Raw genomic sequence first — 57,671 nt, forward strand, 5'->3', positions numbered from 1 at the left:
TCCTGCTGGCAGACTTGCTCAGCCTGATGAGATTTCATCTCTGGTTTATTTCCTTGCCTTACCTGAGTCTGGATATATTAACGGTCAGATTATTAGTCCTAACGGAGGTTGGCTTACGTAATCTGCTCGGATTAGAGCTCAAGTATTGCTTGGAGGATTTACCCTGTATATAAAATGTTCGGGAAGCACATATTACAACTGTTGATTTTAAATCTCATGCGACAGCTAAGGAGGATTTATCATGTCAACAAAAAACAGTGGTCTCTAACTTTGACACTTGGAAAAAGTTCTTGGGTGATCGCGTACTGCAAGCAGAGAAGATGGGAATGAGTGAAGAAACCATTAACAAACTTGCCTACGAGATCGGTGACTTTCTGGATGAGAAAGTCGACCCCGCGAACCATTCCAACCGGGCATTGAAGGAGTTATGGGATGTCGGCGATGCAGATGAGCGTCGTACGATCGCGTGCCTGATGGTCAAACTGGCCAAACAAAACGCATAAGTTTCACAGATGGAGAGCTCCCGCAAGGGGGCTTTTCTCTAATGATTACAGACTGATTACAGACCTGTTCTTGTAATTCATTTTCATTTTATATATCATTAACGTGACCCATTTTTAGAAGATGACTCAGATTGCTGTCTTAAGGACGCGTTCTGTTGCTGTCGAATAATGTGGAATAATGCATTACGGGGTGTTCAAATGGAATCTAAACAATGGTATATGGAATACAAAATACATAAGAACAGACCCGGCCTGTTGGGGGATATCGCCTCCATGCTGGGGATGCTTGAAGTGAATATATTGACCATCAATGGTGTTGAGGGCAAAACTCGTGGTATGCTTCTTGAATCGGATGATGATGAGAAGATTCGTCTATTAGGCGAGATGCTCGCTAAGGTTAACAGCATTACCGTGTCAGCTTTGCGCCAACCGAAACTAGTTGATATACTGGCTGTTCGTCATGGTCGATACATCGACCGTGATTCGGATGATCGCAAAACATTTCGTTTTACTCGCGATGAACTTGGGTTACTGGTGGACTTTTTGGGTGAAGTATTTAAAAGGGAAGGTAATCAGGTTATCGGGTTACGCGGTATGCCGCGTGTTGGTAAAACGGAATCCATTATTGCGGGTAGTGTGTGTGCGATGAAACGATGGACCTTTGTTTCGTCTACCCTTCTTCGTCAGACTATAAGGAGTCAACTATCCGAGGACGAAATGAATCCAAACAATGTATTTATCATCGATGGCATTGTTAGTACGATTCGTTCGAGCGAACGGCACTATAACTTGTTACAGGATATCATGACGATGCCAAGTACCAAGGTCATTGAGCATCCAGATATTTTTGTACAGGAATCCGAGTATGATTATAATGATTTTGACATTATCATCGAGCTTCGGAACAATCCAGGCGAAGAAATTATTTATGATACGTTTACGGCCAGCTACACCGATGAACTGTAAGGCTGCGTGAAAGATCATGAAATAGATTAGCACCAACTAGAGCATTTTGCACAATCCGAAAGATCAACTATCAAACCAATGGGATCTAGGCGAGACTCCGTTTTTGGTCTAGATCTTGTACCCTTGAGCATGTGGGATCGAATGATGCAAAATGCTGACTACAGAGAAAAAGAAAAACTGAAGGAGGAGATGGCATGTCTGAACTGGGTCAGCAGTTGAGAGAGGCCCGGCTGCAAAAAGGGATGAGTCTTGACGACGTACAGGAAATGACTAAAATTCGCAAAAGATATTTGGAGGCAATAGAAGCAGGGGATTATAAGGTACTTCCCGGTAGCTTTTATGTCCGTGCGTTCATTAAAACCTATGCGGAAACGGTTGGACTGAACCCTGATGAGCTGTTAGAGGGTCACAAAAAGGATGTACCGGCAGAGGAAACTGAGGCGACAATGGAGCCTGTCATTCAGAAGCGTTCCAGTCGTCCGGTTGAACGGAACAATCGTTGGATGTCAGTTGCTCTTATGTGGACATTCCCGTTATTAATCGTTGTATTGCTTTATGCCTTCTGGTCTTCGAACAAGGGTGGGGATGAAACTCCAAGTCTGGATGATACGAAGATTACGGATAGCCAGCAGCAACCAGATGATAAACCGGATCAACCTGCAGATAACGGACAGGCGGCTAATCCGCCATCTACGGAAACAGGTGGGGATGAAGGTAGTGCTGGTGGTAACGGTGGGGGTCAAGAAGATATAGGACAGACAGGTGAACAAACCGATGATTCCGAGGGCCAAACTCCAGGGGATACGGAGGAGGAGCCTACTACTCCACCTACAGGGGTAGCTGTGACTGAAGATGGCAAATCAGGCAATATTACGAACTTCAAAGTAAGTGGAAGTGCAGGACAGCCTGTGACTGTAACGATTAATGCGTCAGGTGAGAGTTGGCTTGAGGTATACAAAGGTGAAAATTCCAGCGGCGAAAAATTGCAATTCGGCATGACTGCTGATGGAAACTCATTTACGTTTAACCTGGATAGCACAGGTCTTTACATTAAATCCGGTCGTGCCTCGGCGACGACGATTGAGGTAGGCGGACAAGTGGTAACAGACGGTAAAGCCACGAATCGGATCCGTTTGCAGCTTGGAGAGGACAGTGCTGCTACGACAACGGATAACGCAGACCCTACATCAACGGACGGAAGCGAAGGCACAGCCACTGGCGAATAACCGAAGTCACTGCGGGGGACACTAACGTGGTCTTAACTTGCAGTTAATCTTCGGTGAAGCGAGGTGGAAGGCTATGACAGTCAGCTGGATCGTTACAGGTTTAGGGATTATTGTCAGCCTCCTGGGGTACTATTTAACCCCGAGCGCTTGGGGTTACGGAATTTTGGGGTTTGGACTTGCGCATGTAATTTTGGGTGTGCTTGATATGTTCAGACAACCAAACCGCAGCAGGTATTAGGCTTTTAGGCAACAGTAGGAAAAAGCATTCTTGATCAGCCAACCATGGAGGGTCAAGAATGCTTTTTCTGTTGTGTATCTTCTCTAAAATTAGACTTTTCAATAGGGTATCCTCTATAATGTTACACAGAACATATGCTAACTGAAAGGGTGACCGGTTTGAGTTCAGAAAATTCATTTGATATCGTGTCCAAGATGGACTTGCAGGAACTGACTAATGCCGTAACACAAACGGAAAAGGAAATAGGCACTCGTTATGATTTTAAGGGCAGCAAGAGCAGCTTGAAATTGGACAAAGATGCTTTAACGATTTTGTCTGATGACGAGACCAAACTTAAGTCTGTCATTGATGTGTTGCAATCGAAGATGGCTAAACGAGGACTTCCGCTGAAGAACATTGATTATGGCAAAGTGGAACCCGCTTCTTCTGGAACTGTTCGCCAACGTCTGAGCTTCAAACAAGGAATTGACCAGGATATTGCTAAGAAAATCAATATTTTGATCCGTGATTCCAAAATGAAGGTGAAGAGTCAGATTCAGGGTGATCAACTACGGGTAACTGGAAAAAGTAAGAATGATTTGCAAGCGGTAATGCAAATGTTGAATGGTGCCAATCTACCATTAGATCTGCAGTATACCAACTTTAAATAAGCCAGGCGTTCAGGACGCTTGAAATTCACAGGCGTTTTTTGACACTATAATGGGCGTATATTATACTAAGTGTGCATTGCTGGCAATCAATCATATTAGCCCAGTCATCATCGTTTGCTGACTTTGTGATAAGCAGTACATTTTCTGGAAGTCACCGGAACGTTTAAAACGCATTTACGTTTGAACGGTGGACTTTATTTTTGCGTTTTTACATAGTGAGGCATTTTGCTGAAGTGACTGTACGAATTACAGGTTTCGATGATGTCCTGGGATAAAGATGAGTGTTTGGAGTTATTGGAGGATAAGAGGGAGGGCGTCTTGTGAATTTACCCAACCGGATTACGCTTGCACGAATTTGCTTAATCCCTTTTTTGATGGTGTTTCTGCTCGTGGATTTTCCATTTTATCCAGAGCCGTTGCAGCTTGGAAGCTTCTCGCTTCCTTATAATCAATTGATTGCGGCTGTCATTTTTGTCATTGCAGCAAGTACAGACGGAATCGATGGTTACTTGGCGCGCAAGAACAATATGGTCACTAATCTAGGCAAGTTGCTTGATCCTTTGGCGGACAAGCTGTTAGTGACTGCTGTACTCATTTCGCTCGTGGAAATGGGCAAGTTAGATTCCTGGATTGCTGTCGTAATCATTAGCCGTGAATTTGCAGTAACAGGTCTTCGCCAGATTGCATTGCTCGATGGATCTGTTGTAGCGGCAAGCAATTGGGGTAAGCTAAAAACCGTTGTGCAAATTGTAGCTATTGTATTACTTCTGCTGAATAATTTCCCGTTCTCTTACACGGGGATTCACGTGGATGTTATCGCAGTGTGGGCTGCAGCGATTATAACGATCTGGTCAGGAATTGATTATTTCATTAAAAACAAAAATTTGCTTAATTTATCAAAAGCGTAATCGTTCCGGAAAACGGGTAATTTAGAAGGAACAATTAGTACTAAGGGCAATAGGAAAACATCCTATTGCCCTTTGAATACTCACAGCGTGTACAGGAGGATACAGAATGAAGGCAGAAATCATTGCGGTTGGCACAGAGCTATTGCTTGGACAGATTGTGAACACCAATGCGAGATATTTGTCTCGCGAATTAGCCGCGATCGGAATTGATGTATATTTCCAAACAGTTGTTGGAGACAATCTAAGTCGCCTTAGTGAAGCGATCCGCATTGCTCAGGGTCGTGCAGATGTAATTTTATTTTCCGGTGGCATTGGGCCAACACAGGATGATCTTACGAAGGATGCTTTGGCTGAAGTATTAGGTCGTAAGCTGCATATAGATCGACTAGCGATGGACAAAATAGAAGGCTTTTTCAGGGATCGCAATGTTACTATGACCGAGAATAATCGTCGTCAGGCTATTGTTATCGAAGGGGGAACGCCTCTAGCTAACGAGACGGGGCTTGCAGCGGGAAATGCCATCTCGGACAATGGAAAACATTATGTTGTTATGCCTGGACCGCCTAAAGAGCTGATTCCGATGTTTGAGCAGGAGGTTAAGCCATGGCTCTTCCAGCATGTTCTGACAGAAGAGATGCCGATCTATTCCAGAATGCTGAAGTTTGCAGGTATAGGGGAGTCGGCGTTGGAGGATCGTCTGCTTGATCTGATCGACGGACAGACGGATCCTACAATTGCACCGTACGCAAGCGAAGGGGAGGTTACCGTGCGTGTCTCTACCAAAGCACCTAATGAGGGAGAGGCGAAGGTGAAGCTGGATGCGATGGAGGTTCAGATTCGTGAGCGTTTGCCAGAGCATCTGTACGCTAGTGACGATGTGCCTATTGAGTATACGATTGTTACGATGATGGCTGATATGGGGCTGACTCTTAGTGCTGCTGAGAGCTGTACAGGTGGGCTTGTCATGCAGAGCCTGACATCAATTCCTGGCAGTGCTGCAATTCTCAAAGGCGGAATTGTATGTTACTCCAATGAGATGAAAGAAAAACTGCTGAACGTTCCTCATGATTATCTGGAGGGGGAAGATGCACCCGGAGCGGTAAGTCCTGAAGTTGCTAAAGTATTGGCAGAGCAGGTGCGCATGATTGGTGATGCTAATTTCGGACTAGCTGTTACAGGTGTCGCAGGGCCTGGGTATTCTGAGCGTAAGCCCCCAGGGCTCGTCTTCATTGCTCTAGCCGAACGCGGCAAAGAGACGGAAATTCATGAACTGCGTATTAACGGTAATCGGGAAACGGTTCGCATCCGTTCAACCAAGTCTATCTTGTATCGATTGTGGCGCAAGCTGGTTGAACTAGATTAGTTCTTCCGCTTGGTTTGCTTTTACAGTGCAAAACAAGTATACTTTTAACAGACGGAAGAACCGTAGAATCAGGCGTAGTAGCCTTGTTTACGGTTCTTTTTTCTGTTTAATTCCAGGTTTGCTTGAGGAAGAGGCGCCTCGGCCTTGATAAAAAAACGAATGTATGTTCGAAAAAAAGCTTGGCAAACGTGTTAAAACAAGGTATCATTATCTTATAAACAGTAAAGGGTGTGAGCATATTGTCAGACCGTCGTGCCGCGCTTGATATGGCGCTCCGTCAAATAGAGAAGCAATTTGGTAAAGGATCCATCATGAAACTGGGTGAGTCGACTCACATGCAAGTGGAAATTATCCCCAGTGGTTCCTTGGCTCTGGATATTGCATTAGGAACAGGCGGCTTGCCTAAAGGCCGGATTGTTGAAATATATGGACCTGAATCTTCTGGTAAAACAACTGTAGCACTCCATGCGATTGCTGAAGTGCAAAAAGTAGGAGGACAAGCTGCATTCATCGATGCCGAGCATGCTCTTGATCCTCAATATGCAAGTAAACTTGGTGTTAACATTGATGAATTGCTTCTGTCTCAGCCAGACACGGGTGAGCAAGGGCTTGAAATTGCAGAAGCACTCGTTCGCAGTGGAGCTGTGGACATTATCGTTATTGACTCCGTTGCTGCATTGGTACCAAAAGCTGAAATTGAAGGCGAAATGGGAGATTCTCACGTTGGTTTGCAGGCACGTCTGATGTCACAGGCGTTGCGTAAATTGTCGGGTGCGATCAGCAAATCCAAAACAATCGCAATCTTCATTAACCAGCTTCGTGAAAAAGTTGGGGTTATGTTTGGTAACCCTGAAACAACACCTGGTGGTCGTGCCTTGAAATTCTACTCCACAGTTCGATTGGATGTTCGTCGGATTGAAAGTATCAAATCAGGCAATGACATTATCGGTAACCGTACACGTGTAAAAGTTGTTAAGAATAAAGTAGCACCACCGTTTAAACAAGCTGAAGTGGATATCATGTACGGTGAGGGTATCTCTAGAGAAGGTAGTATCATTGATATCGGTACAGAACTAGATATCGTTAACAAAAGTGGTGCATGGTATTCCTATGAGGGCGAGCGTCTGGGACAAGGTCGTGAAAATGCGAAGCAATTCATGAAAGAGCACAAAGAAATTGCTCAAGTGATTGAGCAAAAAATTCGTGAAGCAAGCAATTTAACGACAGTGGTTCCTACACCAACGGCTGAGGACCAGCAAAAAGAAGAAGCAGAAGAACAAGAATTGTTTGAAATCAACGAGTAATTTACTGAACTCCTGAGGCTTGTCTGATTGTGACTTGACTGTGCTCAGGAAACAGGTTTGTGGCTCGCATTGTCCAACAGCCTCTGTCCCATGGGACAGAGGCTGTTGGCACGCTAACTCTATAAGATAAGGCCGGGCTGAATTCCCGGCCTTTTATCATAATATCTGATCTCCTGTAGAGAGCAGAGATATATAAGTTCAACTAAACTTCTTTAGTTGAACCTATATATCAACGATGAAAGGAGATTAAGGCATGGACAAATATGCTGAAGATTTAATTGAAGAAGCAGAGTTAACGGGGTTATCTCAATTTCCGGATCATGAGGAGTTGACCATTACCCGGGTTGAGCGGTTGCTGAAGGGGCGAGTCGCGCGATATCGGATCGAGTTCGGGATGTACTCAATAACTGTTCTGGAAGATGTAATGATTAAGTATCGGTTGACCCGAGGCAACACATTTGTAAAAAAGGATCTTGAGGAAATTGTTGTGGCTGACGAGCGTCAGCAGACGTATGTTCAGTCTTTGCGATATCTCGAATTCAAGCCACGTACACGTCATGAACTAAGCCAGCGCTTGCGGCAGAAGCAGTTTGCACCTCCGCTAATTGAAGAGGTGCTAGATCGGCTGGAGCAGGAAAAATTAATTGATGATGAAGCATTTGCGAAGGAATGGACACGTCAGCGTATGGAGGGTCAGCGGAAGGGAAAACTGTGGATAAGGCAAGAACTTCGTCAGAAGGGTATTGCCAATGATCTAATTGCTGAAGCTTTGGAAACTGTGAGTGGGGATACAGAATTTGAGACTGCTTTGACCGCAGGGCGGAAGAAGTGGAACCAAGTCAAAGGCGACATTTCTGAGAAAAAACGCAAAACGCTTCCTTTTCTGATGCGGCGTGGTTTTCCGATGGATATGGTGCGTCGTGTCGTTAATTGTATAATTGAAGAAACTGAGGCTAAAGACCCTGATGATGACGACGCTTTACTGTGGGATTAGGAGACAGGACACTCTATGTCGCATTCTCTTGACAATTTCTTTCGTCAAATACTAAAATGGACATGAGTCTTATTGAAATGGAAACCCTTTTTCCTTCCAAAAAAGCGGTTTCGGTTCTTAAGATTTCAATCATTCATGATTATGGGTTCGCTTGAGAGCGGATAGTACGTGGTGAACATGTACACTTGAAATGAAAATCGGCGGGGGATCGCCGTAGGTAATCTTTATTCCCAAACATATGTAAGGCTTGAAAACTGAAAATTGACCCAAGGAATGCCTTGGAGGAATCAACGAGGAGGTGAACAGTATGTACACTGCAATCATGATCGCTCTCGTTGTAGCCGCGCTATTCATTGGGTTCGGAGTAGGATATTTTATTCGCAAATCTCTTGCAGAGGCTAAAATCTCTAGTGCGGAACAAGCTGCCGTACAAATCGTGGAGAACGCGAAAAAAGAGGCAGAGGCACTGAAGAAAGAAACGGTGCTTGAAGCGAAGGATGAAATTCATCGCATTCGCGCCGAGGCTGAAAAAGACACTCGTGAACGTCGGAATGAAATTCAACGACAAGAAAGACGATTGTTGCAAAAAGAAGAGTCGCTGGATAAAAAGATGGAATCACTCGAACGTAAAGAAGAGCAAGTGGCTAACAAAGAGAAACGTATTGATGAGACACAGCAGCAAATTGAAATGATCTACAAAAACCAGGTGACTGAATTGGAGCGTATATCCAATCTCACCATGGAAGATGCACGCAGTATCATACTGTCCAACGTAGAACAGGAAGTTCGTCACGAGACGGCTCAAATGATCAAGGACATCGAACAGCAGGCGAAAGAAGAGGCGGACAAGAAATCTCGCGAGATTATTACGCTTGCTATCCAACGTTGTGCGGCTGATCACGTTGCGGAAACAACAGTATCTGTTGTGACATTGCCGAATGAAGAAATGAAAGGTCGGATTATCGGTCGTGAAGGACGTAACATCCGTGCGCTTGAAACCCTTACGGGAATTGACCTCATTATCGATGATACGCCAGAAGCAGTTATTCTGTCGGGCTTTGACCCGATCCGTCGTGAGATTGCTCGTACTGCCCTTGAGAAATTGGTGGCAGATGGACGAATCCACCCGGCACGTATTGAAGAGATGGTTGAGAAATCTCGTAAAGAAGTGGACGAGCGTATCCGTGAATACGGTGAGCAGGCAACCTTTGAAGTTGGCGTACATGGATTGCACCCAGACTTGATCAAAATTTTGGGACGACTGAAGTTCCGTACAAGTTATGGTCAGAATGTCTTGAAACATTCCATGGAAGTGGCTTACTTGACTGGGCTGATGGCTGGCGAACTCGGAGAAGACGTAACGCTGGCAAGACGTGCAGGTCTATTGCATGACATCGGTAAAGCGCTGGATCACGAAGTGGAAGGATCACACGTCGAAATTGGCGTGGAACTGGCGAAGAAATACAAAGAACATCCTGTAGTAATCAACAGTATCGCGTCCCATCACGGGGATTGCGAAGCGACTTCGGTTATTGCGATGTTGGTTGGCGCAGCAGATGCGCTCTCCGCAGCAAGACCGGGTGCACGCCGCGAAACACTGGAAACGTATATCAAACGACTGGAGAAACTGGAAGAGATTTCAGAATCGTTCGAAGGTGTCGAGAAATCGTACGCTATCCAAGCTGGACGCGAAGTTCGTGTTATGGTACAGCCTGAGAAGATCGACGATGCTGAGGCATTCCGTCTCGCACGTGACATTACGAAGATGATCGAGAATGAACTCGATTATCCAGGTCACATCAAAGTCACCGTTATTCGGGAAACCCGTGCGGTTGAATACGCAAAATAGAGTATTTTGGGAAAAGTGGCCGCAGTGATGGGCCACTTTTCCTGTTGATAACCAAGTATTGCAAGTGTCAGAATCTGAAGTTTTGTAGGGAATGAAGGAGGCAGTACCATGAAAGTTCTGTTTATTGGTGATATTGTAGGTAACGTTGGGCGGAAAGCATTGAAGGAAAATCTTCCGTACCTAAAAAATAAATATAAACCACATGTCATTATTGTGAATGGTGAAAATGCAGCCGCAGGTCGAGGAATTACTGGTGCAATTGCTAACGAATTTTTCAATTGGGGCGTGCATGGAATCACCCTCGGTAACCATACATGGGATAACAAGGACATTTTTGATTTTATAGATGATGAACCACGTATGATTCGCCCAGCGAACTTCCCTCCGGGCACACCAGGAAGAGGGTATACGGTGGTCAAAGGCGAGGGTAAGGAACTTGCTATCGTTAACTTGCAAGGTCGGACTTTCCTACCTGCACTGGACTGCCCATTCCGTGTAGCTGATGAAATTGTAGATGAGCTACGTCAGGATTATAAATGTATTCTCGTGGATATGCATGCTGAAGCCACTTCGGAGAAAATCGCGATGGGATGGCACCTTGATGGACGTGCGTCTCTTGTCGTAGGTACACATACTCATGTACAGAGTAATGATGATCGTATTTTGCCAGGTGGAACTGCTTATCTGACAGATGCCGGTATGGTTGGACCACGTGACGGAATTCTTGGTATGGAGCGTGAAGCGGTTCTCCGTAAGTTCTATACACAGCTGCCTGTGCGCTTTGTCGTAGACGACGGCAAATGGCATTTTCACGGCGTGGTGGTTGAGATTGATGAATCTACAGGTGCAGCAACACGAATTGAAAAAATCCGCCTGACAGAAGACGAGTGGCGCATGGAATAGGGGCAATGTCCCATTTTGCAAGGAAACCCGTCTAAAAAGAAGGAATTTTTTTGCCTCCCGCGAATAACATCTAGTAAGTGGAAACAAACATTCAACATTCCCAGGGAGGTACTTACCATGGAAGTATTAAAAGTTTCAGCAAAGTCCAATCCCAATTCCGTAGCCGGCGCACTTGCAGGAGTTCTTCGTGAACGTGGAAATGCTGAACTGCAGGCCATTGGAGCGGGAGCACTGAACCAAGCCATTAAAGCGGTAGCGATAGCCCGGGATTTGTAGCACCAAGCGGAGTTGACTTGATTTGTATTCCAGCTTTTACAGACATTGTGATTGACGGTGAGGATCGAACGGCCATTAAGCTGATTGTGGAGCCCAGATAATACATGCATTCTTAGCATGAACCTGTTTACGAAGTAGACAGGTTTTTTGCGTTCTATTCGCTACATTAGCGTGGAAGAGGAGGAATTGGTATGAAGGAATGGCTCATCGCTGACTATCATTGTGATGTACTTAGTAAAATGTTGACACAGCCGGGAATTTCTTTTCAAGATGCTCCAGAGCTTGATGTGAACTGGCAGCGAATGAAGGATGGCAACATTGGACTGCAAGCATTTGCTGTGTATTTACCCGAAGTGTTGGGCAGAGGTAAGTTTGAACATGTCATGAGCCAGTTAGAAATATACCGTACCCAGGTGGAACGTAGTAACGCACGACCCGAAGGCACACAGACGTTGTTATGGCGTGAACAGCTTACTCAGAAGGCAGGGCAGCCACATCCATGGGGCTTGCTTACGTTGGAGGGTGTAGATGGGCTAGAGGGAAATCTTTTTTATCTGGAGATCTGTTATCGGATGGGTGTTCGCATTGTGGGTTTAACGTGGAATTATGCCAATTGGGCGGCAGACGGAATTATGGAACAGCGAGGAGCGGGTCTGACGGAGAAAGGCAGGCAGTTGGTTCAACGTTGTAATCAGATAGGGATGTTGCTAGACGTGTCACACTTGAGTGAAAAGGGCTTTTGGGAGCTCGCCGATCTTAGTGAACGTCCTTTCATAGCATCACATTCCAACAGCTATACGGTATGTCCGAATGTACGTAATCTGAAGGATGATCAGATTCGTGCGATTATTACACGGGATGGCCGAATAGGACTCACGTTTGTCCCTTGGTTTGTGAAGCAGGAAGGTGATGTTAAGATCGAGCATTTATTGCCACATATTGAACAGATCTGCTCTCTAGGTGGTCAGCATCATTTGATGCTTGGGTCTGATTTTGACGGAATTTCTACATATATCGAACAGCTTGAACACGCAGGACACTATCCGAAATTAATCAATACGCTATGCAAGCACTACGATGAATCCTTAGTTCGCGGCTGGATCTGGGGTAACGGTGTGAGCTATTTGAGCAAAAACTTACCTGAGATCGAACCCGTAGGAAAACGGTAAAGTTTAAATAAAGTCCTAAGGGACATGATGATCTAAGTGAAATGTGCATCTGAAAGGAAAGTACATGTTATCTCATGTTATAAGCTCATAACTATTTAATGGAAAAGTGTAAGGTTCATTAAACCGCAGATTTTCCAAAAACAGGTTTGAATTCAGGTAAAATAAGTGTATTTCATGAATTTTCATCAGTTCGTTTTCATTTCACTGCAAAAAGGAGTATAATACCATTGGATTGTTAAGAGCCTAATGAGGCCATAGATAAACAAGGAGTGAAATTCACAATGAGTAAAACAGTACCTGTGGGCGTATCAGCCCGCCACATTCACGTATCCCAAGAGCACGTTGAAATTTTGTTCGGTAAAGGTTATGAATTGACTGAGTTTAAACCTCTGTCCCAACCTGGACAATACGCTGCTAACGAAACAGTAGCTGTAATTGGTTCCAAAGGACAGTTCGATAAAGTGCGTATCCTCGGTCCAGTTCGTCCTGAAACACAGCTGGAAATTTCGATGACAGATTCCTTCGCTATTGGTGTTAAAGCACCTGTACGCGAGTCTGGAAGCATTGAAGGTACACCAGGCATTACAATTAAAGGACCAGCTGGCGAAGTAACGATCGATAAAGGTGTTATTGTTGCCGCTCGTCACATTCACTTCCATACGTCTGATGCTGCTAAATGGGGCATTGAGGACAAACAAATGCTGAAAGTTCGTCTGGGCGGAGATCGTGGTCTGGTACTGGAAAATGTACTGGCTCGTGTATCTGATTCCTTTGCATTGGACATGCATATTGACACTGATGAAGCAAATGCAGCTGGCGCACGTAATGGTGATACTGCTGAAATCATCGACTAGTCATTTGTAATGTGTCAATTGTGGAGTGGCCTTGGCACTCTATTAATACAACAACCCGAGCATACCTTATAGCTGGATATTCCAGCGGGGCTCGGGTTTTTTGTTGCATTTGAAGTACAGACAGGAGACTCATTCGTCATCTGTTAGAGGAGAGGGCGTGTGCGCTTTGCAGGTGGAACTAGAGCCCAATACATGTTATAATTTACTGTAATGCTCTTTTGAATCATGGAATATAAAGCTTATATGCGAACTAGAGATGGACTAACGAATTTTTATGAATAGAGGCTGTAAGGAGTGACCGAAGGAAATGGCTAAAGACTCAAAAAAGGACTACTCCCAATATTTTGATTTCTCCGATGCCAAAGTAATTTCGCAAGATGAATTCAGCAAAAAGATTCGAATTCGGGGTCGGGATATTAATATCAAATCGGAGCCGAATCATCGTCAGGAGAAACAGCGGGGCAAGGAAGACGTACAGGTACTATACGACAACGCCATTCCAGATGAACTGAAAAACATAGGAAAAGGCAAACACTATATCGTATATACGTACGGCTGTCAGATGAACGAGCATGATTCCGAAACGATCAAAGGATTATTGGAATCCATGGGATACCAGTCCACAGAAGATCGCAAAGAGGCAGACATTATTCTGCTGAATACATGTGCGATTCGAGAAAATGCGGAAGATAAAGTATTCGGCGAGCTGGGACATCTGAAAACGCTCAAACTCGAACGTCCAGGACTACTGCTTGGTGTGTGCGGCTGTATGTCTCAGGAAGAAGGCGTCGTTAACCGGATTATGCAGAAACATGGATTTGTCGATATGATCTTTGGTACGCATAATGTACACCGATTGCCACATCTGATTCAGGAAGCTCTGTTCAGCAAAGAGATGGTCGTTGAAGTATGGTCCAAAGAGGGCGATATCATTGAAAACCTGCCGAAAAAACGCGAAGGTATACGCGGGTGGGTGAACATTATGTACGGCTGCGACAAGTTCTGTACATATTGTATCGTTCCATTTACGCGAGGCAAAGAGCGCAGTAGACGACCAGAAGATGTGATTGCTGAGGTTCGAGAGCTGGCAAGACAGGGATTCAAAGAGATTACATTACTAGGTCAGAACGTAAATGCTTACGGTAAAGACTTCACTGATCTGAAATACAGCTTCGGTGACTTGATGGATGACATTCGCAAGATTGATATTCCACGGGTACGTTTCACGACCAGTCATCCACGTGACTTTGATGATCGCCTGATCGAGGTATTAGCCAAAGGTGGTAACTTGGTTGAGCATATTCATCTTCCAGTGCAATCAGGAAGTACAGAAGTGCTCAAACGTATGAGTCGTAAGTATAATCGGGAACACTATCTGCAGCTTGCAAACAAAATTAAAACAGCCATTCCGGATGTCGTGTTGACTACCGACATTATCGTTGGTTTCCCGGGAGAAACGGATGAGCAGTTTGAAGATACATTGTCACTCGTTCAAGAAGTCGGTTATGACTTCGCATATACCTTTATCTACTCTCCGCGTGAGGGTACGCCAGCAGCGGTGATGGAGGATAATGTACCGATGGAAGTGAAAAAGGAACGTCTGAAACGGTTGAATGAAACGATCAACGAGTATAGCCAGAGCAGTAATGAGAAACAGCGTGGCAAAGTGGTAGAAGTTCTCGTTGAAGGGAAAGCAAACGGAATTCAAATGTTCTGGCAGGACGGACACGCAGCAATAAATTGGTGCATTTTGAAGGATCCAAGGATTTGATCGGTACTTTCGTACAGGTAGAGATCACAGATCCGATGACGTTCTATATTCGCGGTAATCTGCTCAACGAGCCAGTAGCCGCGAACCAGTAATATAACAATATCAGCAGTACCCACAACCCAATAAGATGGAAAGATGCGATGTGCACTTTGCTAATGCGGCAAATGTAGCGGAAGGTTCGGAATCGATTCTGTAGAAGCGAAGCGCTCGCCTTTGTCCCTGTATTTTACCCATTGAATATCTAATCAAAAAATACAGGGACAACAGCGATCGAAAGAACGATCCGAGCATGCAGCGGTCACATAAGCAGTCATAGTGGCTCGGTGCAGAACGTGTATTCCATCTTATATTATCTCATAGAATGGAGCGATTTCAGTGGCGCAGGAGCAAGTGCAGTACAACCATTATGGTATGCCGACCTACGATACGCGCAATCTGGTCATACGCGACGATATTATGGGAAAAGCCAAAGAATTGGCGGATATGCTCGGAACCAGCGAGGAAGTGAAGCAGTTCCAACAAGCAGAATCCAAAATTCGCGACCATGAGCGCATTCAGCAGTTGATTGCAACAATTAAGAAAAAGCAAAAAGAGATTGTTGCCTTCGAAAGTTTCAAAAATGCTGATATGGTAAACAAGATTGAACAGGAAATTACTGATTTGCAGGATGAACTGGACAGCATCCCATTGGTAACTGAATTTCAGCAAAGCCAGAGTGATATTAACTATCTGCTTCAGCTTGTAATTTCTGTTATTCGGGATACAGTCTCAGAGAAAGTAAATGTAGAAGCTGGCACGGATTCACCTCCGACGAGCTGCGGTTAAGTTGTAGAAGGGTGCGGACGCAGTCCGCGCCTTTTTGATGTATAATACGTGTGTTTATTTTCGGAACAGTCTCTTATAGGACGAAGCAGGGAACAGACTCGAATGTAATTAGATATTATATTGAGAGGCTCCACTTCGTGGGGTTATTTTGTGTGAGATCATGCTGTAGAAGCTTCATCCAAACACAGGACATCAAGAGTGAAATACACCAAAGAGAATAAAGGGGAAATCAATAATGAGTATTTTGGACAAAATGGTTGAAGAGGGCGAAGGGCGATTCTGGGGCTTCCTAGGCTGTCGTTATATTAAAGGTGATGAAAAAGAAGTACAGATTGGACTCACCGCAGGTGAGCACCATACCAATTCCATGGGCATTATCCATGGGGGTGTACTGACATCTCTGATGGATCAGGCGATGGGAATGGTAGCAACCGTTGCAATGGACGTGGACAGTTGTGTAACGACGAATCTGAATGTACATTTCCTAGCTCCGATGAAACAAGGGGAATTAATTGTAGCCTCAACGGTACTGCATCAAGCAGGACGCAGCGTTACAACGCAATCTGAGGTTCGAGATGCTACCGGTACACTCGGTTGCATGGCAACAGCGACATTCCGTATTGCAGGGGTTAGGAAACAAACGACAGAATCCAAAGGTTGACAAAAGAATTTATTATGTCATAATGAAATTATCAAATTGAAAATAGTCGGTGGTGCCCATGAGCGAAAACTACGAACACTTAAATGCTGATAGCGATGAACAAGCGGCTCGTGCTTATAGTTCCAAGAAATATCGTACTCCCGATGGTGTGCCAGCGGATATCGTCATGTTCACCTTGACCAAACGAGAGCGGAAGACGGTCACGAAGACTCTCCCTATTCGGGAACTCAAGGTTATGTTAATTAAACGCAAAGGATGGCCATTTGCGGGAAGATGGGCTCTGCCAGGTGGATTTTGTCAAGAGAACGAATCGATCTACGATGCTGCGAAGCGAGAATTGATGGAGGAAACCGGTGTCGATGGTGGTCATTTAGAATATCTGAATGTATATAGTCAGCCGGGGCGTGATCCACGGGGTTGGATTATCTCGCACGCGTTCTTTGCACTGGTGGAGGAATGGATGCTGGAACACCGTCAGGCAGCAGATGATGCAGAAGATGTTGGACTATTTACGATCCAAGAAGCGCTTGGGGAGCTTGAGCTCGCGTTTGATCATCGAACCATTATAGAGGATGCGTATCGCCGGATTCAGCAACAGATGCTGGAAACGACGATTGCACGTCAGTTTCTTCCACGTGATTTCACGTTAAGTGAATTATACCAGGTCATTCAGAGTGTTGTCCCTGATTTTGAAGAACCAAATTTCATCCGTAAGATTACCTCAACGCGTAGTCGTAAAGGGATCGTAGAAGAAGTAAGAGATGAAGAGGGCAACCTCCTTAGTTCCAATCAATATTCACAGCGTCCGGCGCAGCTCTACCGTTTCACAGAACTTGTGCCTCGCTTATCCATTTATACGTAACTGGTCAAGTTAACCTTAGGATTGAATCAGGCTCAGACTATTCTCAAAATAAAGGGAGTGCAGACGATGAAAGCATTGATTGTCATCGATTTTACCCGAGATTTTGTGACAGGCGCTTTGCCTGTTGGTGGGCCGGCAGTTGAGATCGAAGAGACTGTGGCTGCAATTACTGAGAATTACTGTGATCATAAGCATGAAGTCATTATGGCTATAGATTTGCACGAACAGAATGATCCATATCATCCGGAGACGACACTTTTCCCGCCTCATAACATTAGGGATACAGAGGGAAGGCTACTATATGGACGCTTAGCCCAAGTGATGGAGGATCGGAAAGAGCATATTCGTTGGATGGATAAGACGAGATATAGCGCCTTCTGTGGAACAGATCTGGAGCTTAGGCTCAGGGAACGCGGAATTACAGATATTGCACTCATAGGAGTGTGCACGGATATATGTGTGTTACATACAGCGGTGGATGCCTACAACAAAGGCTTTCACATCACGGTGTATGAAGATGCTGTAGCCAGCTTTAACGCTGCTGGACATGAGTGGGCACTAGAACATTTCCGTTCTAGTCTGGGGGCTCAAGTTGTGAAAGCAAGCGAGACTATTCTTACATGATAGCTTAATGAATCCTGTTAGCTGTATTTGTGTTAGATTAGCGTTAAATATGGTGAATGAAAATAAACTGGAGACTTTTTGAGATTAACAACGAACTTGGTTAATGTCACTGTAAGTCGTGAAGAGAGTCTCCACATGTTAACCTGTGTTCAGAGGTAATGCCTATGAACATGAGCGGAAGTCAGAGAGGATGAGACAAATGCAGACGACTAGCCTGGCTTTACATACAGATAAATATCAGATCAATATGATGTATGCCCACTGGGTGAATGGAACTCACAAGCGAAAAGCGGTATTTGAAGCGTATTTCCGCAAGCTTCCGTTTGGAAACGGATATGCTGTTTTTGCCGGATTGGAACGCATTGTGAATTACATCAGCCAGCTTCGTTTTAACATGGACGACATCAAGTATTTATCGAAACAAGAGGAAAATTACGATCCTGTCTTTCTGGAAGAATTGCTCCAGTTTTCATTTCAGGGCACAATTCATTCGATGAAGGAAGGAGCAATCGTATTCCCTGATGAACCGCTTATTCGGGTAGAAGGCTCTATTATGGAGACGCAACTTGTGGAGACGGCGATACTTAACTTCATGAATTATCAAACATTGATTGCTACGAAGGCTTCGCGGATCAAGCAAGTAGCAAGCCAAGATACCTTACTCGAATTCGGAACAAGACGTGCACAGGAAGCGGATGCGGCGATCTGGGGAGCACGTGCGTCTTACGTTGCTGGCTTCCACGCTACATCCAATATGCTGGCAGGAGAGCGGTTCGGCATCCCAACGGCGGGAACACATGCTCATTCTTGGGTACAGAGCTTCATGAGCGAGCAGGAGGCCTTTGACGTGTATGCCAAAGTGTTACCAGATCAGGTGACCTTGCTGGTAGATACGTTTGATACCCTGAACAGCGGTGTGCCTCATGCAATCAAAACAGCTAAAATGCTGGAGAGTCAAGGCAAGAGAATGAATGCAATTCGTCTCGATAGTGGTGACTTGGCGTATCTGTCCATTCAAGCACGTCAAATGCTGGATGAAGCAGGGCTCGATTATGTGAAAATTGTAGCTTCTAACGATCTCGATGAGAATACCATCTTCAACCTGAAGGCTCAAGGCGCACGTATTGATACTTGGGGCGTCGGTACACAGCTGATTACGGCTTCTGACCAGCCTTCTCTGGGCGGCGTCTATAAGTTGGTAGAACGTGAAGTTGATGGTGGTGAGATGCTACCTACGCTTAAAATATCAGCCAATCCCGAAAAAGTGTCCACGCCAGGTAAAAAGGAAGTATTCCGGATCATTGATCCGAAACATGGCAAAGCAATCGCAGATTATATCTGTTATCCGGGTGAAGAGCAGCCATTGCAGGGTGGGCCGCTCAAGTTGTTCAACCCGCTACACCCTTATCTGAAGAAGACGGTGACCCGCTACGAAGCGATTAACATGTTGGAGCCTATCTTCGTAAATGGACGTAAAGTATACGAGTTACCAACTTTGGATGAGATCCGTAGCTACCACCGGGAACAGATGAACCTTTTCTGGCCAGAATATCAACGGAAGCTTAATCCAGAGATTTATCGCGTAAACATCAGCCCGGCAGCTTGGAATATGAAACAGAAGCTGATTGCAGAGCATGTTCAATCCACAGAGGAATAGCGCCAAAACATAGAGTAAGGCATAACCGGAGAGTTACTCGGCTTATGCCTTTTTTTCATCGGTATGTTCATTCTGGGTCCATTGGTGAACTAGGGATGGTGAACCTAAGAGGTTTCGTTCCTATCGAAGTTGTGTGATTCATCATGGACAAGAAGGCGGATCATTGCGATATACTACGTGTAACGGAAGCTCATGGTAAGTGTAATAGTAGGCGGAAATGAATGGATTATTTCTCGGGAAAGCGCAGGAGACGCCAAATCTTGCAATGGGCATAGTTCTTGTTTCGACATATCGTACCTCTCTTTACCAAATAACCTCATCGCTCAGCCGCTGGATTGCTGTTTCAAGCAAACATTCGTGGGGGATGAAAGATAGAGGAGGTGCACATATGAGATGGGTTATGGGATTGGTATGGGTAGCTTTTATCATCTATGCGTGGTTATGGGCACCAGGACAGCCGCCTGGAGATGACCCTATATTTGGAGAATTAATTACGATGCAGAGCAGGGAGCCGTGGCTACTTGTCGTATTTTCGTGGCTGGGGATATTCCCCGCGATCTATGCCTGCTTATTATTACGGACATCCCCTCAAGCGCGAGGCAGTCGCTTTCCAGCATGGCCGTTTGTAATACTATCGTTTGGGTTGGGAGCATTTGCGCTGTTGCCTTATTTTGCGCGGGTCTCAGCACACAAGTTAACTCCAGCATACACAAGCTTATCCTTTAGCAGTGATCGTAGGTCAGGTATTCGTCGATTGGTAGGAAATAAGTTAACGCATGGAATTCTGCTGTTATTGACCCTAGGGACGTTCTTTTATGGACTGAAACAGGGCAATCTCACAGCATATTGGGAAGCGTTCAGCCAATCTTCGTTTGTACACATTATGACCATTGATTTTGTTGTATTGTCCTTGCTATCTGTGTTTGCCATCTATAGAGATGCTGTTATTAGCAGACGTTCACAGGCTTGGGCGTGGATTGGCGTTGTTCCGCTGGTCGGGCCGTTAGTGTACCTTTTAACAAGTAGCAGATCGAGTGAAGCAGTAAAGTGATATGGATTATCGGTAACCGGGAAAACGAAACTTATGAATTCTTGTGATGAATATTTAACTACATGAATTGAATTTCATTCTACTTAGCTGCTTTTGAAATGAGTTGCTTCAAAAAAAATAAGAAAACCATTAGGAGAGGATAACGATGGAGAACACTTTTCCAGCATACGTAGTAAGGAAAGAACAAGATGGCGCGGTCAAGGCTGCAATAGAACAGCTCAGAAAAGAGGACCTGCCCAACGGAGACGTTACACTACAGGTTCAATACTCCAGTGTCAATTACAAGGATGGACTTGCGACGATTGAAAAAGGAGGCGTTGTGCGTGAATATCCAATAGTGCCTGGTATAGACCTTGCGGGAACTGTGGAGGAATCGGTGAGTGGACGATTTGCCCCAGGTGACCGTGTAATCAGTACCGGTTTTGAGCCAGGGGTATCTCACTTTGGTGGATATAGTCGGTATGCACGTCTCCGTAGTGAATGGCTGGTTCCACTGCCACCAGGTCTAAGCGAAAAGGAAGCGATGGCGATTGGAACAGCAGGTTTTACTGCAGCGCTTTCAGTCGATGCTATGGTTCAAGCGGGCGTAACCCCTGAGATGGGCAAAATTTTGGTGACAGGTGCAACGGGTGGTGTTGGGAGTATGGCAGTAGCCATCCTTGCTAAGCTAGGATACGAGGTGACTGCCAGCACGGGCAAAAAAGAGCAGCAAGAGCAGCTGCTTCGGGATTTAGGAGCTTCACACGTCATTTCACGAGAAGAAGCAGACATGCCAGCCAAAGGAGCACTAGGCAAGCAATTGTGGGCAGGCGTAGTTGATCCTGTTGGAGGCGCAGCGCTGGCTGAACGGTTAAAACAGATCCAGTATGGGGGAGTGGTTGCCGTATCGGGACTAACTGGGGGAACAGCATTTGAGTCGACGGTGCTTCCATTTATTTTGCGAGGCATTCAGCTCATAGGTATTGATTCAGTCTATTGCCCTATGGAACGTCGGGAACGGTTATGGAAGCTGCTTGGTGATGAGTGGAAACCGGATCGTGCACTTGAATTAGGCATTCAAGAGATTACATGGGAACAGTTGCCTCAGACATTGGGAGCAATTCTGCAAGGAGAAGCGGTTGGGCGCACGGTTGTAAATACAATGGAGACATCAATTTAAATATCGAAATCGAATAAGATTCGATTCTCTTAGAGATGCTAACTCTACCATAGGATGTCACAGCATTGTGACGGAAGGGAAGAGGTAGCGTGGATACTACAACTCAAGGTCGATCACCTAAAGTGAAGCAATGCGCAATAACACGAACAAGCCTCATGTTAGCATTAAGTGTTTTGCTGCTCGCAGGTTGTTCATCTTCCTCCACTTCACAGGAAGTTAAAATTTATTCCGGGCAAGCTACAAACGAAGGGAATATTCGTGCACAATCGCAGGGGCATGGTCTGAACGGGGCTTTTACACAAGAGTTGGATCGAGCATTCAACGAAAAAGGTATAAAGCTGATGAACAACATGTCTGCTGATGATGGTGAGGGTGGAATTACGTACATGTATCTGCTGAACGGAAGTGGAAGGCATGTTGTAAAAGTTCATATTTTTGCCGACGATCATACGCGGACACTTCGCATGCAAGAGATGTATGGTAACGCGGAGGATCAGGCTGTAGTGCAGAATGTGTTGGGCAAAACAACGATTCGTAGTAAAGGTTATGTAGCTATGGTCTACACTGCTTCAGGTGGGCAAAAGGATGTCTATGAGGATGAAGTATTGCAGGTGTTCGATCATATGTTAAATAAATTGGACTAAAGCATTACTGTCTTCTTCGTTCCTGTGTAATAAAAAACAATTACAACAAGACGATTACAGCAAAAAATACAAACCCGTCTGAGCTCTCAGACGGGTTTGTATATTTCTCGCATCACATGTCGTAACTCAGGCAAAATGAGCTTTTCCATAGCTAGCTTGACCGCTCCTCTGGAACCAGGCATAGAGAACACGGCTGTACGTCCGATCGTTCCTGCTACAGCCCGGCTGAGAATAGCTGCAGAGCCAATATCCTCTGTATAGCTAAGGAAGCGGAAGATTTCACCGAATCCCGGCAACTCTTTATCTAACAGTGAGGATACAGCCTCGTATGTTGTATCTCTAGGTGCAATGCCTGTTCCTCCGCTAAGCAGCACTGCTTCAATATCATCGCGAACAGCCGCATCCTGCAGGATCGCTTGAATCCGATTGGCTTCATCAGGTGTGATAATGTAGTCGATAACTTGGTAGCCTGCTTCAGATAAGAGCTGATGCATCAGCTGACCGCTTGTGTCCGTATCCTTCGTCCGAGTATCCGAAACGGTGACAATCATACATGAAACCGTGTTAGGGGCTTCCTGACGATGTTGTTCCACTGAATTAATCATCTTAAACGATCCTCCTCATTTCATGTCTCCATAGCATAGACCATCCAGCGAAATCAGGCAATGCAAAGAGCACAGGGCTGCGTGCATATTGCAAAGCGAATCCTACTTGGTGTACACTCGCAAGGACGTGTCTAAAACTCCGAAGGACTCACTTCAACGACTTTTCAGACATGCCCTAGGATAGAAATCGATCAGATTTGATGGTCAGGCTAAAGAGGTGTATAACGATGAATGAAACTGTTGTAAAAGATCAATCCATCCCTGTATATATATTGTCAGGCTTTTTGGGAAGCGGTAAGACAACCCTGCTCGTTCAATTGATTGAACATTGGAAGCAACAAGGATTACGCCCTGCTGTTGTCATGAATGAGTTAGGTGAAGTGAATTTAGATGGACAAGTTGTGGATTCCTCGGTTCCAATGACCGAAATGCTAGGTGGATGTATATGTTGTACGGTGCGCGGAGACTTAGGACTACAGCTTGCTGAACTTGTGCAGACGGAATCTCCTGATGTTATCATGATCGAGGCAACGGGAGCAGCCAATCCGATGGAAATTCTCGATGCGGTGACAGAAACGTCACTGTACATGCGTATAGAGCTGAAGAGTTTGATTACTGTAGTAGATGCTGCACATTTGTCTGGATTGTATCTGGAACAGAAGGGTCAGACATACAAGCTGATGCAGGAGCAGATTCGCTGCGCTTCCGTATTGTTATTGAACAAAATAGATCGTGTGAACGAACAAGAACTAGACAGCTTGAAGAAATTACTCGCAAAATGGAATGCCTATGCCCCGGTCATGCCTACAGTTAAATGTGAGGTTGACCTAGATATGCTTCTTCGCAGCGGATCTGCTGTCCACGGCAAGGCATCGCCTAATAAATCAGAGCAGCACCACAGTGAAGAACACCATATTCATACGGAAGCTTGTGCAGCTCATGGATGTACCCATGGACAGCATGAGTCATCGCTGGATAATCCGGTAGGACACCGTCACTCCCATGAGCATTTCGAAGGCTCTCACGGTGACCATTCCCATGATCATAAAAACCAGCACAACCATGACGGTAATCATCAGCCTCATCCGCATGCATCACATGAACATGTGATGGTATACACGCATTATTTCAGTGCGCCGGTAAATAGTGAAGCATTTGAATCCTTTGTGTCACAATTGCCACGGGATGTGTATCGTGCTAAGGGAATTTTGACTTTTAGCGATACAGCTAGCCGGTTCTGGTTCCAATATGCTTATCGTGAGTCAGACTATATGAAAATCACCCCTCAGGGAGATGTACCCAATGTTGCGGTGTTCATCGGTGAGCATTTTGATCAAACCATTATCCGAAACCAGTTATTGGCACTCGAAGCGGTAAAAACAGTGTAATGATTCAAGGAACCTCCCGGCTGGGTATTAAGAAGCATAGGAAACTTTGCCTGGGAGGTAACTTTAAATGACACAACAACAAATTCAACAATGTATTGATGCTTGCCTGGAGTCCATGAATGCTTGCAACGTATGTTACATATCAAGCTTGAAAGAATATGATTTAGCCATGCTGCGTGATTGCATTCGTTTGAGTCGGGAATGTGCAGAGATTTGTGGTTTTGCTGCACAAGCGATGACACGTGGAAGTGATTTTATCGCCGAAATTTGTGACTTATGTATAAAAGCATGTGAAGCCTGCGCGGCGGAATGTGAGAAGCATAGACATGATCATTGCCAAGCCTGTGCGGAAGCTTGCCGTAAATGTGCAGAGGCGTGCCGCATGATGGCGTTAGTCGTGGCATAATCGTTCATTAGTATGCATTAAATAGCAGCTTAACCTTAATCCCCTTAAATTGAATGACGTTTGCATAGCATCTATGAAGATGTGTAAACGTTATCTCTTAAGGGGATTTTTTGTTGAGAAACGTTGTGAGGTTAACCGCATTAATTAGCGTCTAGAGCATCATTCATGCGAAATCACACAGCTTAGGTCAAGTACAGAAGTAAGGTTTACCAGTTGCCAAAGCAGAACTCAGTCTGTATAATGATGGCAATGAATTGAAACTTACCAATATCTGTGATCAGGAGAGTAACCAGATCCATACATGACAGCGAGCCGGAGCGGGTGGAAGCCGGTATGAAATGATCTGTGTGAAACGCACCTGTGAGATGGTTGTCCGAAGTGATGTTTACATGTCTGCAGTATTGTAACTCATCAGTGTGAGGGTAATCCGGCATGCGGCCGTTAATCGCACCGAGCGGAACAGTAATAGGACGAATTATTCGTGTACCTAGAAACTGTTCACTTAGAGTGGTACCGCGGGGACTGTAAATAACAGCTCTCGTCTCTTTTTACAGGAGACGAGGGCTTTTTTTATTTTCTAATTACGTATTTATTAATAAATCAAGGAGTGTTTTAGATGTTGAAAAAGCAGGCTGCTGCACATATTGCCCCCTTAACCGGGCTTGAAGAATCAGAAGTATTGAACCTACTGGAGGTACCGCCACAACAGGAGATGGGCGATATTGCGTTTCCGTGTTTTGTGTTAGCTAAGTCGTTGAAAAAGGCTCCCGTAGCGATCGCAACGGAGATTGCGAGTGCATTGCAATCGGATATTCTAGAGGCTGCTCCAGCAGGGCCATATGTTAACATCCGATTTAAACGTGAGCAGCTGGCAACACAGCTGCTGCAGGAGCTGGGACAGTCTGGATTTGGCAAGCTTGAAGAAGGTATTGATGCTCGTGTTGTGATAGATATGTCCTCCCCAAATATTGCCAAACCGTTCGGCGTCGGACATTTGCGTTCAACCGTCATTGGAGCCGCGTTATATCGTTTGTATAATGAAGTGGGTTATACCGCGGTGAGTGTGAATCATTTGGGAGATTGGGGCACCCAATTTGGCAAACAGATTGCAGCATACAAGCGGTGGGGGAACGATGCAGCATTACAGGCAGAACCGATCCGCACTTCGCTTGAACTGTATGTCCGCTTTCACGATGAAGCTGAGCATGATCCGTCTTTGGAGACGGAGGCAAGAGATTGGTTTCGCAAGCTAGAGCAGGGGGATGAAGAAGCTAAGCGGTTATGGGCTTTTTTCGTTGAAGTAAGCATGAAGGAATTCGATCGGATGTATGAGCGTTTAAACGTGAAGTTTGATTATACGCTAGGTGAGAGCTTTTACAATGATAAGATGGGTGCAGTCGTAGATGAACTCCGGGCGAAAGGATTGCTGGAAGAGAGTGATGGGGCACTTGTGGTGCGCCTGGAAGAAGAGAATATGCCCCCTTGCTTAATCATCAAAAAGGACGGAACAACGATCTATCCAACCAGGGATCTAGCTACAGCGATATATCGGCATGATGTCATGAAGGCAGACAAGATGTTATATGTGGTTGGAGGTGAGCAGAAGCTGCACTTCAATCAGGTTTTTGCAGTGTTATCCCGGATGGGTTATGACTGGTCTGCGAATTGTGAGCATATTCCGTTTGGTCTGATGCGTTTCGAAGGAAGGAAAATGTCTACTCGCCGTGGTAAGGTCGTCTTTTTACAAGAAGTATTGGACGAAGCGGTCTCCCGTGCAATGCAGATTATTCAGGAGAAGAACCCTAATCTGCCTAATCCGCAGGAGGTTGCGGAGGCAGTAGGTGTAGGGGCAATTGTATTTGGAGATCTGAGCAACAATCGTCTGAATGATATCGATTTTTCGTTGGAAGATGCGGTGAGCTTTGAAGGGGAGACGGGTCCCTATGTGCAGTATGCGTATGCTCGGATTAACAGTGTGCTGGCTAAGGCTAGAGAAGTTGCCGAAACGGAGAAAGGCCTTGAAAAGGAGCTAACAGCACTTGATCACGCGAACAACAGCATGAAGCAGAAAGTGACCACGAGTGAACCAACATGGACGTTGTTAAAATTGCTGGCTAATTACCCGGAATATTTGAGAAAAGCTGTACACCGCAATGAGCCTTCCGTCATAGCCAAATATGCAATTGATGTTGCACAGGCATTTAACCGGTTCTATCATGCAGAACGGATTGCGGACGCACCACTGGAAGAAAGAGCTTTCCGGTTAGCACTAACGGAACGTACAGCAGAACGTCTGGCACACAGTTTGAATTTGCTAGGTGTAAAAGCACCGGAACGGATGTGATCAATTGGTGGGTTGGAGGACAAATACACGTTCTAAGAAAACAACCAACGTAGAGGAAGAGCAGACATATCATTCAGGAGCCGAAGGGGTGTTGCTGCAACAGGTAAGTAAACGTCTGGGCTCAGTGCAGGTGTTGAAAGAGATTAGTTTTCATATCGCTGTAGGGGAGTGTGCTGTGTTAGTTGGTAGAAATGGCTCAGGTAAAAGCACGCTCCTGCGAATGTTAGCAGGAATGATCCTGCCGAATTCGGGAAGCATGCAATCTTCGTTTAAGGGTCGAACAATGCTCGCGATTGATGGGCTACCTAAGCTACCTTTTACGGCTAAAGAGTACCTCATGACGATGGGAAGGATACATGGTCTTCGCTCCGCTGTGCTGGAGCAACATATTAAGCAATGGAGCGAACGATTATTCCTTGGTGCAGCGATTGATCAGCAGCTCCCCCTGTTGTCCAAAGGTACACTTCAGAAGGTGAACCTGATTCAATCCTTGCTTCCAGGTCCAGGTGGACTTATCCTGTTAGATGAACCATTGTCCGGTCTGGATCATGCGGCACAGGAAGCCATCGTGTCGCTGTTACAACAATGGAAAGAGCAAGGGACCACGATTATAACGGCCTGTCATGAGCCCTTAATTATTGAACGTATGGCGGATCATGTCATCGTTCTGCAACAAGGAGAAATCCTGCGCCATTGGAGACAGTCTGATCTGGAGTGTATCGGTGAACCTGATATGCGAATCCAGAGTTTAATGCAACAGGCGGTAGAACTAGGACAAGAGGATCAGATAACGAACGTTACTGGACAACCAGGTGTTCGATCTGTTCACAGCTCTCATATAGAACAACATGGGGTTATAGCACATTACGAGTGGTTGTGGGATTGGAGAGTGAGTCGCAGCTCTGCAGACCGGATCATTGGACAGATTATTGCTTCCGGCGGTTCAATTGTATCTGTTCAGCAGGATAAAAGTTTAATTCAGATGGAACGTTTGTTAGAGGGAAAATCGCCGATCCAAGCGATAGTGGACGAAAAGAATACTTCTTCTCTTGATGCTCTATCCGCTGCATGTGTTGCTAAGGAGGACGCTCAATGAAGTATTTAATCAAGTACTTGTTACAACAGAACATTCGTTCACAGAAATACCTCGCGCCTGTCGTATTTTATACAATCGTTATGTTACTAATGTATTCATATAAACCTAACCCAGTAGCGGATAGTTATGGGGTAACGGCCATGCTGCTCTTTTTTGGATCGGCCTGGTTAGGATTAACCGTAATGAATGCCGAACCCCCGGGGCAGATTCAATTATTGGTGCTTCATGCAGGAAGTAGACGAAAAGTAGCCATTGGGCAATTGATCAGTGCAGTAGTTATGCAGTTGGCCATGGCCTTGATTACGATTGTTTATCCTATCGTTACTGGAATGTTTGAGAGGCAACCGAGCGCCAATGAATGGATCGTTGCTTGGTGCGGACATCTTGTATTAGCATTACTCGGCCTTAGCGTCAGTGTATTCTTTCAGAACGCATACATATCCCGGCTCAGCCGAAGCTTACCCATCTTCATCGTTGTGTTACTGTCATCATTCGTACAAGTGTCTTTATCGGAGAGATTGCCCGAATCCCTTCAATGGATGTCGTACATACTACCACCCGCTTTCTACCTTGTTCAGAAGATGATGTTATATGATGGTGGCGGTTTAGGTCAGATTATTCTGGTCTGCACATGGTCTGCTGTGTATGCAATATTGTTATTGAGCATTCATATTTGGCTATCTGGTAGAAGGGATTTACGGGGTTAGAAGCCGTCCTCATCGTTAACTTGAATGTTAGTCCCGGTTTGGTTACGATAGAGGGACATGAAGATGGAGTAACATTTACGGAGATGAGGGGGCGCTCGCTTATGCACAACACAGGCATGAAGAATGGTGACATGCTGGACAGCGAACACTCCAGAGAATTGTTTGCTTATTACGGATTAGCGGTTTATTACGGACAGTCCCTTGAACAGCAGCTGGTCAATCTGATTTTATTAATGAAATTGTCCCAGGGCAAAGTGATGACAGATGAGGATCTGGAGGATCTATACGAGCGGAAAATGAGCAGTTCATTGGGTCAGCTTATCCATGAAGTTCGCCATCATTTTACGTTCTCGGACGACGAGACCCGGCAATTAAATGAACTATGGCAACAACGCAACAGCATCGTACATCACTACTTCAAGGAACGAATCCATGAGACGTTTAGTCCTGAAGGGCGATCAAGGATGATAAGCGAATTAGAGGATTTTAAGAACCGTGCACAAGAGTTGGAAATGACCCTGCAGATCTATACGGCTGCATGGATTGACCAGCTTGGTCTGGATGCCGAGTCTGCCGCAGCATTGCAACGACTTGAACGTATGCATGAGGAGAGCATGTGCTGTCGTTCAACCGAAGAGGATGAGGCATTGTGAGGACAGGCATGTCAGACAAGAGGAAGCCGAAGTTGAAGCGAATGATACTAATCTTCTTGGCATCCATCGTTGGTGGTGGATTCGTGTGGGCTTGTATCACAGCTTGGCTTATAATGACGTATAGCGAGCAAGCATCAACACGTATATCGGATGCGGCTATCATACTCGGCGCAGCAGTGGTAGGAAACGAACCTTCACCTGTATTTCGCGAACGTATTGAGCACGCCATATTGTTGTATCATCAGGGCGCAGTAAGTCATTTGCTGTTCACTGGTGGTGCTGGCAGTGTGGAGCAGCGTACGGAAGCTGAGGTTGGACGTGATTATGCCATAGCACACGGCGTGGATCCAGCAGATATTCAGCTTGAGACAGAGTCGCACATTACAGAGGAGAACTTTACATATTCGATTGGTGTCGGAGAGCAAGCAGGATTCCAAACATATACGATTGTAAGTGATCCATTACATATGAAGCGATCGATGATGCTGGCCAGCGGTTTAGGCATGGATGTTGTACCTTCTCCAACACGTACGACAGCTTATCAGACATGGCGCAGCAAGCTTCCTTTTCTAGTGCGAGAGACGGTTCTTTACATGGGATATGTATGCAAAGGTTGGATAGACAATCCGCAGCAGCCATAAGGCTTTAGCGGATTGTTTTTTTTATTTTCGAATATAAGCATCACTATTGGATAAATCCACTTGGTATTCAGGTTCCGGGATAATTAATCGCCGCACTGATCAGGGCTGCTACGCTAAACCCAATGAGCCACCATGGCCAACGAGCCTTATGTTGTCTACGTACAGCTTGGTTTAAACCTACGAGTCCAGATAACAATACGATGATAGCTAAGGAAGTACCTACAATCCAACCGATGCTCATAACGCGTTCCTCCTCTATAACGAATGGGGTGAATACGTGCCTAGAGTGAATCGTCCACCTCGAACTTGGGCGTGAAAAGAGGCAGATGCATTCCCATAAATGTGCTCGTCACGATTCGATTGCAGGGGGAACTCACTCTGAAGTGTGCCTCCGACGTGTTTATAACGCAATCGGAACCCTTCATTCGGGTTAGGAATTCTTAAATTCACATTGCACCCGGTAGCAGTGCTATTTACCGATTGTGGCATGGTGGCTGAATGAATGGAGAGTGTTCTGCCCGTCGTATTAGCCTGAATATGAGTGAACTGACCTGTAAGCTGAAAGCGTGAGGATGTACCTTTTATGTTCATGTGCTCTGCAGTTAAATGCTGTGATTGTACACGACTGCCGACCATGTGTAGGCGGAGCTGCTGCGTATCACCGGAGATATGTAATTGCCCTGAAGTACAACTGCACTCACAGTGGCTTATTTGAGCATCTTCTACGATAAACCGAGTACCTACGCCCCGAAGGTACAATTGTTCCAATGTAGAAGGAGGGAGTCCGATAGCCAACGATGTGCGCTGAAAGTGAATACCGATCGGAAAGGACTTCGAACGTCCGTCTCCAATATGAAGCGAACCTTGGTGATAACGGGTTGTGAAGCATCGTTTATTTGGAAAATGCACAGATGCTCGCTGAATTATTCGTACATGCTGATCCCTACTGCGATATATGTGCACTTCACCTTGCATCCATTCGAGTGAGAGGGAGAGGACAGGTTCTTGAATAAGCCACTCTTTGCGAATCATATGTGTGTTAATTTTCATGGGGAACATCTCTTGTATGTTGATGAGTGTCCTGAACGGGATAGGTATAAGCCCCCATCTCGTTATGCTGGTGGATAATCTGATCAATTAACGTGTCAGTAACGATCGGAACACCGATGGTACTCATCATGTGTTGCAAGAAGTGCAGACGGGTCTTCGTTTCCTCAGGTGTACGGCTGAATAAGGCTGGATTAATCCAAATATTGATCAGCATTAAGAAAATTTCCGCACAGGCTTCAGGATTTCCCGTAGTGATCGAGCCGTCTGTAACGCCTTCACGCATGATTGCAGCTATGATCGGGGCATCAATTTGAACCGTTTGTTGAATGCCTTTGACGATAAATAAAGGATTTTTGATCTGGGTTAATAGCACTCGATCTAAGGAGTGTACCTGTTGATTAGAGACGATGTGTTCAAGAATATACACCAATTTGTCCTTTGCTGAGATTGCGGTAGCCTTTTCCACAAGTTGATCCAGCATTTGAGCTGCAAAAGCAAATTGTCGCTCCATTACAGCATCAAGAATCTCTTCTTTGGATTTGAAATGATGATACACCGCGCCTTTCGACATGCCTAAATGATCAATAATGTCCTGAATACTCGTCTTCTCGTAGCCTTTCGCGGTGAATAATTGTGCTGATACGGTAAGGATGTGTTCTAACGTCTGTTCAGGGAATTTGTTTCTTGCCATAGCTACCTCCTTATTGATACCGACCGTTGGTATGTATAATACGAGAAGATGGTCAGATTGTCAATAAGAGGAAGTTTCTCGGAGCGAAAAGTCAAAAAAACCGATGAATATCAACAGATTGAATGTCTGCGATACACATCGGTTTAATTTCGTACACACGGAAAATTCATTTTAACTTAGATGTAGAGCAACATAATGCTTTACTCTAGGCGTTGCCTCCAGCGAAGGAAGAACTGCGTATTGCTTCATGGGCTGTGCCTTGAGCTTGAACAGCCTGAGCACCTTGTTGCAGTTGATACATCTGATAGTATCGACCTTGGAGTGCCATTAACTCATCATGTGCTCCTTGTTCAACAATTCGTCCACGATGCAGTACCAGAATCTGATCTGCTGAGCGAATTGTGGAGAGACGATGGGCGATGATGAAAGTTGTTCGTCCTTTTTTGAGCACTTCGAGCGCATTTTGAATCAAGGCTTCGGTTTCGGTATCAATGTTGGCTGTAGCTTCATCCAAAATTAGAATCGCTGGATCAAATGCCAGCGCACGGGCGAAGGAGATCAGTTGACGTTGTCCAGCAGACAGCGTACTTCCCTTTTCAATAACCGGTTCATCGAAACCTTGTGGTAAATGAGCCAGAATACGTTCTGCGCCTACGTCACGAAGTGCCTGTTCAACCTGTTGACGGGTAATCTTCTGATCCCCGAGGCTGACGTTAGAGGCAATCGTTCCAGTGAATAGATAAGGGTCTTGCAATACAATCCCCATATGTTCACGAATCCACTGTTTGGGCAGATCCTTCACGTTCTGACCATCGATAGTAATCTTACCTTTTTGCGGGTCGTAGAATCGGAATAACAAATTAATAATGGAGCTTTTGCCTGAACCGGTATGACCGACCAACGCGACCGTTTGACCCTGTGAAGCCTGGAACGAGATATTGTTTAACACATAATCTTTGTTATAGGCAAAGGATACGTCATCAAAGACCACATTTCCTTTATATCGTGGCATTGAACCATCGGTAACCGCTTCTCCCTTTTCATCCATCAGTTCGAATACACGTCCAGCAGATACAAGAGAGGAGTCAAGGTTCGCCAGCTGGTTTACCATGCCGGTAATTGGCTGGAACAGACGACCGAGTACATCCACGAATGCATACAATACACCTAGCGAGATGATACTGGTGCCATCCAGCACACTTGATCCGAAATACCACAGAACGACCGCAAATGCGATATTCCGCAATACGTTAACGAGATTGTGTGAGGTAAAGGCGTTCAGGTTAAGCATCTTGTTCTGATGTTTCATATAGTCATCATTCAGATCTTCAAATTCCTGCTTGGTTTGTTTCTGGTGGCGGAATACGCGGATGATGGACATCCCTTGAATGGACTCATTAATGATCGCGTTAATCTCACTAAGCCGTGAACGAATGATCGTATTGTAGCGAGTAGCGAACTTACGATATAGCACAATCCATGCAATAAGCATAGGAACGACGAATAAGGAGATAAGTCCAAGTCGAACATCGAGCAGGAAGAGAGCAACATAGACCCCAGTGATCGTAATGATTCCCGAGAAGAAGTTCGACAGTACTGCAACGAACAGATCCTTAACCGCCTCCGTATCGTTGGTCACCCGCGAAACGACCTTACCTGCAGGCAGATTGTCGAAGAAATTGACGGGCAGGCGCTGAATGTGAGCATACACATCATTACGAAGTCGTTGAATGACTTTGTTGGCGGACGATTGCAGCCAGTAGGTTTTACCAAACTCCATAATGACCGAGATCACAAGGAAAATCATGTAGTACACGATTAATTGATAAATGCTTGGCATTTCCGGTTTGTAAAAAGCAAACAGTTCTCCGGCTGACAGAGGTACTGCCGCATATTGACCCGTTACTTCACCTGCACGGGTTACCGTCAGGATGCCATCGGCATAAGAACGGTCTCCGTCCGGTGTGCTCACGGGTTCATTTACAAAATAAAAGCTACGTCCTGCTTGCAGTATCCGTACCTCGGCGCCTTTACTTTCCGCTGATTCAAATAACCCTTCGCGTTTGTAATTCTTACCCTTATACACCGCCGCATCTTCTGAAGCAGATGTCTCGTAGAAGGGCTGTTCAATAGCTAACAAATGATTGTCGATCATATTTTTGGCGATAAATGGGCCGGCGAGCTCTGCCGCAACACCGATCGTAAGCATAATTAATGCGGCTATAAATGTACCTTTGGCTTTTAAGGCGTACTGTAGTAGCCGTTTGCCTGTATTCGATTTCAAAACGTTGACCTCCTACGTGGACAGATTGGACTCCACCTGTTGCCGTTCATATTGTTCACGATACCAACCGTTCATGGCAAGTAGTTCCTGATGGGTTCCTTCTTCCGTAATTTTCCCGTGCTCAAGTACAATGATTCGGTCAGCATGTTCAATAGCGGACAGGCGATGAGTCGAGATCAGCGTTGTTTTACCCGAGCGTTTGTTACGTATATTTTCGATGATTTTAGCTTCGGTTCTTGCATCAACTGCGGAAAGGGCATCGTCCAGAATGAGAATATCCGGATCTGAGATGAACGCGCGCGCGAGGGATACCCGTTGCTTTTGTCCACCAGACAAGGCAATTCCTTTTTCACCAACGAGTGTGTCCAGTCCGTCAGACAATGTTCCGAGATCTCCGTCAAAAGCAGCTGTACGGATCGCTTCCATAATTACGTCATCACTCGCACCAGGTTTACCAAACTGAATGTTCTGACGAACCGACTTGGAGAATAACACTTGCTCCTGCGGCACATATCCAATCCAGCTATGCAAGTCGTTTTTGGCAATTTCCTGAATCGGGTGACCCGAAATGTTTAGCTTACCTGATCCAGCAGGGTATTCGTGTAGCAATTGCTTCAGCAGCGTGGACTTACCACTACCTGTGCGACCGACAATACCCAGCGTCTGACCGCGGCGCAGTGAAAAGTTAATATGACTAAGATTGTCTACAGTAGAACTAGGATAGCGGAATGTAACATCCTGCATTACGATCTCATCGGGATTGGAAATGTGAGCGGGTTGTTCAACATCCTTAACAGCAGGTTCTACCGATAACGTCTCATTTACCCGATCAAGAGAAGCGCTACCGCGCTGCATCAGATTAATTAACTCACCAATGGCGAACATCGGCCAGATCATCATTCCCAGGTACATATTGAATGATACGAGATCCCCTAGAGTGATTTCATTGTGGAACACAAGATAAATACCGTAAGCAAGCGCAATGACATAACTTAGTCCAACGCAAAGTCGGATCGTAGGTTCAAATAACGCATCCATCCGAGCAACGGCTAGATTTTTGCGGTACACGTCTTCGGTAACATCGGCAAATCGTTTCTCATCCAGACGTTCTTGAACATACGCACGCACGACCCGAATTCCCGCAATCGATTCAAGAACTTGGTCGTTCATATCACCGAAGGCATCTTGAGCGAGTGTATAGCGCTGATGTACAGCTTTGCCATAGATCATCATAGCGATGGCGATAAAAGGCAAAGGCAAGATGGCTGCCAGAGTCAGCTTCCAGCTAACTAGAAAACCCATGGCTAACAACACAGTTGCCAGGAAAGCAGTGGAATCCGTTAACGTAAGCATGCCGAAGCCTGCCGTGGTTGCTATGGAACGCAGATCGTTGGTAGCACGAGCCATGAGGTCGCCAGTTCTGTTCTTTTCAAAAAAAGGCGGTGTCATCCGTAACAGATGATCCATGAAACGTGAACGCAATAGGCGTTCTACCAAGTTAGCTCCGCCAAATAATTTGTGCATCCATATGTACGTGATCAGATAGATAATAACGACGGTTCCTAAAATAAGTAAAATGTAGCTGGTAAGTGAAGCTCCTGTAATCGACCCACGTACAATCTCGTCAATCGCATTACCGAGAAGACGAGGGGGCAGGAGTTCTGCGACACCTACAAGAATGAGCAAAATGACACCAATCAGGTATCTTTTGCGTTCTAGCCGGAAAAACCAGGCTAGGTTTTTAAGTACTGAGAACAAGTGCTATCCCTTCCTTTCCATATCTGTGAAATACATTATCGTTCATGTGCCTACTTGTGACCACAAAAAAAGACACACCGCACGCAGGCGGTATGTCTTAGGTATCATTCATACGGCAGCATGGCTCCGAGAGCAGAGCCACCACCGTACATAATTATATTGTGAGTTCACAACATAGTATATCTGATCAAACAGATTGCTATGATGCAGAAATTATGAACGAAATAATGATTTCGGGGCTGCTCCGGTATTCAGTTGTAAGTTAGTTAGAACAAACATATCTCTATTAAACACCGTAATCACCCTTTCTTTTTTTGGGAATAAATTCAATGTGAATCTCGTATGTTTGCATCTTAACACCGCATTTTACAATCTGTCAAACTTTTTTCACAAATGAGCAATGCTTGGTTTAGCGAACCCAATAATAGAGCAACGAGTAGTGGAGTATTATGGATTTATATGACTGTTGTCCTATACTGCAAAAAGCGGATACGGTTTCACCTTTTCATTTTATGTTCCATGAAGTAAAATTATTTCCTAAATCATGTACGTTATTGGGTGATTTGGTCTGGTGTATAGTTTGTATTCCGACCATTCTAGCGATATGATGTAACATATAGTGCGTGTTCAAAAAGGTCGGTTTTCAGTACCGAGAAGATGGGATGAAGATAGAAATGGAGTAGCGGAGCGTAGATTAAGCTACGTGAGCAACGGACATTTCGGCTGAATCCCATATTCGAAGCTGAGATGCCGCTCGCGCATCCTTCGTAATCAAAAGCGGACTTTTTGAACTACCTCATATATACAGAGAAGGAGCTGACACCACATGAGTACCATACATGTAACCGACCGCGCTGCGCGCTGGTATAAGGAAGAGCTGAATTTGAACGATGGTGATAGCATTCGATTTTTTGCCCGTTATAGCTCAGGCGGAGGTCTTCATCCCGGATTTTCATTAGGTATCGCTGTTGAGGAACCAAGACATCCTGCCGAGCAAACAGAAGCATCCGGTATTCGCTTTTTTATGGAGGATCACGATTATTGGTATCTAAAAGGCCATGAGCTTCATGTGGATGTTGTTGATGAAGGTCAAGATATTGAATACCGATATACGGAAGTATAATCCCTTACTTATAGATACAAGCTTTTAGAACGTTCCGTGGGTTGGAGAGAACTATGTTGCACTGATCTGACTATAGATCTAAGCCGTCTCTTCGGCTTGGAACAGGAGGGGATAAATATTGAATCCGCCAGCCCGAGATTTGGCTCAGTATATTGCTAACCGAGCGTTTATCATCGTAAAAGCTGCCATATGGGCAGAGAACGAACGTGGTGAAGTATTGTTGATTCAGCATGCAGACCACAGCCACTGGCGAATTCCAGCAGGTCAGATGCGTCCGGGAGAATCGATTGAAGAGACCGCTCATCGGGAGCTATGGGAGGAGACCGGCTGGACCACAGATCATATGGTGTTAGAAGGACTGCATTCAGGGCCAGAGCTGAGACTGCTTCACACAAGCGGGGATGAAGACTATTATGTGATCGCCCTGTTTCGAACTCGAATAATCCAAGATGACCTCGTGGAGTCCCGTGTGAATAGTGAAGCCGGTCTGAAGTTTTTTGACACCGAATCTCTCCCTGTCCTCAATGAGTTTACCCGAATGTTGTTAGCACGCTCCAACTGGAATGAATGACCTAAGCGTAAACTAACCACAAACCGAGCGCAATGAAGTACAAACCAAGTGTGAACTGAGTACAAATGAAGTGCAAACGCGAATATGATAAAAGCCTCCCGACTGGGAGGCTTTTGTGTTGTATATTCAATCCATTGCAAAGTCAAAGTCGTCAATATCATAAACTTGAACCGGAGCTGAGGATTCAATAATACGAGCAATCAATTCGACTTGATCCGTAAGAATAGGAATGCTCAAACGTTGTGAAGTGAGTATTAATTCCGTTTCGATTGGGTCGAAATACTCGCCATACTGAGCCGTATCAACAGCGTTGATAATGGCAATGGAGACTTGATCACCAAACAGAATCGATGGGCTTTTGGCCCATGGAGTAAGTAGCGCACGCTCTATTTTTTTCTTATTTAACGGTTCCTCAAAGTAAGAAATCATCTCATTAATTTTGGTCTTCACATGCTGATCATCCGCAGGGTTGCCCATCAGAGGATCGCTGCTGGCTTGAAACTCGTATAATTCAAGGATGGTGGTGTATGGCACGATATATTCAACAGACGCGGGTGGCGCCAGCAATTGACCATAAATAGCCACCATCACGGCTTCTGTAACAAACTGACGTGACATGGTTCCTGAATCCTCCTGCGGCCATTAATAGTTGCGAGGTGAATCAATGTTGAATGTTAGACGAACAAAAATCAAATTGATGTCTCCGCTATGGACTCGTGATATGAATAGAAGTATATCATACAACGGTGGGAATTACAGCCAGTTGACAGAAGGGAGTCAAGTCCCAATTCACTCAGGATTTGCCCAAAAGCAAGGATAAAATGCCCGCTGCAATAAGTGGTCCTACGGGCACACCTTTGAACAGAGCAACGCCTAATACGGTACCGATGAGAAGTCCAGCGACGACAGTGGGCTGCGTGCTCATTAATGTAGCACCTCGGCCACCAAGGTAAGCAACCAGCAACCCGACACCAATGGCAAGCAGTGACTTCCAGTGCAGGAAGGATTCTCCGATGGTCTGCAAGCTTATTTTCCCGCTGGCGAGTGGAGCCATTACCCCAATGGTCAGGATGATAATGCCAATGGTCAACCCATACTTCTCAAGCCAAGGAAAAGCCTGATTCAGATTCAATACGCGCAGCAATAATAGAAACACCATGGCTACGGCCACCGGAGTATTACTGCTGATGATGCCAAGCGCGGCGAATCCGAGTAACAGCAGCGAAGTTATATCCATTGATTTCATTTCCCTTCGGAAAGTTTACGATTCTTGCTCACAATATGTTCTGCAATATATTTACCATGCCAGCGCCCGGATTCGATAAATACTTCATTGGCATTACGACCTGATGCAATGACACCACCGACATAAATGCCAGGTACACTACTCTCCATCGTTTGCGGATCATACTTCGGTTTATCCATATCTTCGGACATTTCCACCCCTACAGAAGTGAGCAGTTTACGGTCAGGACGGAACCCAGTCATAGCTAATACAAAATCATTTTCCAATTCGCTGGTTGTTCCATCATGATGCAAGAGGCGAACAGAATCATCCAAAATTTCATTCACTCTTGCATTGAGATGTAAGGTAATTCGTCCTTTTTGAACCATGCTCTCAAATAGTGGACGAACCCAAGATTTAATATGTTCGGACAATCCGCTTCCGCGGTACACCATATCAATATGTGCACCTACACGAACGAGTTCCATCGCGGCATCCACGGCAGAATTACTTCCACCGATAATGGCAACACGGGTCTGAGCGTAAGGGTGGGCTTCACGGAAATAGTGCGTAACTTTATCTTTGTCTTCTCCCGGAATACCGAGGTAGTTAGGATGATCGAAATAACCTGTGGCTACAACGATGTTACGTCCTTCATGAATAACAGTCTGCCCACGTCGGTTCATCGTATGTACTTCGAACGTTCCATCGTCCTTACACTTGATTGTGTGAGCTTCCTCATAGTTATGAACACGAAGGTTAAAATGTTCAGCGACCTTGCGATAATAGGCAAGAGCCTCATAACGAAACGGCTTGTCGTTAGGCGTGCTAAACGGAACATTTCCGATCTCAAGCAACTCAGCCGTGCTAAAAAATTGCATATGGGTTGGATACAAATAGATAGATTGTACAATGTTGTACTTTTCTATGATTACAGCAGATAATCCCAACCGTTCACATTCAATGGCAGCAGATAGACCACAGGGTCCTCCACCGATAATAATGACATCTTCCATGTTCTTACTCCTCCTTAAATTCAGCAATATAATCCTACCGTAAATAACACTCTAATGCCAGCGTACGGTGAGATATAGGCTGAACTACCACACCAAAATAAAGGATTTGACTTTAATTGGACAAAAGATTAACATCTAATTAGATATTCATCTAATATATTGAGGTTGAAATGGGGCTGAATCATTCATGCAGTTGGAGAAAATAGTGGCTTATCACAAAGCATTGGCTGATCCAACCCGACTTCGCATGTTATTGCTGTTATCCCAGGGAGAATTGAACGGTCAGGCGCTCGCGGAGCGGTTGAACTTGTCCCAGCCAACGGTGACACATCATGCATCAAAATTACGAGAAGCTGCGCTCATTAAAGAAAGAAGAGAGAAGAACATTGTATTTTTCTCATTAAATCCTTCTTTCATTCGCGAGCATGCACAAGCTTCCGTAGATTTTATTTTTAAAAGTGAGGAGGTTACTGATATGAGTGAGGTGAACGAAACCTTGAAGGCGTCCGTGATGCGGAATTTTTTCTCCAAGGATGGACGAATTCGACAAATACCAGCGCAGTATAAGAAAAAACTGATTGTTCTTGGTCACTTGGCCCGGCAACTTGAATTCGGTCGCAAGTACACGGAAAAGGAAATCAATGTTTTCATTCAAAATTATCATGAGGATTTCGCAACGATCCGTCGTGAGTTTATCATGCACCAGTTCATGTATCGTGAAGACGGAGTATACGAACTGAATCCAAAAGAAATGTGGACGCGTTGGGATCAAGTTAAATAATTGGCCTTGACAACCATTCAGTAAGGTGTGTAATATGTTGGATAAATCTACAAGGGAGGCGATGTAATATGACAAACTTAATGGCACTATACGTTAATTTGAATATGAACAGCGTCTCCGGAACGGATCAGAGCATATAATTATACAACCACAGGGCAGCTATGTCTGTTATGTGGGTATGTATTATTGCATGCATCAAGGAAGCCACGGGTGACGTACCTGTGGCTTTTTTTGTTGCTATTAGGAATGTTCTTTTATTTGCGGGCAGGGGAGCACTAACATATTATCCTCTGACCTATTTGCAATAAAGGTCATTCACTAATTCATTTAACAATGATTTGCCACGGGTTCATGCGACTCGTGGTTTTTTATTTTGGATACCGAACCGGAGTACACAAGTCAATCTGTCGTTATGTCCGAATCACATTATAACTATTGGGAGGAAATACGAATTTGAATAAACACTTGGAACAGTACGGATGGTCTACACAATGGCAAGAGCAATGTACAACGCTAGACATGAATCATTCCGAGAGGAAACCAGCTAGAATCATCGCAGATCATGGACATTTACAACGAATAATTACTGCGGATGGTGAAGGTTGGGGAAGAGCAACAGGGCGATTACGCCGCGAGCATGAAGAGACGGGTTCAGGTTTTACGGTAGGGGATTGGATTGAGGTTTCGGGCCCGACGGGCGATGAAGCCGTGATTCACAGTGTGTTGCCGAGAAGAAGCAAAGTGTCCAGACAAGCTGCGGGGAACGAAACGAAAGAACAACTGATTGCGGCTAATGTGGATACATTGCTAATTGTAGCCGCACTTAATAATGATTTTAATCTCAGAAGACTGGAACGTTATATGATCATGGCTTGGAATGGAGGCGTTCAACCTGTTATCGTACTGAGCAAAAGTGATCTATGCTCCAATGTGGAAGAACAGATGGCTTTAGTGGAAGGCATTGCCCCAGGTGTTGAAGTCGTCGCATTGTCTGCAGTGCAGGATCAGGGAAAAGAACAGTTAGAACGTTATCTGCAGTCTGGGATGACGGTTGCATTAACAGGTTCTTCAGGGAGTGGTAAGTCGACCTTGGTCAATTGGCTACTCGGCGAGAATGTACAGCTTACCCAATCCGTCAGGGAGGCAGACAGTCGAGGCAGACATACAACGACACATCGTGAGATGTTTGTATTACCTCAAGGGGCAGTATTGATTGATACACCGGGAATGCGGGAGCTTAACTTGTGGGAGGAAGGCGATCAGGGCTTAGCACTAGCGTTTGGTGAAATTGAGGGGTTGGCTATCTCGTGCAAGTTTCATAACTGTAGTCATACTCGCGAGTTGGGCTGTGCTGTAAAAGAGGCTATACAGAACGGCACACTAGAGGGAAAAAGACTTGATAATTACCTGAAAATGCAGAAAGAGTTGCAATTTCAGCAGCGTAAGGAGCTTCAGGCTTCGAAACGTCGAACAGCGACGAGCAAGCCAGTGAACAACCGCAAACCTAAGCATGTCCGAAGTATCAGAGAGTGGGATGAAGTTTGAGATCAGGAAGGCATCTCTCATGAAATTGGCATAAGATAGGTCAGGAGGGATGTTAGTATGCCGGATTACAACATCATTGTTGACCTATCAGACCATATGTTATATCTACTGGATGGCAACCAAGTGGTTAAAGGGTATCCTGTAGCAACAGGAAAGATGCTCACCCAGACTCCGAACGGAGAGTTCACGATCATCAACAAACAAGTGAATCCTGGGGGGCCATTTGGTGCACTGTGGATGGGGTTATCAGCACCTCATTATGGGATACATGGAACCAATGACCCTTCATCTATAGGAAAGTCTGTTTCGCATGGTTGTATCCGTATGTATAACTCAGATGTGTTGGATCTGTCTTCCAAAGTATCTGTGGGCACGAAGGTAAAGATCCGGCCCTAGGGTCGGATTTTTTTATAACATTAATCTCCACGTTAACTGCCTGCTCATATGTTTAGTTGAAATAGAATTTTGGATTAGAAAGGGAATACATGTACAATCTGTATAAATGTTGAGCTTTTACAACGAATCCTATGAGAAGGAGGACTAATCATGCAGATCAGACAAGCCCGTGAAGGGGATGCAAGGGCTATTGCTTATGTACATACCGAGAGTTGGAAGACCACATACCGGGGGATTATATCCGATGAATTTTTGGATCATTTGACTACTGAAGCCAGAATACCTCAGTGGGAGCAGATGATTCGTTCTGGCGAAAAGGAGCAGATTCTGTTGGTTGCGGAACAAGCGGATGGGGAAAATGTCGGATTTGCCTGTGGGGGGAGAGAGCGGGAAGGCAAGTTGCCTTATGATGGGGAGATTTATGCGATCTATTTACTGCAAGCCTCACAGGGACAGCGGATTGGAACTATGCTTGCCAGTCAAGTTGTCCAGCATCTTCATAAGCTAAAGCTGCGAAGTCTTTTGATCTGGGCGCTCGAGAAGAATTCGGCTTGTCGTTTCTATGAGCAGATGGGTGGAACCGTGGTTCATAGCCAGGCGCTATCCATCGGTGGGAAGGATCAGCTTGAAGTTGCCTATGGATGGGAAGACTTGCAGCTTTTTGGAGAGAGGTCTACAAGCCAGGAATGAACGGATAATAACGAGGTTTTATGGAGTGGGTCAACATTTGTACGAACTGTCAGGTACAGGTTCGAAAGGTCTAAACTAACGTTTGCGTAATCCTTAACAAGGTTAATGATGTACTACACTGCATGATATGTAGACATGAATTCTTGATTAGGAGGCGTATTCAGATGACTTTAATGGACACAAAGCAAACCTGGACTAAACAGTATATTAATGGCGAATGGATCGAAGGCTCCGGTGAGAAAACCATGGAGAATATCAATCCGTATACAGGAGAAGTTATCGCCACATGGCGGTCATCGAATAAAGAAGATATTGATCGTGCTTATGAAGCTGCCGAGAAGGGATCAGTGCAATGGAGTCAGACATTACCTAGTCAAAAAGAAGAAATTTTGCGCAAGGTATCCATGATAATGGGTGAGCGCAAAGATGAAATTATTCAGTTACTCATTACTGAATCCGGAAGTACTCGGATCAAAGCTGAAGCGGAGTTCGCTGCTGCCAAGCGCATTGTAGACGAATCAGCATCATTCCCTTATCGGATGAAAGGCGAGATTCTACCCTCGAATACAGCTGGCAAGGAGAACCGCGTTGTGCGTGAACCCAAAGGGGTCATAGGAGTGATCGGGCCGTGGAATTTTCCACTGCACTTATGCTTGCGTTCGGTGGCACCAGCCATTGCCCTGGGTAATGGGGTTGTGATTAAGCCTGCTTCTGATACACCCATTACCGCAGGCTGGCTAATCGCAGATCTATTTGATCAAGCTGGATTGCCAAAAGGTGTACTGCATGTTGTTGCAGGAAGCGGGAGCGAGATTGGAGACTACTTCGTCGCTCATTCTATCCCAAAAGTCATTTCATTTACAGGATCAACAGAAGTCGGCCAAGGCATCGGTAAACTGGCTGGTGAACATCTGAAAGAAACGGCGCTGGAATTAGGTGGTAACAATGCGATGGTTGTGCTGGAAGATGCGGATCTTGAACGAGCGGCAGAGGCAGCGGTATTTGGAAAGTTTCTGCATCAAGGCCAGATTTGTATGGCGCTGAACCGTATTATCATTCATACCGATATCTATGATTCATTTGTAGATGCATTTGTTGCCAAAACGAAGCAAATCCAAGCGGGAGATCCAGCAGATTCCAATACCCTTGTAGGGCCACTTATCCGCGAAAAAGAAGTAGAGCGCCTGCTTGAGCTTGTGAAAAGCGCAGAAGATGCGGGAGCTCGGTTGTTGCTTGGTGGATCAAGCAAAGGCAGTGTGTTGCAGCCAACAGTGCTGGCTGACGTGAAACCTGAGCAGGAGATAGTGCAACAAGAGTTGTTTGGACCGGTTGCTGTCTTATTGCGTGCAAAGGATGAGGCTGAAGCTGTTCGTTTAGCCAACGATACGCCATACGGCTTGAGTGGTTCGGTATTTACGACGAATCTCGAGCGAGGTTATCAAGTTGCTAAGCGCATCGAATCAGGCATGATCCATGTTAATGACCAGTCTGTAAACGACGAGGCACATGTTATGTTTGGTGGAGAGAAATCTTCAGGCATTGGCCGATTCGGCGGTGACTGGGCGATAGACAAATTCACGCGCACCCGCTGGATTAGCTTACAGCATCAATATCGGACATATCCTGGTGTGAGCGATGTCGACTGACCGCCTGTAGGGGATGAATCAGGTGCATGATGAGAGCTTGTTCGTGTGTAATCGACAATAATAAGCAAAAGCCCGTTTCTGCCTTTAAGGACGGGCTTTTGCACGTTTTTACATACCCTAGAATGCATGTGAAAAAAACCGGTGAAAAAGGGTTTGGTGAAGTCAGGATATGGTTATTTATGGATACACGGAAGAACAGATCCGTAAAATCCAAGGTAAAGGGGCTTGAATTTCATGTCCATTGACCGTTTTATTCTAAGGAAGTTGAATTCTTGTCAGGAAGAACATACACGAGCTAATCTGGTTCGGTTGTTTGTCATTCGAATTCATAAAGCGGAGATTGCAGAAGGTAGTGAGAGCGGCTATAGCGTGAGCCGAGTGAATTAACAAATAGATAAGATGTTGCTTCAACATAAAAAAGGAAGCTTGTCCTTAGTGGCAGCTTCCTTTTTCTTATCGTCCGTATAGAACGAGTACGCAGCAAGTTCATTATAGATGAATTAATGTGGTCTCGACTTAATACAAAGACAAGGCCAGAGAGTCATTTTCACTGCGACTGTGGAGAATGGCTTCTCCATTAATAATTTCAATACTAATCAAAGAGTGCAAACATTTTTGTAAAGCTCGTTTACCGTTGCTAATTTTGTGCTCAAGAGCACTGCTAAGCAATCTTAATGTTTTTTGCACAGGTTGTTTGTTTTCTTGATTGAAATATACAGGGATTGATTTGTTTTGAAAAGTTATTAGTGTTCTCACTTGAAATCACCTCACGGGAGTTATTTCATACAGGTAATATTAAATACCAATGCTTAAAATTACCTTAAAATCAGCTTATGAAAACATAAAGGTGGAGAATGTTTGAAAAGTGTTCACAATTCAATTGTGGGCGAAGGAATAAACGGATAGGTAATGAAGTGTTATTTCCATTTAAATGGTATAAATCGAACCTTTTTCGCATCCTCGCAAATTGAAAACGTAAGTCTGCCTCCAAAGTTCTGAGACCATGGGACGATATTTTAATATAAACGTGGGTCATATGTAACAAAATTACAGAAAGTACATTGCAAACAAAGGGGTTATGTAAGAAAATAAGGGTTGAAACCGTGTTTCATCCGCTTTTTTTTGATTTAATCTGACATTAGGACAATTTACATATGAGACTATGGGAGGGATTTGATGATTCTTACCGTGTATTCCGGCCGGGAGGAAGGCGAATGGTTTGACATTGAAGTCCCGGATGAATGTACAATTGAACATTTGAAAACATTGCTGGGAGTCCGTATATTTGGACAGGCACCTGGGGATGGCATTCAATATATCCTTGAAGCTAAGTTTCCAGAGGGACTGTGGTTCTCACCGCACAATAGTCAGCAACTCATGGAAACGGGGCTGAGACAGGGGAGCTGTGTGCGAGTTCAACGTGCGTTCTCAACGACGTTAGAAGAAGCGCCGGTATACGGAAGACGCTCACTGTTCCAACAGGACAGCAACGAATGACGATTCAGAACGTATATATCATATTATCAACAATTAACAAGGTTGTTCAAAAGGTTCGCTTTTGATTTTGAACACGTACTATTAAGGAGGTCTTCTCTTCGTGAATGTGTTATATCAGCGTTCTCCAAGAATGACGCCGGTTCTTAAGGAAGATAAGCTCGAAATTTTGAGGCCTCCCGCTGAACCTAGCAAACCTACATTCTCAATCATATCCATCGTTATTCCCATTATGATGACGATGGTTAGCATCGGCTTCTATGTATATATTAATCTAACAGGTAAATTTAGTAATCCTACCTTTATGATGTTTCAAATGATGACCGTTATGATGATGTTAACATCGTATACGATTCCATTCTTTGTATATTTAAGTAACAAGAAGAATTATCGCAAAAAGATTGAAGAACGTAAGGCGATGTACCGTGCTCAGTTGAACAAGCATCGTGAAGAGCTGAAGGAAGCTCAAGCGGAACAAGTGAAGAGTTTGTATGAAATTCACGGCGATCCGGGTGTTTGTCTACAAGTTGTAAAAAACAGAAATAGTTCCTTGTGGGAACGTTCGCCAGAAGATGATGACTTTATGCAGGTGCGGATTGGTACAGGGGAAATTCCTTTTCGGATTAAGCTTCAGGTGCCACGTCCAGACGGATATGAAAAGGATGAATTAATTGAGGCTGCTCACGAGCTTGCTTCTGAGTTTGAGACTGTACCCGATGCATCAATCACTCTACCGTTATTCCAATCGAAGGTCATGGGGTTGGTGGGGAATCGTGAGGAAGTGCTGGCTTCACTGCGTGTGATCGTTTCACAGCTTACCGTGCGCCATTCTCCAGATGAGCTCAAAATTGCTGCTTTTTATGAAGAAAAAGAAAGCAAGGAATGGGAATGGTTGCGCTGGCTTCCCCATATTTGGGATGAAGATCAGGGACAGCGGTATATGGCCGACAGGCACAGCGGTGCGCATCAATTGGCGGACAGCTTGTTTTCCGTGTTAAACCGGCGTCGGAATAACAAGGAGGATCGTTACAAAAAATCGGTACAAACGCCTTGTTATGTGGTCATTTTGTCGGAAACACAATTAATTGAAGAAGAGCCATTATTGCCGCTTCTATTGGAATCGGCTCAAGAGATCGATGTGTGCACGATTATATTAGCTAATCGGAAGGAATCTCTTCCGATGCACTGCCAGCTTATTATGGAAGCTTCCAAAGGCAAAGGCGTATATATTAAGAAAACTGAGGATGCCGATGTTGTACAGCAAACGTACACACCAGACGTAATCTCTAGAGAATCAGCAGAGGCGTTGTCACGTTACATGTCTCCGATCCGTTTGAAGCGTTCATCCGCTTCGGATATTCCACAGGTGCTTCCATTGTTCGATATGTTAAGCACATCACGCGTGGAGGAACTGGATGTTGTATCGCGCTGGAGCCAGACTCGATATCCTGATACTTTGCCTGTACCGATGGGTGTGCGTGCTGGTGGCAAGAAAATAGCCATTAATCTACATGACAAAATTGAACGTCAGGGTCATGGGCCGCATGGTCTAATTGCAGGAACCACCGGATCAGGGAAAAGTGAAGTCATTCAGTCCATTGTTGCATCGCTTGCGGCTGAATTTCACCCGCACGACCTTGCTTTTATGTTAATTGACTACAAGGGCGGTGGGATGTCCAATACGTTTGTTGGATTACCACACGTCGTAGGCACAATTACCAATCTAGATGGAAATCTGATTGAACGTGCGAATATTTCACTTCGAGCCGAGCTGGTTAGAAGACAGAAGATATTAAATGATGCAGGCAATCTGCAGCATATCGATGAATATTACAAAATTCTACGTTCAAGGCATGAACAGCCATTGCCCCATCTCGTTATTATCATCGATGAATTTGCTCAGTTGAAACGGGATCAGCCAGAATTCATGGATGAATTGATTAGTATTGCAGCTATTGGCCGGACGCTCGGAGTGCATCTGATCTTGGCAACTCAGAAGCCGGCTGGTGTTGTCGATGATAAAATCTGGAGTAACTCCCGTTTCCGCATCTGTCTTCGGGTTCAAAGCGAAGGAGACAGCCGAGATATGATTAAGATTCCAAATGCGGCATGGATTACGAAGCCGGGGCGAGGGTATTTCCAAGTCGGCAGTGATGAAGTATTCGAAGAGATGCAGTTTGCTTGGAGCGGCGCACCCTATAATCAGCAGGAAGATAAAACCTCCGTATTGCCCGTCATGGAAGTACGTTTGAACGGGAAGCGGGAGCCTCTGCTGACTGGTGAACGCAGAGCTGTGCTCAAAGGAGACGATGTCCCTAAACAGCTTCAGGTCTTTATCGATTATGTTGCTCAAGCCGCAGAAGAAGCCGGAATTGATCGTCTGCCAGGGCCTTGGTTGCCACCTTTGCCTGAAACATTGGAATGGGATAGCCTTACCGACTGGCAGGAAGAAAAGAACAGGGAAGTGTTGCTTGACGGTGGTGCTAGCGGTCTGAAACCACTAGTCGGCTTACTCGATGATCTACCGAATCAACGCCAGGAGCCTCTTGCGCTTCCAGTTGATCAAGGCCATCTCGTCGTGTACGGTATGCCTGGACTGGGCAAAACGACTTTTGTGCAAACCATGCTCATGTCACTTGCTAGATCTGAACGTACAGAATCATGGCATGGATACATTATTGATATGGGGCGAATGATGAAGGACTTTGCTGGTCTTCCACAGATCGGTGCTGTGATGATGGCCGAAGAGGAGGATCGGATCAAACGATTGTTCCGATATATATTAAAATTGTCTGCACAGCGTAAAGACATGATCTCAGAAGCTGGTGTCAAAACGATCTCGGCTTACCGTCGGACAGCTCACGAAGCTGTGCCTCAGGTCATCGTTGTGATTGACGGATATCTTTCTTTCCGAAATGCTTATCCTGAGGAAAATGAATTGTTAGAGACGATTCTTCGTGAAGGTGGAAGTCTAGGCATCACGTTTGTACTCACGGCTAATCGAGTCACTGATATTTTTGAGAAATTTAGAAGTAACATTCCGAATGCAGTATCTTTTGAATTATCGGATCCGAGTGACTATTATTATGCAGTCGGAAGACCTTCTAAAGCGCCAAGTCAGCTTCCGCCAGGAAGAGGGCTTGTGAAGGGACAAGTTCCACCACTGATGTTCCAGGCAGCCTTACCGTCGTCAGGTGCAGATGAAGGGAAACGTTCATCTGAGCTACGCCGCACGATTGCTGAGATTAGAGAAGCGTGGACAGGAGAGCAAGCGCCTCAGATTGCTCCACTTCCGGAAGAAGTGAAACTGAAAGATGTTCTGATTCAAACAGGTAGTTACGGGCAACTGAATGAGTCCTCTGTAACGGTACCTGTAGGAGTACTCACAGATGATTTGGAACCTTTCCTTCTGAATCTGCGTGAGGGACCACACTTTATGGTAACGAGTCCGATGGAAGGTGGAAAAACAACATTTTTGTTGACTTGGATGTTATCATTGGCGTATCATGCTTCTCCAGAAGTAGTACAAATATACACCGTGGATATGCGCTATGGTTCTGGCGGACTGGGTGAGATCAGCAGTTTGCCCCATGTCCGAGGACATGTCTCACGGGAAGATCAGCTTGCGCCAGTGATCCAACAGTTGTACGATGAAGTACTGAAGCGAGGCGAGATTGCCGGTGGTCCGGAAATCGTGCTCACCATTGATGATGCAGAGACATTATCCAAACAATTAAATGATTTCAACGTAAAGGATCAATTAGGTGTAATTGTTCGTCAAGGTAGGGATCGGGGGATTCATGTTATCTTATCAGGTGTTCCTGCTGACTTCCCGACCTTTGGATCTGATTGGGTAAGCGATGTAAAAGCTTCCCAAAGCGGATTGTTGTTCGGGACTTTAGACCCTAACGATCTCTCGTTCTTTCGTATTCCTTATTCCGAGTCTGGAGGCAGTTCTGCTGGGCTGAAGGTACTGCCACCAGGTCAAGGTTATTATGTAAAACGTAAATATTCCAGGGTTAAAGGTGCAGTTCCATGTGACGACAACTGGAAAATGAATGATTGGATTTTTGAAATTCGTGACCGATGGCATGTTGTAGTTTGAGGGGAGGTGGCTCATAATGTTGACGGTTCATGATTCCAAGCAAAAGGTAGTCACTTTGCAAATAAAAGAACTTTTTTTTCTGGCTGGTATTCTAGGCTCAGACCGATTGCTTGGCGTTGAAGATCCTTTCCGCGGGTATATGGCGGAAGACATTGCTTTGGAGTGGGAGCGCGTCAAAACCTCCTTGCTCGACAAAGGATATCTAATTCAGGATCAGAACAGCAATGAACTGATCATGACACCGACCGTATTCTCCAGAGTGGCCATTGCCGGATTGTCTGACAGAGCTTGTTGGATTCGCTACACGTCGAGTGGCAAGTCCTGTGAAAGTTATATTCATTGCACGGACGAGCGCGTCGTCGAAGTGTCGCGCGTTGTGGACGAACCGGATTCATTCCGGTTATCGGATCTGGGGAATGTTCGTGAAGCCATTGATTGTCTGATCGAAAGAATGAAGTGGAGTGGCCATTCTCCTGATGAGAAGCCAGCTCTTATGTGCTCTAAGAAAAAATTCTATGAAGTCTTGAATGAGTTAAATGGCAAGGAAGTTCAAGCAGTGGCAGATGAGCTAGCGCAGGAGACGAATGATTCGGATGGATCACTTGCCCTGGCACGCTGTTTGGTAAACAAGGAATCAGATGGAGAGCTGCGTTTGCTTGTGTGGAACGGAGAAGAATGGAATTCACAGTCAGCGGCGTTTACCGTTAGCTCGATTTCGAATTGGTTATTCCGTATGAGCACAGCCGCTTCAGATGATTGGCTTGTTGCAGCACTGACGACTAGAGAACAGTTTCACGAGATGCTGCTGGACTGGCTTAAACAGCCTGCAGGGGAAGAGGAAAGGTGATGGTAAATGCGCATTCGTGTGGAACCGGATGTGCTTCGGGCACTGAGCAGGCAGATTCAGTATGCGGCGGAGCAAATACAGCAAAAGATGACAGTATTGGATCAGGCAATTCATTCGTTAGACTGGGAAGTTGAATCTCGTGCTGCTGTGATGAGTGAATGGAACTACAGTAAGCGGGTCGGCGAAGATGCAGTGCGTCGTTTCATGGACATGAGCGTGCAATTGGGACGCAAGGCCGTCGTATTCCAACAGGTTGATATGGAGTATCGCACGGTGCTCGGTCATATGAACACAACTTACAGCAATGCGGTTAATATGCTCCATGTGCTTGAGAACAATCATGCAGGAGAGATCTTACCCGATCATTCCGCAACTACTGCTATTGTATCCGATCCCCTTTCCGCGGTGGCGGCGGTGTATCGTGTACAGGATGCCGCTCCACCAGCTGGTTCCCCAGCGACATTAATTCAGGCTATGCAGCCTGAACCTGTAGCATGGAGATTCACAGATCCTTCCTTTCGAGGAAGGAGAGGAACCGAACCTGTTGTTTCTTAAGCTCGCAGGATAGAGAGTCCCGAGAACAGCACAGTAGAAAGTGAATTGTTTATGTAAATAGTCTGTTAGGGGAAGTTTCATTGCCTAAAAATGGGGTAAATAGGAGTAGGTCCTTCGGCTTTTGTCCGATCGATCCTGGTATAGTACAATTTGAACAAGCAAAAATTTAATTGCACAAACCAAGGAGGAATTTACACATGGCAGGACGTATTTTAGTTACCCCAGAACAGCTTGATCAGGTTTCCAACCAATTTAAACAAAGCGGTGAGCAAAGTCAGCAAATCGTATCTACATTGACTCAATCCATCACTAGTATGGAAGGACAATGGGAAGGTATGACGAAGCAACGCTTCTTCCAAGAATTCCAAGAAGCAAGCAAACAAATGCAATCTTTCGTTCAAACGCTGAATAGCATTAGTGCGGAACTGACAGCTATTGCTAACAAATTCCGTACGGCTGACCAAACTCGCTAATCTGCTTTACATAATCAGGCCGAAACGTTGTCTGAGTTCGCCCTGAATATATGCAGGCAGCAAGTTGAAGATGTGAAACTGCAACAAAAACCGGGCGTTTTACGACACCCGGTTTTTGTTGCACTATGACAGAACTGACAGAGAGAGGGATGAGTATGTCTTTTCAACCGAATCCCGGGGATGAAGTTGTAATCAATGATATAGCCTATACGATTGGGCAGCATCCTGCTGCGCCAGGTCTGGCTTATGCGCAAGCCGGAAGGCAAGGGATTGTCTACCAGTTGATTCCCCGAAATGGTGCCATTCATGGTGCCAAAGCACTAAAAGTGTTTTTTCCTAAATTCCGTATTCCAGCTATGGTCTATCAGTCTGAGCATATGGAGCCTTATAGTGAACTGCCAGGTTTGCAAGTATGCAAGCGTGATGTGCTCACTCCGGAAAGAAACGGAGCGCTCATTGGAGAGCACCCTGATTTGTTGTATGCGGTATTAATGCCGTGGGTGCAAGGTCTGACCTGGTTTGATGTGATCAGTGATCAGAAACAGCTAACGGCAGAGGAAAGTCTGAAGTTAGCGAGAGCACTAGCAGGAACAGGTTCAGCCATGGAGCAGCGTGGGCTTGCTCATTGCGATTTATCCGCACCCAATGTGATGATTCCGTTTTTTTCCGAAGTGGAGAACCTGGGAGGATCAGCCGTTGAACTTGTAGACGTAGAGCAGATGTACAGCTCCAAGATGGATCGTCCGGATGCGCTCTTAGCAGGTTCACCTGGTTATGCAGCACATCGGACAGTGCATAGCGGATTGTGGAGCTCTTATGCGGATCGTTTTGCTGGGGCTGTTATTATTGCGGAGATGCTCAGCTGGTCTGACCCGATAATCGTGCAGAAGGCCTGGGGCGAAAGTTATTTTGATCAACATGAGATGCAGACAGTCAGTGAGCGTTATTATGCTATGCGAGACTCACTGAATAAGCGCTGGGGTTCCAAAATGGCGGATCTGTTCGTCAGAGCATGGGAAAGTCATGATCTTAGCAGTTGTCCCACGTTCGGAGAATGGTATGTTGCACTAGCTGCACTAGACGCAAACCAAGTACCTGCTATATCTACCGTTGCGGAGGAAGATGCTGCTGATCAGTCTCATGTGCCAAATGATCAAGAGACAACCGTGGCAGGTGGCATAAGTGACACATTGGCATCTGACGGAGGCTCTGACCAAAATTCAGAAGCATCGACTCCGCCACCTGGTCAAGAAGCAGTGGTTCAACGTTTATTTCTTCAGGCACGAGCATTGGAAGAAGAGGGTAAACCTGCGGCTGCACTTGAGGTGTATCGTTCATTGCACCACTTTATACCGAACAACAGTGCAATGCAGATCGAGGTTGCAGCAGCAATCAAAGAGTTGGATGAACGTTTGAATCCTAAGGATGACGAAGGACAGCCTGTTCGGCTACCTTTCTATAGATCCAAAAAATTCATGATCGCTTCAGCAGTTCTCATTGTATTGCTGGCAGGCTCTGTGCCAACCGTTAAAATATTGGCTGATCAGGCTGAGGTGAAACAGAAGGAGCAGCAGGAGGCAGCTAGACTGGCAGAGATTAAGGCGGCAGAAGATGCCGAGGCAGCAAAGGCTGCAGCGCTCAAACAGCAGGAAGAAGAGAAAAAACAACAAGAAGCTGCTGCAGCAAAACTAGCGGCTGATGAGAAGAAAAAGCAGGAGGAAGCAGAGAAACAACTTGCTGAGGCCAAGAAGAAGGAAGAAGAACGTAAGGCGCTCCAAGCCAAGTATGATAAACAGGCCAAGTACGAAGCGTATCTTGCGAAGCAGGAGCAACAGAAAAAAGAAGCTGAGCGTAAGGCACAGCAGGAGAAATATGATAAACAAGCAAAGTATGAAGCTTATCTAGTTTGGAAAAAAGAGCAGGATGCTCTAGCTGCAAAGCAAGAAGCTGCACGTAAAGCCGCAGCTGAAGCTCAGCGCAAACAGGAGGCTGCCCAAAAAGCTGCGCTTAAGAAAAAACGTGCTCAGAACGTAGTCACACTAATTGCACACTACAACAAAGCGTATAACGCACAAATTGGTAAAAAGACGGATAATGCTCTATCGTATGCTCGGGATTTCAAAAATCTGTATAATACCGATGCTGCCTACTTCAAAGGGGTAGGTAAAGTGGCAGCGCGAATGAGCGCTATTAACAAGTTCCTCAGCAACAGCGATTATAAGCTACCGAACCTGTAATTATAAATGTGAACAACGACGGAGGTGACCTCATCCCAGATGAACTATACAATTCAAGCATCCCAGCGCACACCTGCATTGATTATCTATTTAATTGATATTAGCGCCTCCATGAACATGGTTCTGGAAAATCGTAGACGGATTGATGTGGTCTATGATGCATTGGCTCTAGCCATCCGCCAAATGGTCTTTCGTTCCACCAAAGGCAATCGATTGACACCTCGTTACCGTATTGCCATTCTTGCGTACAGTGATGATGTGTATGACTTGCTTAACGGCATTAAAGGGATCGACGAGATCGCTGCCGTTGGTTCGTTGCCTGATCTTACACCTAAGCGCTTCTCGGATTCGGCCAAAGCTTTTCTACAAGCGGAGAAGATTCTTCAGGCTGAGATTCCTAATATGCAGGACTGTCCAGCGCCACTCGTTTGCCATATGACAGATGGCGTGGCAACAGGTGAAGATCCTGAGCCGATCGCTAAACGAATCATGGGCATGAGTGTTCCAGATGGCAATGTCCTGGTGGAGAATATCTTCATTTCCGATCATTTGCTGGAAACGCCGATCTCGGAGCCAAGACGTTGGAAAGGGATCTCTTCAGAAACGGTGCTGCAGGATGAACATGGGGAGAAGCTACGGAATATGTCTTCCGTGTTGCCAGAGAGTTACCGTGAGATGCTAGTTGAAGCCGATTACCTGCTTGCCCCTGGTGCGTTGATGATGCTTCCAGGTACGTGTGCAGAGCTGGTATCCATCGGCTTTCAGATGTCCGCTGCTACGCCTGTTAGATAGGAGGGGGTTTCATTTGAGGACGATGCGTTTGGCAACACTGCCCGAAGGAGATCAGAGAGTGCAAGCGAAGCAGAGGCGCGGCGACTTTCGTTATGTGAGTGTACAGACGGGAGAACAGCCGTTAACTCGATATCAAGGTGTTCTTCAATGCCGTTATGGATATGGGCGAGCGGCTGAAACCGTGAATCAAGGAGATACAGGTCAAGATTTTGCTGCTGTTCGTATGGACGGCAATGTATGTAACTTTGTTTTATGCGATGGAGTGGGGATGAGTTACCTAGGTGATTTCGCTGCAAGGTTTCTAGGTAATTCACTGCTCGATTGGTTGGAAACCACATCTGTGCCGAGTGCAGAGGGGATCGAGAAGCTTCTTCAAGATCTTACGATTCCTGCATCGGAGCAGTTAGAGAAATTGCAGCCCCTAGATAATTCGCCACTGCTTCTACGTGAAGTGTTAATGGAGAAACGAAGTAGGGGTAGTCAGGCCATGTATGTGTGCGGTCGAATCATATTGTCTGGTGCTTCCAGAAGGAGTCGTGTCTGGATTGCCTGGCAAGGGGATTCGCGTATTCGTCTGTGGAGAAACGGACAAGAGCAATCGACTACTTTTCAGAAATACTGCCGTACCAATGAACGGTGGTCTACACGTGAAGGGACAGTTGGTGGCAAACCGCATATTTTCGAGGCCAAGATGTCTGGGAATGAAAATGTTCGCCTACAGCTCTATACGGACGGTTTAAACGATCTTGATGCAATACAAGCCTACATTCCGGACGAGCATATTCAAGTGTTGCTTGATTCTAGTCATACCGGAGGGCTTGAAGATGATGCCGCTTTCATTGAACTGGAATGGTAACGAGAGTATAGGGTTCAGCGAGAACGATCTGTACCGTGATTTTCCACTGCATGCTGATATGTAAAAAAATAGGTCATGCTTGATTTAAAAGACACTCTTTTTGGGTAATCTTGTGAAGAATATGCTTCATGAACGTTGTGAAGCAACACGTACATTCTTACATAATTGCTGAGAAAAAGGAGTGGAATAGATCATGACTCAACATAACGGTAAATCACGCTTTGCTGGCAAGGTGGCTATTATTACGGGAGCAGGCTCAGGCATTGGAAAAGCTACGGCGCTTAAGCTGGCTAGCGAAGGGGCTCACGTTGCTTTGTTTGATCTGGTCAATGATCGCATCTCGAAGACAGAAGATGAGATTAATTCAGTCTATAAAGGAGCGGCGAGAGCTTTCGATGTCGACATTTCTGACGCATCCCGTGTGGAAAAGGCTGTACTGGAGACTGTTGAATTATTTGGAGGTCTGGATATCGTATTTGCTAACGCTGGCATTAACGGTGTGTCTGCACCCATTGAAGAAATTCAGGTTGAGGATTGGCAACAGATCATTACAACGAATCTGGACGGTACTTTCTTCACGATCAAATATGCATTGCCACATTTGAAAAACGCAGTGGAGGCAGCATTATTATTACGAGTTCCATCAATGGAAATCAGCGTTTCTCAAGCTTTGGCATGTCGGCTTATAGTACGTCCAAGGCGGGACAAGTGGCTTTTGCCAAGATGGCTGCGTTGGAGCTCGCTAAATTCAAAATTCGAGTAAATGTGATTTGCCCGGGTGCAATTGCGACCAATATTGATCAAAGTACGGTCAAAACAGATGATTTGCAGCAAATTGTCATTCCCATTGAGTTCCCAGAAGGGCAACAGCCACTTGCAGATGGGCCGGGTCAACCGGAACATGTTGCCGATCTGGTCGCTTTCCTAGCTTCGTCGGAATCGAAGCATATTACAGGTGCAGAGATTGTGATCGATGGCGCGGAATCACTGCTCAGCTAAATGCATTTCACGGTAGATTTAGCTAATTCAGTCTCAAGCGAATTGAAGCAATCCAAAAATGATTAGATCCAGTTGCTTCTGTCTAGCTGAAGCATGACTAGTTTAAAATCATTTTTGGGTACGTTAGTTATGTGATCAATTGTCAAAGTTAAAGACGGTTTGTATTAGGGTCGTTCCTTGGGAACGGCTTTTTTTGTTATAATGCGACTATGTATGTCTAGGTGAGACATAGTTTGAAGG

The 57,671-nt window shown here is 45.3% G+C and carries 55 protein-coding genes, 3 pseudogenes and 1 other annotated feature (1 of these 59 only partly in view); of the genes and pseudogenes, 48 read left to right on the forward strand and 10 right to left on the reverse strand.

Annotated features, from left to right (window positions below; genetic code table 11):
- From fabG to DMB88_RS11560, 24 genes and pseudogenes are all read left to right on the forward strand, one after another.
- On the forward strand, nt 1-121 hold the 3' portion of the coding sequence (gene fabG / locus DMB88_RS11450) for an elongation factor P 5-aminopentanone reductase (RefSeq protein ID WP_128101445.1). 653 nt of this gene lie to the left of the window's left edge; the window shows 121 of its 774 coding nt (coding positions 654-774); its start codon lies beyond the left edge, outside the window; it ends in the stop codon at nt 119-121.
- A gap of 136 nt (nt 122-257) precedes the next feature.
- Nucleotides 258-503, forward strand: coding sequence for a DUF3243 domain-containing protein (locus DMB88_RS11455; protein ID WP_128101446.1), 246 nt, complete (start codon nt 258-260; stop codon nt 501-503).
- Between the two features lie 198 nt (nt 504-701).
- Nucleotides 702-1,469, forward strand: coding sequence for a DUF3388 domain-containing protein (locus tag DMB88_RS11460; protein ID WP_056700702.1), 768 nt, complete (start codon nt 702-704; stop codon nt 1,467-1,469).
- Nucleotides 1,470-1,663: 194 nt separating this feature from the next.
- Nucleotides 1,664-2,695, forward strand: coding sequence for a helix-turn-helix domain-containing protein (locus DMB88_RS11465; protein ID WP_128101447.1), 1,032 nt, complete (start codon nt 1,664-1,666; stop codon nt 2,693-2,695).
- Nucleotides 2,696-2,768: 73 nt separating this feature from the next.
- The gene (locus DMB88_RS30230; RefSeq protein ID WP_164848671.1) at nt 2,769-2,933 is read left to right on the forward strand and encodes a hypothetical protein; all 165 of its coding nucleotides are present in this window, start codon (nt 2,769-2,771) and stop codon (nt 2,931-2,933) included.
- A gap of 158 nt (nt 2,934-3,091) precedes the next feature.
- The gene (locus tag DMB88_RS11470; RefSeq protein ID WP_128101448.1) at nt 3,092-3,583 is read left to right on the forward strand and encodes a YajQ family cyclic di-GMP-binding protein; all 492 of its coding nucleotides are present in this window, start codon (nt 3,092-3,094) and stop codon (nt 3,581-3,583) included.
- 320 nt (nt 3,584-3,903) lie between these two features.
- The gene (gene pgsA / locus DMB88_RS11475) at nt 3,904-4,491 is read left to right on the forward strand and encodes a CDP-diacylglycerol--glycerol-3-phosphate 3-phosphatidyltransferase (RefSeq protein WP_128101449.1); all 588 of its coding nucleotides are present in this window, start codon (nt 3,904-3,906) and stop codon (nt 4,489-4,491) included.
- 106 nt (nt 4,492-4,597) lie between these two features.
- Nucleotides 4,598-5,854: a competence/damage-inducible protein A gene (locus DMB88_RS11480; RefSeq protein WP_128101450.1), complete on the forward strand. Its 1,257-nt coding sequence runs from the start codon at nt 4,598-4,600 to the stop codon at nt 5,852-5,854.
- Nucleotides 5,855-6,093: 239 nt separating this feature from the next.
- On the forward strand, nt 6,094-7,158 hold the full coding sequence (recA, locus tag DMB88_RS11485; RefSeq protein WP_128101451.1) for a recombinase RecA: 1,065 nt from the start codon (nt 6,094-6,096) through the stop codon (nt 7,156-7,158).
- A gap of 253 nt (nt 7,159-7,411) precedes the next feature.
- Nucleotides 7,412-8,152: a regulatory protein RecX gene (locus tag DMB88_RS11490; RefSeq protein ID WP_128101452.1), complete on the forward strand. Its 741-nt coding sequence runs from the start codon at nt 7,412-7,414 to the stop codon at nt 8,150-8,152.
- A 307-nt stretch (nt 8,153-8,459) separates the two neighbouring features.
- A complete protein-coding gene (gene rny / locus DMB88_RS11495; RefSeq protein ID WP_056700714.1) occupies nt 8,460-10,001 on the forward strand; it encodes a ribonuclease Y in 1,542 nt (513 codons plus the stop codon).
- 108 nt (nt 10,002-10,109) lie between these two features.
- On the forward strand, nt 10,110-10,904 hold the full coding sequence (locus DMB88_RS11500; protein ID WP_128101453.1) for a TIGR00282 family metallophosphoesterase: 795 nt from the start codon (nt 10,110-10,112) through the stop codon (nt 10,902-10,904).
- Between the two features lie 117 nt (nt 10,905-11,021).
- Nucleotides 11,022-11,281 (forward strand): annotated as a pseudogene (locus DMB88_RS11505) (stage V sporulation protein S).
- A gap of 90 nt (nt 11,282-11,371) precedes the next feature.
- A complete protein-coding gene (locus tag DMB88_RS11510) occupies nt 11,372-12,349 on the forward strand; it encodes a dipeptidase (protein WP_128101454.1) in 978 nt (325 codons plus the stop codon).
- Nucleotides 12,350-12,630: 281 nt separating this feature from the next.
- Nucleotides 12,631-13,203, forward strand: a complete 573-nt coding sequence (pduL, locus tag DMB88_RS11515) for a phosphate propanoyltransferase (RefSeq protein WP_017689107.1) — start codon at nt 12,631-12,633, stop codon at nt 13,201-13,203.
- A 307-nt stretch (nt 13,204-13,510) separates the two neighbouring features.
- Nucleotides 13,511-15,066 (forward strand): annotated as a pseudogene (gene miaB, locus DMB88_RS11520) (tRNA (N6-isopentenyl adenosine(37)-C2)-methylthiotransferase MiaB).
- Nucleotides 15,067-15,349: 283 nt separating this feature from the next.
- Nucleotides 15,350-15,799, forward strand: a complete 450-nt coding sequence (locus tag DMB88_RS11525) for a YlbF/YmcA family competence regulator (protein ID WP_128101455.1) — start codon at nt 15,350-15,352, stop codon at nt 15,797-15,799.
- Nucleotides 15,800-16,034: 235 nt separating this feature from the next.
- Nucleotides 16,035-16,460 (forward strand): PaaI family thioesterase, encoded by a 426-nt coding sequence (locus DMB88_RS11530; protein ID WP_128101456.1) that lies wholly within the window; start codon nt 16,035-16,037, stop codon nt 16,458-16,460.
- A gap of 58 nt (nt 16,461-16,518) precedes the next feature.
- Entirely contained in the window at nt 16,519-17,322 is an 804-nt protein-coding gene (locus tag DMB88_RS11535) for an NUDIX hydrolase (protein WP_128101457.1), read from the forward strand.
- A gap of 66 nt (nt 17,323-17,388) precedes the next feature.
- Nucleotides 17,389-17,946, forward strand: a complete 558-nt coding sequence (locus tag DMB88_RS11540) for a cysteine hydrolase family protein (RefSeq protein ID WP_128101458.1) — start codon at nt 17,389-17,391, stop codon at nt 17,944-17,946.
- Nucleotides 17,947-18,145: 199 nt separating this feature from the next.
- Nucleotides 18,146-19,603 (forward strand): nicotinate phosphoribosyltransferase, encoded by a 1,458-nt coding sequence (locus tag DMB88_RS11545; protein ID WP_128101459.1) that lies wholly within the window; start codon nt 18,146-18,148, stop codon nt 19,601-19,603.
- Between the two features lie 388 nt (nt 19,604-19,991).
- Complete coding sequence (locus DMB88_RS11550; RefSeq protein WP_128101460.1) at nt 19,992-20,654, forward strand: hypothetical protein; 663 nt, start codon at nt 19,992-19,994, stop codon at nt 20,652-20,654.
- Between the two features lie 145 nt (nt 20,655-20,799).
- Complete coding sequence (locus tag DMB88_RS11555) at nt 20,800-21,813, forward strand: acrylyl-CoA reductase family protein (protein WP_128101461.1); 1,014 nt, start codon at nt 20,800-20,802, stop codon at nt 21,811-21,813.
- Between the two features lie 89 nt (nt 21,814-21,902).
- Complete coding sequence (locus DMB88_RS11560; protein ID WP_128101462.1) at nt 21,903-22,457, forward strand: hypothetical protein; 555 nt, start codon at nt 21,903-21,905, stop codon at nt 22,455-22,457.
- 86 nt (nt 22,458-22,543) lie between these two features.
- Here DMB88_RS11560 and DMB88_RS11565 read toward each other — a convergent pair whose 3' ends face one another.
- On the reverse strand, nt 22,544-23,062 hold the full coding sequence (locus DMB88_RS11565; protein ID WP_128101463.1) for a MogA/MoaB family molybdenum cofactor biosynthesis protein: 519 nt from the start codon (nt 23,060-23,062) through the stop codon (nt 22,544-22,546).
- Between the two features lie 227 nt (nt 23,063-23,289).
- On the opposite strand from DMB88_RS11565, the gene DMB88_RS11570 reads away from it, so the two are divergent.
- The 7 genes from DMB88_RS11570 to DMB88_RS11600 all read left to right on the forward strand — a co-directional run bounded on the left by DMB88_RS11570 (nt 23,290) and on the right by DMB88_RS11600 (nt 30,297).
- Nucleotides 23,290-24,450, forward strand: coding sequence for a CobW family GTP-binding protein (locus DMB88_RS11570; protein WP_128101464.1), 1,161 nt, complete (start codon nt 23,290-23,292; stop codon nt 24,448-24,450).
- Nucleotides 24,451-24,517: 67 nt separating this feature from the next.
- Nucleotides 24,518-24,856: a four-helix bundle copper-binding protein gene (locus DMB88_RS11575; protein WP_128101465.1), complete on the forward strand. Its 339-nt coding sequence runs from the start codon at nt 24,518-24,520 to the stop codon at nt 24,854-24,856.
- Nucleotides 24,857-25,120: 264 nt separating this feature from the next.
- Nucleotides 25,121-25,405: a binding site (T-box leader), on the forward strand.
- Between the two features lie 67 nt (nt 25,406-25,472).
- Nucleotides 25,473-27,200: an arginine--tRNA ligase gene (gene argS / locus DMB88_RS11580; protein ID WP_128101466.1), complete on the forward strand. Its 1,728-nt coding sequence runs from the start codon at nt 25,473-25,475 to the stop codon at nt 27,198-27,200.
- 7 nt (nt 27,201-27,207) lie between these two features.
- On the forward strand, nt 27,208-28,296 hold the full coding sequence (locus DMB88_RS11585) for an ATP-binding cassette domain-containing protein (RefSeq protein WP_164848672.1): 1,089 nt from the start codon (nt 27,208-27,210) through the stop codon (nt 28,294-28,296).
- Nucleotides 28,293-29,003: a hypothetical protein gene (locus DMB88_RS11590; protein WP_128101468.1), complete on the forward strand. Its 711-nt coding sequence runs from the start codon at nt 28,293-28,295 to the stop codon at nt 29,001-29,003. The genes DMB88_RS11585 and DMB88_RS11590 overlap by 4 nt, the downstream gene beginning before the upstream one ends.
- A 101-nt stretch (nt 29,004-29,104) precedes the next feature.
- Complete coding sequence (locus DMB88_RS11595) at nt 29,105-29,656, forward strand: hypothetical protein (RefSeq protein WP_128101469.1); 552 nt, start codon at nt 29,105-29,107, stop codon at nt 29,654-29,656.
- A gap of 41 nt (nt 29,657-29,697) precedes the next feature.
- Entirely contained in the window at nt 29,698-30,297 is a 600-nt protein-coding gene (locus DMB88_RS11600) for a YdcF family protein (RefSeq protein WP_254438633.1), read from the forward strand.
- 67 nt (nt 30,298-30,364) lie between these two features.
- On the opposite strand, the gene DMB88_RS30235 is transcribed toward DMB88_RS11600, so the two are convergent.
- The 5 genes from DMB88_RS30235 to DMB88_RS11620 form a co-directional block, all read right to left on the reverse strand.
- Nucleotides 30,365-30,538: a hypothetical protein gene (locus tag DMB88_RS30235; protein WP_164848674.1), complete on the reverse strand. Its 174-nt coding sequence runs from the start codon at nt 30,536-30,538 to the stop codon at nt 30,365-30,367.
- A 14-nt stretch (nt 30,539-30,552) separates the two neighbouring features.
- Entirely contained in the window at nt 30,553-31,347 is a 795-nt protein-coding gene (locus tag DMB88_RS11605) for a DUF4097 family beta strand repeat-containing protein (RefSeq protein WP_164848675.1), read from the reverse strand.
- Complete coding sequence (locus DMB88_RS11610) at nt 31,337-32,038, reverse strand: TetR/AcrR family transcriptional regulator (RefSeq protein WP_128101472.1); 702 nt, start codon at nt 32,036-32,038, stop codon at nt 31,337-31,339. Before DMB88_RS11610 ends, DMB88_RS11605 begins: the two co-directional genes overlap by 11 nt.
- 205 nt (nt 32,039-32,243) lie before the next feature.
- Nucleotides 32,244-34,322: an ABC transporter ATP-binding protein gene (locus DMB88_RS11615; RefSeq protein WP_128101473.1), complete on the reverse strand. Its 2,079-nt coding sequence runs from the start codon at nt 34,320-34,322 to the stop codon at nt 32,244-32,246.
- Nucleotides 34,323-34,334: 12 nt separating this feature from the next.
- Complete coding sequence (locus tag DMB88_RS11620) at nt 34,335-36,080, reverse strand: ABC transporter ATP-binding protein (protein WP_128101474.1); 1,746 nt, start codon at nt 36,078-36,080, stop codon at nt 34,335-34,337.
- 826 nt (nt 36,081-36,906) lie between these two features.
- Between DMB88_RS11620 and DMB88_RS11625 the strand changes: the two genes are divergently transcribed.
- Both DMB88_RS11625 and DMB88_RS11630 read left to right on the forward strand, forming a co-directional pair.
- Entirely contained in the window at nt 36,907-37,203 is a 297-nt protein-coding gene (locus DMB88_RS11625) for a HesB/YadR/YfhF family protein (protein ID WP_128101475.1), read from the forward strand.
- Nucleotides 37,204-37,321: 118 nt separating this feature from the next.
- Nucleotides 37,322-37,774: an NUDIX domain-containing protein gene (locus tag DMB88_RS11630; RefSeq protein ID WP_164848676.1), complete on the forward strand. Its 453-nt coding sequence runs from the start codon at nt 37,322-37,324 to the stop codon at nt 37,772-37,774.
- A gap of 126 nt (nt 37,775-37,900) precedes the next feature.
- On the opposite strand, the gene DMB88_RS11635 is transcribed toward DMB88_RS11630, so the two are convergent.
- The 3 genes from DMB88_RS11635 to DMB88_RS11645 all read right to left on the reverse strand — a co-directional run bounded on the left by DMB88_RS11635 (nt 37,901) and on the right by DMB88_RS11645 (nt 40,015).
- Nucleotides 37,901-38,392 carry an ADP-heptose synthase gene (locus DMB88_RS11635; protein ID WP_128101477.1) on the reverse strand — a complete coding sequence of 164 codons (492 nt, stop codon included), beginning with the start codon at nt 38,390-38,392 and terminating at the stop codon, nt 37,901-37,903.
- A gap of 175 nt (nt 38,393-38,567) precedes the next feature.
- Nucleotides 38,568-39,011, reverse strand: coding sequence for a DUF441 domain-containing protein (locus DMB88_RS11640; RefSeq protein ID WP_128101478.1), 444 nt, complete (start codon nt 39,009-39,011; stop codon nt 38,568-38,570).
- 5 nt (nt 39,012-39,016) lie between these two features.
- Entirely contained in the window at nt 39,017-40,015 is a 999-nt protein-coding gene (locus DMB88_RS11645; RefSeq protein ID WP_128101479.1) for a YpdA family putative bacillithiol disulfide reductase, read from the reverse strand.
- Nucleotides 40,016-40,202: 187 nt separating this feature from the next.
- Between DMB88_RS11645 and DMB88_RS11650 the strand changes: the two genes are divergently transcribed.
- From DMB88_RS11650 to DMB88_RS30240, 6 genes are all read left to right on the forward strand, one after another.
- A complete protein-coding gene (locus tag DMB88_RS11650; protein WP_128101480.1) occupies nt 40,203-40,796 on the forward strand; it encodes a DUF2087 domain-containing protein in 594 nt (197 codons plus the stop codon).
- A gap of 453 nt (nt 40,797-41,249) precedes the next feature.
- On the forward strand, nt 41,250-42,341 hold the full coding sequence (gene rsgA / locus DMB88_RS11655; RefSeq protein ID WP_254438536.1) for a ribosome small subunit-dependent GTPase A: 1,092 nt from the start codon (nt 41,250-41,252) through the stop codon (nt 42,339-42,341).
- Nucleotides 42,342-42,398: 57 nt separating this feature from the next.
- Nucleotides 42,399-42,737 (forward strand): L,D-transpeptidase, encoded by a 339-nt coding sequence (locus tag DMB88_RS11660; RefSeq protein ID WP_128101481.1) that lies wholly within the window; start codon nt 42,399-42,401, stop codon nt 42,735-42,737.
- 150 nt (nt 42,738-42,887) lie between these two features.
- Entirely contained in the window at nt 42,888-43,427 is a 540-nt protein-coding gene (locus tag DMB88_RS11665; RefSeq protein ID WP_128101482.1) for a GNAT family N-acetyltransferase, read from the forward strand.
- A gap of 164 nt (nt 43,428-43,591) precedes the next feature.
- The gene (locus tag DMB88_RS11670; protein WP_128101483.1) at nt 43,592-45,073 is read left to right on the forward strand and encodes an aldehyde dehydrogenase family protein; all 1,482 of its coding nucleotides are present in this window, start codon (nt 43,592-43,594) and stop codon (nt 45,071-45,073) included.
- A 234-nt stretch (nt 45,074-45,307) separates the two neighbouring features.
- On the forward strand, nt 45,308-45,460 hold the full coding sequence (locus tag DMB88_RS30240; RefSeq protein WP_164848677.1) for a hypothetical protein: 153 nt from the start codon (nt 45,308-45,310) through the stop codon (nt 45,458-45,460).
- A gap of 129 nt (nt 45,461-45,589) precedes the next feature.
- Here the strand turns inward: DMB88_RS30240 and DMB88_RS11675 are convergent, their stop codons facing one another.
- On the reverse strand, nt 45,590-45,829 hold the full coding sequence (locus tag DMB88_RS11675; protein ID WP_128101484.1) for a hypothetical protein: 240 nt from the start codon (nt 45,827-45,829) through the stop codon (nt 45,590-45,592).
- Nucleotides 45,830-46,249: 420 nt separating this feature from the next.
- Here DMB88_RS11675 and DMB88_RS11680 point away from each other — a divergent pair, with 420 nt between their 5' ends.
- The 9 genes and pseudogenes from DMB88_RS11680 to DMB88_RS11720 all read left to right on the forward strand — a co-directional run bounded on the left by DMB88_RS11680 (nt 46,250) and on the right by DMB88_RS11720 (nt 57,431).
- Nucleotides 46,250-46,570, forward strand: coding sequence for a hypothetical protein (locus DMB88_RS11680; RefSeq protein WP_128101485.1), 321 nt, complete (start codon nt 46,250-46,252; stop codon nt 46,568-46,570).
- A gap of 100 nt (nt 46,571-46,670) precedes the next feature.
- Nucleotides 46,671-50,672: a type VII secretion protein EssC gene (gene essC, locus DMB88_RS11685; RefSeq protein ID WP_128101486.1), complete on the forward strand. Its 4,002-nt coding sequence runs from the start codon at nt 46,671-46,673 to the stop codon at nt 50,670-50,672.
- 16 nt (nt 50,673-50,688) lie between these two features.
- Nucleotides 50,689-51,519 (forward strand): hypothetical protein, encoded by an 831-nt coding sequence (locus tag DMB88_RS11690; protein WP_128101487.1) that lies wholly within the window; start codon nt 50,689-50,691, stop codon nt 51,517-51,519.
- Between the two features lie 6 nt (nt 51,520-51,525).
- Entirely contained in the window at nt 51,526-52,074 is a 549-nt protein-coding gene (locus tag DMB88_RS11695) for a WXG100 family type VII secretion target (RefSeq protein ID WP_128101488.1), read from the forward strand.
- A gap of 197 nt (nt 52,075-52,271) precedes the next feature.
- A complete protein-coding gene (locus DMB88_RS11700; protein WP_056700792.1) occupies nt 52,272-52,547 on the forward strand; it encodes a WXG100 family type VII secretion target in 276 nt (91 codons plus the stop codon).
- A gap of 155 nt (nt 52,548-52,702) precedes the next feature.
- Nucleotides 52,703-54,784 (forward strand): protein kinase family protein, encoded by a 2,082-nt coding sequence (locus DMB88_RS11705; RefSeq protein WP_128101489.1) that lies wholly within the window; start codon nt 52,703-52,705, stop codon nt 54,782-54,784.
- 39 nt (nt 54,785-54,823) lie between these two features.
- The gene (locus DMB88_RS11710; protein WP_056700796.1) at nt 54,824-55,576 is read left to right on the forward strand and encodes a vWA domain-containing protein; all 753 of its coding nucleotides are present in this window, start codon (nt 54,824-54,826) and stop codon (nt 55,574-55,576) included.
- 22 nt (nt 55,577-55,598) lie between these two features.
- The gene (locus DMB88_RS11715; RefSeq protein WP_251384336.1) at nt 55,599-56,432 is read left to right on the forward strand and encodes a protein phosphatase 2C domain-containing protein; all 834 of its coding nucleotides are present in this window, start codon (nt 55,599-55,601) and stop codon (nt 56,430-56,432) included.
- Between the two features lie 193 nt (nt 56,433-56,625).
- A pseudogene (locus DMB88_RS11720) lies at nt 56,626-57,431 on the forward strand (SDR family oxidoreductase).
- Nucleotides 57,432-57,671: the final 240 nt, after the last annotated feature.

This window comes from Paenibacillus sp. DCT19 (genome assembly GCF_003268635.1).
In the GTDB taxonomy this organism is placed as follows: Bacteria; Bacillota; Bacilli; order Paenibacillales; family Paenibacillaceae; genus Paenibacillus.

Coding starts and splice junctions, on each gene's coding strand:
- DMB88_RS11460 (WP_056700702.1), top strand. CDS start 702: ATGGAATCTAAACAATGGTATATGGAATACAAAATACATAAGAACAGA.
- DMB88_RS11465 (WP_128101447.1), top strand. CDS start 1,664: ATGTCTGAACTGGGTCAGCAGTTGAGAGAGGCCCGGCTGCAAAAAGGG.
- DMB88_RS30230 (WP_164848671.1), top strand. CDS start 2,769: ATGACAGTCAGCTGGATCGTTACAGGTTTAGGGATTATTGTCAGCCTC.
- DMB88_RS11480 (WP_128101450.1), top strand. CDS start 4,598: ATGAAGGCAGAAATCATTGCGGTTGGCACAGAGCTATTGCTTGGACAG.
- DMB88_RS11490 (WP_128101452.1), top strand. CDS start 7,412: ATGGACAAATATGCTGAAGATTTAATTGAAGAAGCAGAGTTAACGGGG.
- rny (WP_056700714.1), top strand. CDS start 8,460: ATGTACACTGCAATCATGATCGCTCTCGTTGTAGCCGCGCTATTCATT.
- DMB88_RS11500 (WP_128101453.1), top strand. CDS start 10,110: ATGAAAGTTCTGTTTATTGGTGATATTGTAGGTAACGTTGGGCGGAAA.
- DMB88_RS11510 (WP_128101454.1), top strand. CDS start 11,372: ATGAAGGAATGGCTCATCGCTGACTATCATTGTGATGTACTTAGTAAA.
- pduL (WP_017689107.1), top strand. CDS start 12,631: ATGAGTAAAACAGTACCTGTGGGCGTATCAGCCCGCCACATTCACGTA.
- DMB88_RS11530 (WP_128101456.1), top strand. CDS start 16,035: ATGAGTATTTTGGACAAAATGGTTGAAGAGGGCGAAGGGCGATTCTGG.
- DMB88_RS11535 (WP_128101457.1), top strand. CDS start 16,519: ATGAGCGAAAACTACGAACACTTAAATGCTGATAGCGATGAACAAGCG.
- DMB88_RS11540 (WP_128101458.1), top strand. CDS start 17,389: ATGAAAGCATTGATTGTCATCGATTTTACCCGAGATTTTGTGACAGGC.
- DMB88_RS11545 (WP_128101459.1), top strand. CDS start 18,146: ATGCAGACGACTAGCCTGGCTTTACATACAGATAAATATCAGATCAAT.
- DMB88_RS11550 (WP_128101460.1), top strand. CDS start 19,992: ATGAGATGGGTTATGGGATTGGTATGGGTAGCTTTTATCATCTATGCG.
- DMB88_RS11555 (WP_128101461.1), top strand. CDS start 20,800: ATGGAGAACACTTTTCCAGCATACGTAGTAAGGAAAGAACAAGATGGC.
- DMB88_RS11565 (WP_128101463.1), bottom strand. CDS start 23,062: ATGATTAATTCAGTGGAACAACATCGTCAGGAAGCCCCTAACACGGTT.
- DMB88_RS11570 (WP_128101464.1), top strand. CDS start 23,290: ATGAATGAAACTGTTGTAAAAGATCAATCCATCCCTGTATATATATTG.
- DMB88_RS11575 (WP_128101465.1), top strand. CDS start 24,518: ATGACACAACAACAAATTCAACAATGTATTGATGCTTGCCTGGAGTCC.
- argS (WP_128101466.1), top strand. CDS start 25,473: ATGTTGAAAAAGCAGGCTGCTGCACATATTGCCCCCTTAACCGGGCTT.
- DMB88_RS11590 (WP_128101468.1), top strand. CDS start 28,293: ATGAAGTATTTAATCAAGTACTTGTTACAACAGAACATTCGTTCACAG.
- DMB88_RS11595 (WP_128101469.1), top strand. CDS start 29,105: ATGCACAACACAGGCATGAAGAATGGTGACATGCTGGACAGCGAACAC.
- DMB88_RS11600 (WP_254438633.1), top strand. CDS start 29,698: ATGATACTAATCTTCTTGGCATCCATCGTTGGTGGTGGATTCGTGTGG.
- DMB88_RS30235 (WP_164848674.1), bottom strand. CDS start 30,538: ATGAGCATCGGTTGGATTGTAGGTACTTCCTTAGCTATCATCGTATTG.
- DMB88_RS11605 (WP_164848675.1), bottom strand. CDS start 31,347: ATGAAAATTAACACACATATGATTCGCAAAGAGTGGCTTATTCAAGAA.
- DMB88_RS11610 (WP_128101472.1), bottom strand. CDS start 32,038: ATGGCAAGAAACAAATTCCCTGAACAGACGTTAGAACACATCCTTACC.
- DMB88_RS11625 (WP_128101475.1), top strand. CDS start 36,907: ATGAGTACCATACATGTAACCGACCGCGCTGCGCGCTGGTATAAGGAA.
- DMB88_RS11635 (WP_128101477.1), bottom strand. CDS start 38,392: ATGTCACGTCAGTTTGTTACAGAAGCCGTGATGGTGGCTATTTATGGT.
- DMB88_RS11640 (WP_128101478.1), bottom strand. CDS start 39,011: ATGGATATAACTTCGCTGCTGTTACTCGGATTCGCCGCGCTTGGCATC.
- DMB88_RS11645 (WP_128101479.1), bottom strand. CDS start 40,015: ATGGAAGATGTCATTATTATCGGTGGAGGACCCTGTGGTCTATCTGCT.
- DMB88_RS11650 (WP_128101480.1), top strand. CDS start 40,203: ATGCAGTTGGAGAAAATAGTGGCTTATCACAAAGCATTGGCTGATCCA.
- DMB88_RS11660 (WP_128101481.1), top strand. CDS start 42,399: ATGCCGGATTACAACATCATTGTTGACCTATCAGACCATATGTTATAT.
- DMB88_RS11665 (WP_128101482.1), top strand. CDS start 42,888: ATGCAGATCAGACAAGCCCGTGAAGGGGATGCAAGGGCTATTGCTTAT.
- DMB88_RS11670 (WP_128101483.1), top strand. CDS start 43,592: ATGACTTTAATGGACACAAAGCAAACCTGGACTAAACAGTATATTAAT.
- DMB88_RS30240 (WP_164848677.1), top strand. CDS start 45,308: ATGTCCATTGACCGTTTTATTCTAAGGAAGTTGAATTCTTGTCAGGAA.
- DMB88_RS11680 (WP_128101485.1), top strand. CDS start 46,250: ATGATTCTTACCGTGTATTCCGGCCGGGAGGAAGGCGAATGGTTTGAC.
- DMB88_RS11690 (WP_128101487.1), top strand. CDS start 50,689: ATGTTGACGGTTCATGATTCCAAGCAAAAGGTAGTCACTTTGCAAATA.
- DMB88_RS11695 (WP_128101488.1), top strand. CDS start 51,526: ATGCGCATTCGTGTGGAACCGGATGTGCTTCGGGCACTGAGCAGGCAG.
- DMB88_RS11700 (WP_056700792.1), top strand. CDS start 52,272: ATGGCAGGACGTATTTTAGTTACCCCAGAACAGCTTGATCAGGTTTCC.
- DMB88_RS11705 (WP_128101489.1), top strand. CDS start 52,703: ATGTCTTTTCAACCGAATCCCGGGGATGAAGTTGTAATCAATGATATA.
- DMB88_RS11710 (WP_056700796.1), top strand. CDS start 54,824: ATGAACTATACAATTCAAGCATCCCAGCGCACACCTGCATTGATTATC.
- DMB88_RS11715 (WP_251384336.1), top strand. CDS start 55,599: ATGCGTTTGGCAACACTGCCCGAAGGAGATCAGAGAGTGCAAGCGAAG.